The following is a 56,860-nucleotide window of genomic DNA, read 5'->3' on the forward strand; positions in this document are numbered from 1 at the left end:
GTGGCGGCCTCGCAGGTCATCGACGTGCCGGGGGACCATTTCAGCATCATGGACCGGCAGTTCGCGGCGTCCACGGCGGCCGCCGTACGCGACTGGCTCGCGGAGGTGACCACCCAGGCCGCCTGCGTACCCGCCCCCTTCGCACCTGCCGATGGCGTATCCACCGACGGCGTATCCACCGACGACGTACGCGCCGACCAGGTCTCCGCGGACTGACCTGCCGGCTCCGCCCCGATCGGCGGGGACCCGGGCGCACGCCGGGTCCCCGCCCCGCGCCCGTGCGCCCCCGCGTCCCCCTCCCCGCCCGGTCTTGCGCGGATCTTGACCCGTCTTTGAGCTGGGCTCGGCAGGCTCTCCATCAGCATCAGGAACTCACATGCGTCACAGGCGTCCGGACGCCGGGTGGCGCAAGAACCCTTGCGAGACGCCGCAACGACCAACAGAGGGGTTCCCAGTAACATGCTGGAGCGCGACCAATGCCTCGATCAGCTGACCGAGCTGCTGGACCGATGCGCCGAGGGGAACGGCGCGACGGGTGTCATCAGCGGAGCGGTGGGCTTCGGGAAGACCACACTGCTGGAGGCCGTGGCGGCCAGAGCCGCGGCCCGCGGGTACATGGTGCTCGGCGCAGTCGGGTCCGTCGTCGAGAGCGCGATTCCGTACGCGGTGGTGGAGCAGCTCTTCCAGAGCGCCGAACTCGCCGGTACCGGCGCCGACATGCAGGCCCAGCTCCAACGAGCCCGGGAGGAGCAGGAGGAGACCGCGCACCTGCGGCCGGCGGCAGGAGCCGCCCAGACCTTACAGGCCCTCCACGGGCTGCTCGCCGAACTCAGCGCGCGGCAGCCGGTGGTGCTGTGCGTCGATGACATCCAGCACGTCGACGCCGAGTCGCTGGCGTGCCTGCTGCACCTCATCCGGCGCTGCCGCCGCAACCCGGTGGCGATCCTGCTCACCCTCGGCCCATCCGGGGCGGCCCCCTGCGCGGGGATACTCGCCGAGCTGGCCTGCCGGCCGGGCGTGGCCCACGTACGGCTGGGCGCGTTCGACGAGGAGGGCATGGCCCACCTGATAGCGGACCGGTTCGGGCCGGCCGCCGCCGAGCAGTACGCGCCCGGCTTCTACGCGATGAGCGGTGGCAATCCGCTGCTCGCCCAGGCCCTGGTCAGCGACCACACCGCCCGCCCGGCGCACCCCGAGACCGGCTACCACCAGGTCGCCGCGGACCTGTTCCGCGAGGCGTCGGTGGCCTGCACCCGCCGCAGCGGCCTGCACGGCCTGCGGGTGGCCCGCGGGCTGGCGATCGCCAACGGCGCCGGTTCGACGGGGCTGCTCGCCCAGCTCGTCGGGCTGGAGAAGTGCGAGGTCGACGCGGCGATGAAGATCCTCACCGAGTCCCGGCTGATCGAGGGGCTGCGTTTCCGGCACCCGGCGATCCGCTCGGCGGTCCTGGACAACATGTCGGCCACCGACCGGGCCCGGCTGCACCACCGTGTCGCCGGGCTGCTGCGCAACGACGGCGCGCCCGTCATCGTGGTCGCCCAGCACCTGATAGCGGCGGGCGCGGTGGAGGACGAGTGGGCGCCGCGGTTCCTGATGGACGCGGCCGACCAGGCGCTGCGCGAGGACCGGGTCGCGCTGGCGGAGCAGTGCCTGCAACTGGCCGACAACTGCTGCCACGACCGGCGCAAGAGCCATGTCATCAAGGCGAACCTGGCGCGGATCAAGTGGCGCGACCAGCCCGAGGCCGCCGCGCGGATCATGCTGTCGCTGGTGGGGCCGGCCAGGAGCGGGGACCTGCCGGGCGCGCTGCGGCTGAAGGTCGCGAACCGGCTGCTGGTGCAGGGCCGGGTCGCCGACGCCGTCGAGATCATGGCGCCGCTGTACGCCGAGGCCGCCGCCCCCGGTCCGGCGGCGCAGGCACCCGCGGCGCAGGCACCCGGAGCGGCGCCGCACCGTGCCGCCGCCCAGCACCACGCCCCCGCGGCGCCCGCGACCGCGCCGGGCCGCGTACCGGCACAGCAGCCGGTCCCGGCGCGGCCGCTCGCGCTGGAACTGGACGTGACCCGGCTGTGGCTGGCGTTCACCTACCCCGGGGTGCACCAGCAACTGGTCGGCGACCTGCCGGCCGGGCGGCACCGGCCCCCGCCCTCGCACCAGATCGGCCGCCCCCGGCTGTCCGCGATCCACACGCTGTGGGCGGTGCTGACCCGCGGCGCCGACGACGTGCTGGTCGCCGAGGCGGAGCGGGTGCTCCAGCACCTCCAGGTCGAGGACGACACCATCAGCTCGCTCAACTCCGCGATGGCCGCCCTGGTCTACGCCGACCGGCTGGAGTCGGCGGCCGTCTGGTGCGGCCGGCTGCGGACGGCCGCGACCGAGCGCCACGCCCCGACCTGGCACGCCCAGTTCACCTCGACGCGGGCGCTGATCGCGCTGCGCCGGGGCGCGCTGCGCAGCGCCGCGGAGTCGGCCGAGGCCGCGCTGCGCAGCATGTCGGTGGAGGCGTGGGGCGTGGAGATCGGCATGCCGCTGGCCACCGCGATCGAGGCCAGGACCGCGATGGGCGACCACGCGGCCAGCGCCGAACTGGTCAACACCCCGGTCCCGCCGGGCCTGTTCGGGACCCGTTTCGGGCTGCACTACCTGTACGCGCGCGGCCGCCACTACCTGGCCACCGGCTACCACGACGCGGCGCTCGCGGACTTCGTCCAGTGCGGGGAGAAGGCCCAGGCGTGGGACCTGGACTCGCCGACGCTGGCGCCGTGGCGGACCGGCGCGGTCGAGGTGTGGCTCCAGCGCGGGCAGCGGGAGCGCGCGAGCCGGCTCGCCGACGAGCACCTGGCGCTGGTGCGGCGCGGCCAGCGCCGCACCCTCGGGGTCGCGCTGCGGGTCCAGGCCACCACCCGGCCGGTCGCGCAGCAGGCCCAACTCCTGGGCAGCGCCGTGGACATGCTCCAGTCCGCGGGCGACGACTACGAGTTGGCGCTGACCCTGGTCGAGCTGTGCCGCACCCACCAGCGGCAGGGCGCCGCCGCGCAGGCCCGGCTGCTGGTCCGGCAGGCGTGGCGGATGGCCGGGGAGTGCGGCGCCGAAGGGCTGTGCTCCTCGCTGATGCCGAAGTCCGTCGGCGCGGTACCGGCGGAGCAGCCGCGCAGCCTGCCCCCGGCCGACGACGTGGTCACCAACGTGCTGTCCGAGGCGGAGCTGCGGGTCTGCTCGCTGGCCGCCCGCGGCCACACCAACCGCGAGATATCCGACAAGCTCTTCGTCACCGTCAGCACCGTCGAGCAGCACCTCACCCGCGCCTACCGCAAACTCAACATACGCCACCGCCGCGAGCTGCCCGCCAGCCTCGCTTCCTGACCGCCCGCCGTCCGCCGCCGCTCACCGGCGCCGCCCCGCCCCTCCACGAGGAGCGGGGCGGCGCCGTACGGTGCCCGCGGATCAGGAGGGGAGGTGCCAGACCTGGGCGGAGGTGCCGTTGCAGGTCCAGATCTGGAGCTGGGTGCCCTCGGAGGTAGAGCTGCTGGGGTCGTCCAGGCACAGGCCGGAGTGCGGGTTGAGCAGGGACCCGTTGGACTGCGGCTGCCAGACCTGCGCGACGGTGCCGTTGCAGTCGTAGAGGTCGACGGTGGTGCCGGACGTGGTGCCGGCGTTGTTCACGTCCAGGCACTTGCCCAGCACCTGGAGGGTGTTGCCGGACGCGACGGTCCACTGCTGGGCGGCGCTGCCGTTGCAGTTCCAGATCTGGATCGGGTTGAAGTTCGCGGTGTTCGAGGAGCGGTCGTCCACGCACAGCGAGGAGGCGACGCCGGCGGTGATCGGGCCGGTCGCGGTGGCGCTGCCGCTGCCGTTGAACGCGCCGAGGCCGTTGGGCGTGCCGAGGCCGGTGGGGCCGTCGTAGCCGGTGGTCGCGTTGCACAGGTAGGAGGTGCTGCACGAGCCGTCGGAGCCGGACGTCACGTCGTTGAGCGCGCCAGCGTGGCTGTAGAGGACGGACGCCGCGGAGGTGCTGGGTGCCCCGGCCAGCGCGTAGGTGGCGGCGATGATCGGGGAGGAGGCGCTGGTGCCGCCGACCACGAACCAGCCGCCCTCGCCGTAGGTGTCGTAGACGGCGACGCCGGTGGCGGGGTCGGCGACCGCGGAGACGTCGGCGACGGTCCGGTTGCCGCCGCACCCGGTGTCGGTCTGCCAGGTCGGCTTGGACTCCCAGGACGAGCAGCCCGCGCCGGAGCCGGACCACGCCGTTTCCGACCAGCCGCGCGTGGTCCCGGAGTTCCGGTTCAAGGTGGTGCCGCCGGCGGCGACGACGTACTTGGAGGTGGCGGGGTAGCTCACGCCGTAGCCGCCGTCACCGGAGCTGGCGACGTCCACCACCCCGGCGTGGTTGAAGTCCGCGTCGGCGCCCGCGTCGCCCGAACCGTCGCCGGTGCCCCAGCTGTTGGAGATGAAACCGGCGCCGAGGGACACGGCGAGGTTCTGCGCCGCCTCCAGGTCGCCGGACTCGATCACCAGGATGTGGCACAGCGGGCACACCGCGGAGACCATGTCGACGTCGAGGGACGCCTCGACGCCCCACCCGGTGTCTCCGCTGGGGTAGTTGCTCTGCTGGCCGCTGCCGTTGACCTTGCGGAAGCAGCCGTTGGCCGTGGTGCACGCGGGCAGCCCGTACTGGGCGCGGTAGGTCGCCAGGTCCGACTCGAGGTTGGGGTTGTCGGCCAGTTCGGTGACGGCCACGGTGGCGCCGCCGCCCTTCGAGGCCGCGGCCGAGGCGAGGTTGTACGCCTGCTGGAGGTCGGAGGGGCCGTAGCCGGACGGCGTCGCGTGCGGCGACAGCGCGTTGTCGTGGAGCGCCTCGATGTCGGTGCGGACCAGCGCGTAGCAGACCGGGGCACCGGGGTGCAGCGGCTTGGAACACGCGTGGTCGGTCGTCACCTGGCTGCTCGTCGTCTGGCCGGACGTCGCCTGGCCGGTCGTCGCCTGGGCGGTTGTCGCCTGGCCGGACGCGCCGGCCGGCGCGGCCAGGGCGTGGGCCGAGGCCGGCGACGCGGCGGCCAGTCCGGCCGCCGCGGCCAGCGCCAGCACCCACTGGGCGTATCTCTTCATGTCTCACCTGCTCGTGTGAGGGTGGTGGGGGAAACCGGCGGGGGCGGCGGCCCTTGGGCAGGGGCCGCCGGCCCCCGCCGGAAAGCGCTCTCCCCGCGAGCGGTGTCCGGAACGGAGGGGTGGTGCGGTGGTGCGGAGGGCCGCTTGGCAACGTTGTCGGATCGCAGGCGGCCGAGGCGGTGCGGTGGAGGTGTGCCGTGGGGGGAGCGCTCATCGAAGTTAGCCACACGACATGCACGCGTCAATACGTCCGGCCGCCGGCACGGTCCTCAGGGCCGGGGCGCGGTGATCTCCAGGCAGGCGCCCTGCGTACGGGTGGCGCAGGGCCCGGTCTCCAGGGACACGGTGCCGGGCTCCACCCGCCAGGTGAGGCTGCGGTCGAGCGAGGCCAGGGTGTCCGCGCCGACCTCGAAGACCGCCTCGCCCTCGGCGCCGGGTGCGAGCAACACCCGTGTGAAGGCCCGCAGTTCGCGCACTCGCGGCCAGGACGAGCCCCCGGTCAGCCGGCGCAGGTAGAGCTGGACGGTCTCGTCGGCCGGGCGGCTGCCGACGTTGCGGACGGTGACCCGGCAGGTCAGCGTCGGCGCGTCGGCCCCGACGCTGCCGCACGACAGCCGCGGCGGACCGTAGTGGACCTCCGTGTAGGACAGGCCGTGCCCGAACGGGTAGCGGGGCAGATGGGTCTGGTCGACGTAGCCGCGATAGCGGTGGTCCTTGCCGTTGTAGAAGACCGGGAGTTGGGCCGCCGAGCGGGGGACGGACACCGGCAGCCGCCCGCGCGGCTCGTGGACGCCGAAGAGCACCTCGGCGACCGCCCGCCCGCCGCGCGGCCCGGGGTACCAGGCGCTCAGCACGGCGGCGGCCCGGCCGTCGAGGTCGGGCAGCGCGTGCGGACGGCCCTGGACCAGGACCACCACGACCGGCGTCCCCGTCGCCGACACCGCGTCCAGCAGCGCCAGTTGGCCGGCCGGCAGCGCCAGGTCCGCGAGGTCGATGCCCTCGCCGCACGTCATGCCGGGCGCGGCGCCGGAGGAGACCACGGCCGCGCCGTTGTCGTCGAAGGCGGTGCCGGCGGACCGGGCGCTGGAGCCGCCCAGCACCAGCACCGCCACGTCCGCGCCCGCGGCGAGCGCCGCCGCTGCGGGCACCTCGGAGACGTCGTCCCCGACCAGGGCGCAGCCGCGCGCGTAGCTCACCTCGGTGCCGGGCGCGGCCGCCGCACGGATGCCCTGGAGGACCGTGATGCCGCTGCCCGGCCGCTGCGGCGCGGTGTAGTCGCCGATCTGCTGCTCGACGCGGTCCGCGTTCGGGCCGAGCACCGCGATCCGGCCGGTGGCCGGGGACAGCGGGAGGACGGCGCCGTCGTGCGCCAGCAGCGTGAGCGACGCCCGGGCGATCCGCTCGCCGACCTCAGCGGCCGACTGAAGCGGCCCGGCGGCGTACGGGCCCGCACCGGTGGACGCGCCGCCGGCCGGCGCACCGGCCTGCTCGAACAGCCCGAGCCGGAACTTCAGCGTCAGCACCCGCGCCACCGCCGCGTCCAACGCGGCCTGCGCCACGAGCCCTTGCTCCACCGCCTCGCCGAGCCGCGCGAAGCAGGCGTCCCACAGGCTCAGGTCGCAGCCGGCGTCCAGCGCGAGCGACGCGGCCGCCACCGGGTCCCCGGTCAGCCGCACCAGCCGGTCGACGGCCCCGCCGTCGGCCATCACGATCCCCTCGAACGCCCAGCGCTCCCGCAGGACTTCGGTGAGCAGGTAGCGGCTGGCGACGCACGGCAGCCCGTCGAACTCGTTGTACGCCGCCATCACCCCGCTCGCACCGGCCGCCACCCCGGCCCGCGCCGCCACGAGATGGATCTCGTGCAGCTCGCGCGCCCCCAGCTCCGTCGCCGCGCTGTTGCGCCCGCCGAGCGTCGCGCCCTGCCCGGCGAAGTGCTTCAGCACCACGCCGACCCCGGCCCGCCCGGTCCCGTCCACCAGCGCCTCGGTCAGCCGGGCGGCCAGGTGCGGGTCCTCCCCGAAGCACTCCTCGGCGCGCCCCCAGCGCGGGTCGCGCACCAGGTCCAGCGCGGACACCAGCGCCAGGTGAGCGCCCCGGGACCGCAGTTCGGCACCCGCCGCTGCCGCCGCCTGCGCGTACAGCTCCGGGTCGAAGGTCGCGCCCACCGCGAGGTTGACCGGCAGCACGCTGCCGTCCAGGGCCTGGTGGCCGTGCGGCATCTCCTCCACCAGCAGCACCGGGATGCCCAGCCGGGTGTGCTCCCGCACGTGCCGCTGCACCTGCTCGGCCATCGCCGCGCCCGCGGCCGCGTCGAGCCCGTCGCCGAAGCCGACCCCGGACCAGGGGTCGGCCCGCTGCAACCCGTACAGCGCGCCCATCCCGCCGAAGGCGGCGACCTCGGCGCGGAACGCGGCCGTCAGCCGGTGCCCGCCGCCGGCCCGCTCGTAGGCGTCCCAGCCGTACATCCGCTGGTTGACCTGGCCGACCTTCTCCGCGAGCGTCATCCGGCCCAGCAGGTCGCGCACCCGCTCGGGGACCGGCGCGGCCGGGTCGAGGTAGCGCGGGCCGGGGCGCGTCACCGCAGCTCCAGCACGGCGACCCCGTACGCGTCCAGCGCCACGTCCGCCACGGCCGCGCCGTCGTGCAGGCCGTGCAGGGTGCCCTCGGCGGCCGGGCGCACCGTCAGCGGCTCGGCGCTCTGGCTGACCAGCCACACGAACCGGCGGCCGTCCTCGTGCACCAGCACGTCCGCGCTGACCCGCGGGTCGGCCACGGTCACCGGCCGCCGCACGCCCGCGACCCGCGCCAGCGCCGCGTACAGCCGGTGGGTGTCCTCGGGGTTGGCGTGCGCGGTGCGGGCCGCCATGTGCTCCAGCGGGTAGGTGGCCAGCACCGTACGGCCCGCGCCGGTCTCGCGGACGACCAGCGCCGGGCGGCCGTGCGCGTCCACCGCCACCACCCGGCCGGTACGCGGCTCCACCGGCAGGTAGGCGCGGCTGTCCTCGTTGCCGGCGACCGGGAAGCGCAGCACCTCGCCCGCCGGAAGGTCCCCGAACGGCTCGGTGAACGTCATCTCCAGCACGTCGTCCTCGATCGGCTCGGCCACCCCGTAGGACAGCTGGAGCTCCACCCCGAACAGCCCGTCCAGGTCGTCGAACCACGGGCCGCGGGTCGCCGGGTGCTCCCCGGAGCAGAAGGACAGGTAGACCGTCGCGCCCGCCTCGGCCCGGGCGGCCAGCTCCCGGCGGGTGCGGGTGGTCAGCTGCCGGGTGGCGGGCAGCAGGTACAGCGCGGCCTGCCCGGGCAGGTGGTCGGCCTCCCGCAGGAAGCCCACCGCCAGGTCGGCGGCGCGCGCGGTGACGTAGCCCTGGTGCAGCGAGGTGAAGATCAGCGGCCGGTCGGCGGGCCGGCTGTAGGGGTAGCCGCGCTCCAGGAACGCCGGCACCACGAAGGCGGCGTCGGCGTCGGCGCGGGAGCAGCGCGCGAAGTCCACCGCCTTGAGCACGCCGGCGAACGCGGCCAGCTCCCGCAGCGGCTCCTTCGGCGCGCCCGTCGCGTCCGTGATGCCGAAGTGCATCTCGAACGGGTGGTGGTCGTAGGGCGAACGGTCCCACAGGCCGTCGTAGTCGGTGTTGTTCCAGGCCATCCAGCCCGTCGCGCCGCCCAGCAGCGAGTTGTGCAGGGTCTGCCGGTAGTAGTGGCCCGCGTTGCGTGCCGAGACCGCGTCCGTGGACAGCCCGAACTCCTCCAGGACCACCGGCTGCCCGGTCACCGCCGCCAACTCGCACTCGAAGGCCGCGCGGTAGTGCTGCCGCGGCCGGTCGGTGTCGGAGCGGTACACGTGCGGGCCGACGAAGTCCACGTACTCGGCGGTCTCCCGCAGCGAGAAGCCGTTGTCCCGGCCGGTCACCTCGATGCCCCAGGCCCCGTCGCCCAGCGACACCGGCTGGGTGGCACCGGTGGCCCGCACCGCGTTGCACATCGCCTGCGCCCACGCGGTCACCACGTCCGAGGACGGCGGGTCGACCTGGTAGATCCGGCCGTAGCCGGGCATCTCGTTGGTGATCAGCCAGCCGGTGACCGCCGGGTGGTCCTTGAAGCGCCGCGCCATCCGCGACACGAACCACGCCTGCCGGCCGACCATCCACACGTCCTCGTACAGGTCGCGGCCGCCGCGCCAGACCGGGTCCCAGTTCTCCCCGGACATGTGGCCGACGATGAAGGTGGGCACGGTGCCCATGCCCGCCTCCCGGTGCGCGTCGAGGAAGTCCTCGAAGCGGGCGCAGCACTCCTCGTCGATCCGGTGCGGCTCGGGGTGGAAGTCCGGCCAGTAGAAGAAAGAGCGGGTCGTGTTCAGCCCGTGCTCGGCCAGGACCCGCAGCTCCTCGCGCACGGTCTTCGGGTCGTAGTCCCGCCACATCAGCGGACCGCCGGTGCGGGACCAGAAGTTGGCGCCGAGCCAGGGCAGGACGTCGGGCTGGTGGGTGAGCTGGGCGCTGTGGCGTCGCATGGTCCTTCTCGGGGTGTTCGGGATCGGGTGGAGCGGTGGAGCGGTGGTGCGGTGGTGCGGTGGAGCGGTGGTGCGGGCTCAGGCGGGGCGGCCGGGGGCCGGGCCGGTGGACGCGCGGACCACCAGGCGGGGCAGCCCGGTCAGGGCCGCCTCCTCGACGTCCTCGCCGCACAGCGACAGCAGCAGCCGGGCGGCCGCCGCGCCCACCTGCTGCACCTGCTGGTCGACGGTGGTCAGCCGCGGGTGCAGCCAACTGCCCAGCGGCAGGTTGTCGTAGCCGACGACCGACAGGTCCGCCGGCACGCGCAGTCCGGCCCGCTGCGCGGTGCCGATGCCGCACACGGCCATCGAGTCGTTGGCGTAGACGACGGCCGTCGGCCGGTCGCGGGCGCGAAGCAGCGCCTCGGTCGCGCCGACCGCCATCCGCTCGCTGAAGTCGGTGTGCAGCACCGCGAACGGCCGCAGCCCCGCGGCGGTCAGCGACTGCTCGAAGGCGGCCCGGCGCAGCCGGGTGTGCTGGAGCTCGGGCGGCCCCGCCACATAGGCGACCCGCCGGTGCCCCAGGCCGAGCAGGTGCTCGACCGCCGCCGCGACCCCCACCCCCTGGTCGCTCAACCCCACCCGCGGCACCACGGCCGTGTCGTCGGGGGAGCCGAGCAGCACCGCGGGCAGCCGCAGCCGCGCCAGCAGCGCCGGGCGGGCGTCCTCGTCGCGGGCGTCGGTCAGCACCGCGCCGTCCACCCGGCCCTCGGCGGCCAGCCGCTCGTACAGCGCGTTCTCCTCGCGCAGCCCGCTGACCAGGTGCAGCAGCAGGCCGTAGCCGCGCGGCGCGAGTTCGCCCTCGATACCGGTGATCAGCTCGCTGAAGTGCGGGTCGGCGCCCAGCACGTCGGTGGGGCGGCGCACGACCAGGGCGAGGCTGCGGGTGCGCGCGTTGCGCAGCGCCGCCGCCGGGGCGCTGGGCGACCAGCCGAGCTCCGCGGCCGCGGCGAGGATACGGCGCCGGGTCGGCTCGGACAGCCGGCCCTTGTGGTTGAACGCCTGGGAGACCGCGGCCGTGGACACCCCGGCCGCGGCGGCCACCGCCTTGATGGTCGGCCGCCGCGGCGCCCGTCCGGTGGGCGCGGTCACATCTTCACCGCGCCGCTGACCAGCGCCTGCTGCATCCGCCGCTGGAGGACGGTGTACACCACCCACACCGGTATGAGCGTCAGGACGGTGCCCGCGGTCAGCACGCCGTAGTCGGTGCCGGTGATCGACTGGAGCGTGGGCAGCGCCACCTGCACGGTGCGCTGGGAGGGGTCGGGGCCGATGATCACCAGCGAGTACAGGTACTCGTTCCAGAACGTCAGGAAGTTCAGCAGCAGCACCGTCGCGATGCCCGGCAGGCACATCGGCGTGTAGATGTGCCGCAGCACCGCGAACGTGGACGCCCCGTCCAGCCGGGCGGCCTCCTCCATCTCCGGCGGGATGGTCCGCATGAACTGCACCAGCACCACCACCGACAGCGGCAGCGCGGTCGCCGGCAGGAACAGCACCATGAACGTGCGGGTGTGGAACAGCCCGGTGGCCGCCGCCAGCAGGAACGTCGGGAACAGCGCGGCGAAGGTGGGGATCAGGAACCCGAGCGAGAACACCTTCTCGATCACCCCGGCCGCCCGGCCGGTGGAACGGGCCAGCGCGAACGCCGCGGGCACCGCCAGCAGCAGCGTCAGCGCCAGCGCGAAGAGCGTCACCAGGCCGGAGTTGGCCACCGCCAGCCCCAGGTGGCCCGTCCTGTACGCAGTGGTGAAGTTGTGCAGCCCCAGCGACTTCGGCAGCGCGAACGGATGGGCGAAGATGGCGTCGTTGCTCTTGAACGCCGACGCGAGGAAGTAGTACAGCGGGACGACGAGCAGCACCGCGTACGTCCACACCAGGATGTGCGCCGGGAGCCAGCGCTTGCCGAACTTCATGGCTCAGGTCCGATCAGTAGGTCTGGCGGAAGACGCGGCGGATGGCCAGCAGCCCGACCAGCCCGGTCAGGAACAGGAACACCCCGACGGTCTGGCTGTAGCCGAGGTCGGAGGCGATGAACGCCTTCTGGTAGACGAGGAAGGACAGTGTCGTGGACGACGTCCCCGGCCCGCCCTGCGTCAGCAGCAGCACGTGCTGCGCGGAGCCGAAGAGCGTCCACAGGAACTGGAGCATCGTCACGACGCCCACGTAGTCGCGGATCACCGGGAAGTGGATCGTCCACATCGTCCGCCAGTGCCCGGCCCCGTCCAACTGCGCGGCCTCGCCCAGTTCGTCCGGCACGCTGCTCAGCCGGGCCGCGAAGAGCACCGCGGTGAAGCCGATGCCGCCCCAGACGTCCAGCGCGATCAGGCAGGCCAGCGCCGTCGAGGGCGACGCCAGCCAGGCGTCCGTCAGCGACCCCAGCCCGACGTCCTTCAGCGCCCCGTTGAGCAGGCCGTCCGGCGACAGCGCCGCGTAGAAGACCATCGCCTTCGCCGGCGTCGATATCAGCCCCGGGATGAAGAGCAGGTAGCGGATGACGCGGTGCCCGGGCGGGCGCTGGGCCACGTAGTAGCCGAGCATGTACGCGCACACGATCATCACCGGGACCGCGACCGCCAGTTGGATCGCGGTGTTGGACACCGCGTCCCAGAACGTCGGGTCGTGCACGACGGTGCGGACGTTGCCGAACCCGGCGAAGGAGACCGGCTGGAGCATGCCCGGCCAGCGCAGGGCCGCGATGACGAAGATCGCGAGCATCGGCCCGACCATGAAGACCAGGTACCAGACCAGCGCCGGCACGGCGAGCACGGTGCCGCCCTGCCGGGGCGTGCGGCGCCCGGGGGAGGCGGGGGCCGGGACCCGTCGGCGGGGTCGGCGGGTGGAGGCACCGCCGTCCGGTGTCGTCGTCAGCGTCGTCATGCGGTGACTCCCGGGGTCGGGTCGGCGGAGCAGGGACGGGGGTGGGCGCAGGGGCCGGGGCGTGTGCCGGGGTGGGCGCGGGCGGGGGCCGGGCCTGCGGTGCGGCGGTTCATGCGGACCGGTACGCGGACTCGAGCGCGGCACGCACCTTCGCCGGGCTCGTCCCGCGCGTGAAGGAGGTGCTGGTCGCGGTGATCAGCGGCTGGGTCGCGGCCGGCGGCACGAACACGTCGGGCAGCAGCACCTCGCTCACCGTGGAGCCGAGCCGCTGCGCGGCGGCCACCAGCGGGAAGCCCTTGCTCACGGTGTCCGTACGCACCGCCATGTCCCGCCCCGCCTCGGTCACGAACCGTGAGACCGTGTCGGCGCTGTACATGAACCGCAGGAACTTCTCGACGTGCCCGATCTTGCGGACGCCGTTCGGGCTGATCCAGAAGCCGATCAGGGTGAACGCCCTGATGATCGTCGGCCGGTCGTGCGCCGCGCCCTCGGCCAGCGGCCAGCCGCCCACCTCCGTGTGCCGCGCGACGTCCGCCGGGACCTTCGCCAGCGCGGACGACATCGCCGACTGCGCGGCGGCCGCCTGCGTGTTGTACTGCGTCGACATGATGTCCGAGGTCAGCCCCTGCGCCTTGTCGGCGAAGACGCCCGCGTCCCGCAGCATCGTGAAGTACTCGATGCCCGCGCGGGCGCCCCGGCTGCCGAAGTCGCCGGTGGAGTACGCGTGCCGCGCTTCGTCTTCGGTCAGGAACGTCTGGATGATCTGCGCCAGCAGCTTCTGCCCGGTCCAGTCGTTGCCGCCGACCGTCACCGGGGCGATGCCCTTGGCCCGCAGCTTCCTGGCCGCGGCCATCAACTCGTCCCCGGTGGTGGGTACCGCGTCCACGCCCGCCTTGTCCAGCAGCGCCCGGTTGTAGGCGACCGGCCAGTTCGTGGCGAAGTACGGGAACGCCCGCAGCCGCCCCTTGCCGTCCGTCCACGCCGACAGCGCCGCGGGCAGCACCCGGTCGCGCAGCCCCCAGTCGTCGAGGTAGCCCTTGACGTCCACGGTGGCGTCGACGTCGGTCCAGGTCAGCGTCTTGTCGTACAGGTTGACCATGACGACGTCGGCTTCCTTGCGGGCCAGGCGCGAGGTCTCGTAGACCTGGCCCAGGTCGTCCCCGTTGATCAGGTTCTTCACCTTGATCCCCGGGTTCTGCCTGCGGAAGCGGTCCACGGCGGCCAGGTAGGTCGGCGAGCCCGTGGCGGTGGTGCCGAGCTGGGTGTGGACGACGAGGGTGTCCGGATCGGAGTCCGACGCGAACAGCGACGAACAACCGGACAGAGCGGGCAGCGCGGCAGCCGCAGCCAGACCGGAGCCGGCGGCGAGCAAACCGCGCCGGGTCAGCGATGAGCGCACAGCGTAGGTCTCCAACCAGGCGGTTAACGATTGGTTAATCGATGTACCTCGTGAGGTGCGAGGACTTTAAAGACCCGCGAAGCTCTGGTCAAGGGCTTGCGCCCGGCAACCGCCCCACCCGAGCAGTGCCTCCTGCCCCACACCCCGGTACGTGAAGGCGGGCCACGCCCGCGGCCAGGACGACCGCGCCCGGCGTCCCGGACCGCCCGTGCGGGGCCACCCTGCGCCAGCTCGGCCTCAGCCATGCCGAGGTCCGGCGTGTGCATGGTCCGGGTGCGGCCATGACATGGTGGCGCCTGTGACGTGTTGGCGAACGAACGGCTGGTTGCCGACGCGCGTGGTCAGCACTTCGGGAAGGACATGATGAAGCTTCTCCTCACCGACTCCGGCATCACGAACGAGAGCATCCAGGATGCGCTGGTCGGCCTGCTGGGTAAGCCGGTTGCCGAGTCCAGCGCCCTGTGCATCCCCACCGCGGGGTATGCGGGCCCCGGCGCCGATCCGGGCGGACCATGGCGATTCATCAGTGGACGATCTGCGAACCCGATGACCGCACTGGGGTGGAAGTCGGTGGGTGTGCTGGAACTCACCGCGCTGCCCAGCATCGAGGAAGCGCTCTGGGTCTCCTGGGTCCAGGCGGCCGACGTCCTGCTGGTCAACGGTGGTGACGCGCTGTACCTGTGCCACTGGATGCGGCAGTCCGGGCTGGCCGAACTCCTGCCGTCGCTGCCCGACACGGTCTACGTGGGACTCAGCGCCGGGAGCATGGTGATGACCCCCCGTGTCGGCGAGGACTTCGTGGGCTGGAAGCCGCCCGCCGGCGGCGACAGCGCGCTGGGGGTGGTGGATTTCTCGATCTTCCCGCACCTGGATCACCCGGCCTGTCCGGAGAACACGACGGCTGCGGCGGAACGGTGGGCGGCCGGTATCGGGGGTCCCGCGTATGCGATTGACGAGCAGACCGCTATCAAGGTGGTAGACGGCGCCGTGGAAGTGGTCTCCGAAGGGCGCTGGAAGTCGTTCGAGGGCGCCCGCCAGTAGGCCATCGCAACTCGCCGCCTACCGGCCGACGTTCGTGAGCGACCCAGAAGTACGAGGTCGGGCGTGTCGACGAGAGCAGTCGGGTGGCGCCCGTTTGCACATCGAGCTCGCTGTCCTAGGCATGCCCCGGGGTCGCGGGGATGCGCCACGGCCCGCCCCCGCGCCCGCCCGGGGCCCCGGGAGAGGCCGGGGCCGGGGGGCGGGTGGGCGGTCAGGCGGCCTGGGTGAGGGGGGTGAGTTCGGCGCGGCCGAAGAGGAGGGCGTAGCCGCCCGGGAGTTGGCGCAGGATGCGGGTGAGGAGGTCCGGGCCGGCGAGGTCGGCGACGGTGGACAGTACGGAACCGGTGTCCCAGCGGGTGGTGGCCGGGCTTGCGCCCGCGCGGGTGGCCAGGTCCTTGACGAAGCCCCACCCGGTCAGGGGGTGGAGGTCGGGTACCTGGTTGCTGAGGACGCGGGCGGCCTCGAAGGGCAGGCGGGCGGCCAGTTCGACGCGCTCGTCGCCGGTCACCTGGCGGCCGAGCCCGGACAGGACGAGGCGGACGGCCTGCTCGGCGCGCTCCCGCGTGGGGTAGGCGCCCTCGTAGCGGACCCGCTCCAGCATCTGGTCGTACGTCATCGTCGCGGACGAGTCGTGGGGGAGCGGTGCATGCCGGTCGGACATCACTGCTGTGCGTGCCTTTCTGCGGTGATGGGGTGGTGGGGGCGGGGTGGTCCCGTGGTCCCGTGGTGAAGGGGGATGGCGCGGCGGGGCGGAGGACGGGCCGACCGGGGCCGTGCGCCCGTCCTCCGCCGTCCTCCGCCGTTTGGCCGCCGCTGGCGGCGGCCCCGGCCTCAGCCGGCGATCTGCTTGCGGGAACCGTCGCCGACAGCGACCTTGCGGGGCTTGGCCCGCTCGGCGATCGGGATGCGCAGCGTCAGCACCCCGGCCTCGTAGTCCGCCTGGATGCGCTCCGTGTCCAGGGTGTCGGCCAGCACGATCTGGCGGGAGAAGACGCCCAGCGGACGCTCGGAGAGGTCCATCTTCACGTCGTCGCTCTTCGAGGTGGGCCGGCGCTCGGCCCTGACCGTCAGCATGTTCCGCTCGACGTCGATGTCGATCGCCTCGGCGCTCACGCCCGGCAGGTCGAAGGACACCACGTACTCATCGCCTTCGCGGTAGGCGTCCATCGCCATCGCGGAGGGGCGGGACCAGGTACCCGGAGCGGTCAGCTGCTGGGCGAGCCGGTCGAGTTCGCGGAACGGGTCGGTGCGCATCAACATCGCGAAACACCTCCAGAAGGTTCGGGCAGTACCTGCCAATGCGCTTCAACGATTCCGTTGTACCATGTCATCCAATGGATGACAAACGTGGTGTCGTCGAAAGGATGACGCGCCGATGACACAGGGACCACAGGGAGAAGCGCCCATGCCGGAGACCGACCAACCGCCCCCGCCCGCCGACGAGCAGGGCCCCGCCTCCTTCCTCGCCGCCGCCGCGGCCCTGGAGGCCATCCGTGACGCGCTGCGCACCGCCCAGGACGAGGCGCCCGCCGCCTCCTGGCAGGGCACGGGCCCGGAACAGGCCCTGGCCTCCCTCCTCCTGCTGCGCCAGGTCAGGGAAGAGCTCGCCGGGTGGGAGACCGGCCTGATCGAGACTGCCCGCGGCGCCGGCGCCAGCTGGGCCGACCTCGCCCACCCGCTCGGCGTCGCCAGCCGCCAGGCCGCCGAGCGCCGCTACCTGCGCAACCGCCCCGGGCCGGCCGGCGCCACCGGGGAGCAGCGCGTCCAGGCCACCCGTGACCGCCGCGCCGCCGACCGCGCCACCGGCGTCTGGGCCCGGCGCAATGCGGCGGAGCTGCGCCGCATCGCCGGGCGGATCAGCGCGCTGACCGACCTCCCGGCCGCGGCCCGGCTCCCCCTCGGCCGGCTCGACGAGGCCCTCGCCCAGGACGACCCCGCCGCCCTCCTCGCCCCCCTGACCGCCGCCCGCCCCCACCTGGCCGACGGCCACCCCCGCCTCGCCGCACAACTCGACGACACCCTCACCGGCGCCACCGCGCCGATACCGAAACGCGGTTGAGCGCCCCCGCCCGGACCGTGCATCATCCGCCACGTGGACACGTATCTGGAGACCGAGCGCCTCGCGCTGCGCCGTTTCACCGCGGACGACGCCGACCTGCTGATCGAGCTGGACAGCGACCCCGCGGTGATGCGCTACCTGACCGGGGGCGAGGCGACCGCGCCGGAGACCGTGCGCGCACGGCACCTGCCGTCGATCGTCGACGGCTACGCGAAGTGGGGCGGCCAGCTCGGCCTGTTCGCCGCGTACGAGCGCGACGGCGGGGCGTTCGTCGGCTGGTTCTGCTTGCGCCCCGAGCCGGACGGTCCGCGGGAGGAGGCCGAACTCGGCTACCGGCTGCGGCAGTCGGCCTGGGGCCGGGGATACGCCACCGAGGGCTCGCGGGGCTTGCTGCACAAGGGGTTCACCGCGCTGGGGCTGCGCATGGTGTGGGGCGAGACGATGACCGTCAACCGCGGGTCGCGCGCGGTCATGGAGAAGGTCGGCATGACCCTCGCGGGGACCCTCCCCACGCCTGCGAGCATGGCGGCGGTGGAGGGCGCCGAGCACGGCGGCGTACGGTACGAGATCACCCGGGCGCAGTGGCTGCGCCGCCGGCAGGACCGGAAACGGCCCTGACCAGGTGACGGGGAGGCCGTACCACCCCCCTCTTCCCCCGGACCGGGGCCGAACGGGTGCGGCGCGGGGCGGGGGTCAGGTGCGCGGCAGGATGCCCAGGAGCGCGGAGGTGAAGGAGGCCCGCAGGGCGTCGCGCAGTTCCAGGTGGAGCACGCCGAGCGCGGGTTCCTCCGCGTAAGCGGCGAGGAGGCTGGGGGGCGGCGGGACGTAGGCCGCCAGGGCGCCCGCCGAGACCAGGCCCATCAGGCAGAACAGCTGGGTGTCGTCGCCGAGTTCGGGCACGTGGCGGCGGACGAGTGCGGTCATGTCCGCGAGCCGCGCGAGGGAGGACCGCTTGTGCCGCTTGACGACCTCGACCGACACGTTGTGCTCCAGGACGCCGCCCTGGGCGCCGAAGAGGTCGCACAGCACTTTCCGGTCGGCCAGTGACCGGCTGAGGATCTCGGCCAGCCGGCCGGCCCGTGCGTCCGGTGCGGCGTCCGCCTCGATGCCCGCGGCCAGCTCGTCGGCCAGCTCGGCGAGCCAGCTGCCGAGGAAGTCGTCGAGCAGTTCGAGCAGCACCGCCTCGCGCGACTCGAAGTAGCGCAGGACGTTCGACTTGGCCAGGCCCACCCGCCGGCTGAGCTCATTGAGGCTCACCTCGGCAACGGGCATCTCGTCCAGCATTGCCGCCGCAGTGTCCAGGATCGCCCGGCGGCGGATCTCCCGCTGCTCCTCGCTCCTCGCCCGCTGAAAGGTCACGTCCTCAGCCTAGCTTGCAGACCGCCGGTCTCTTGACATGAGACCGGCGGTCTCTTACGTTGGCGGTGGTAACAGACCACTGGTTCTTTAGGAGTGCGCCATGGGTGACAACTGGACCGAGCGGGACATCCCCGACCAGCGCGGCCGGGTGGCGGTCGTGACCGGTGCCAACACCGGGCTGGGCTTCGAGACCGCCCGGATGCTCGCGGAGCGCGGGGCGGCGGTGGTCCTGGCCGTCCGCGACGTCGAGAAGGGCAGGCAGGCGGCGGCCCGCATCACCGCGGGCGCCACCGCCGGTGCCATGGGCCCCGTCACCGTCCAGGCCCTGGACCTGACCTCCCTGGAGTCGGTCCGCTCCGCGGCAGCCGATCTGCGCGCGGCCCACCCGCGCATCGACCTGCTCGTCAACAACGCGGGCGTGATGTACACCCCGCGGCGGACCACCGCCGACGGCTTCGAGCTGCAGTTCGGCACCAACCACCTCGGCCACTTCGCCCTCACCGGCCTGCTGCTGGACCGACTGCTGCCCGTCCCCGGCTCCCGCGTCGTGACGGTCAGCAGCACCGGCCACCGCATCCGGGCCGCCGTCCACTTCGACGACCTGCAGTGGGAGCGCTCGTACAGCCGCATCGGCGCATACGGCCAGTCCAAGCTGGCCAACCTGATGTTCACCTACGAACTTCAGCGCCGGCTCGCACCGCACGGCACCACCGTCGCGGTGGCCGCGCACCCCGGCGTGTCCAACACCGAACTCGTCCGCAACACGCCCGCGCCGCTGCGGATGCCCGTCACCTGGCTCGCGCCGCTGCTCACCCAGAAGCCCGAGATGGGCGCGCTCCCGACCCTGCGCGCCGCCACCGACCCCGAGGCCGCCGGCGGGCAGTACTACGGCCCGGGCGGACGCGGGGAGATCCGCGGCTACCCCAGGCCCGTCGCCTCCAGCGCGGACTCCCACGACGCGGCCGCCCAGCAGCGCCTGTGGGCCGTCTCCGAGGAACTCACCGGGGTGACCTTCCCCGCACTGCTCGGCGCGCCCAGCGCGTGAGCAGCGCGGTGGCGCCGCCCTCCGCGGTCCGGTGGCGGCCGGTTCACGCCCGCCAGTTGCCCCCGGGCTGCCGGCGCTGCCGGACGAACTCCTCGTACACCGCTGAGCCCGCCGCGGCCGGATACGCCTCGAAGCCCACCCAGTCCGTCCCGTGGTACTCGCGGAAGAACAGGTTGGCGATGGTGTCGTTGACCTCCACGGCGGTCACATGGACGGCCGGAACCCGGAACGGCTCCTCGCGCGGCGGTGCGCGGTCGGGGCACGTCGGCGCGGACACCACCGGGCGGGGCGGGGGCGCGGGGGAATCGGAGCGGGCAGGGGTGTGCCGCGCCGGTCCGGGCAGGCTCGGGGTAGGCCCTCGACCGAGGGCGTGACCAGACCGGGCGGGCGGGCCATGCTGGAGATCACGCAGAAGCACGGATGGAGCCGTGACCACGAGATCGTCCTCGACGGCGTCGCGGTGGGGCACTGGCGGCGGCGCGGCAGACGTTCCGGCGGGCCGCTCGAACTGGCGGGGGAGACCTCGGAGTTCCATGTCGCCCGATGGGGCCGGTCCTACGAACTGCGGGCAGCCGAGGGTGTCCGGGCCTCGGCCCACCGCGCCGGGCGGACGTGGGAGGTGGTCTGCGACGGTGCCGCATACCGTCTGGAGCGGGTCTCGCGGTTCCGCCGGCCGTGGCGGCTCGTGCGCCAGGGGCGGGACCTGGGCACGTTCACCCGTATCCGCCCCGGTCGGGGCGTGACCGCCGAACTCGGCTCCGTACCCTTGCCCGTGCAGGTCTTCGCCGGCCTCGTGGTGCTCTCCCTGTGGCAGCGCCAGGACGCCGCGACCGCCGGCGCCGTGGCCGCGTCCGGCAGTTGAGGTGCCGCGGCCCGCGCCGGCCGTCCGCCGGAGCGCTCCTGCCCGGACCGGGCGGCGCGGGAGGAGCCGTGGGGGAGCGGTGCCGCCCGTTGCGCTGGAGCACCGCGCTGACCTGTGCGGACTTCCCCGCAACACACGCACAACCGGTCAGTTGTCTGATCAACACGGATCATCAACGGTCGCGTTGGTCGCTGTATAAATCTCCTGCGGTCAAAAACGGGCAGTCCAGGTCCGGTTCGCGGAGCGGGGAGGTGCGGGCGTGCACGCCACGGAGCGCCGGCGCCGGCATCGGCACCGCACCCGCGGCGGTGCGCGACGCGCGCCACGGCGGCGGGTCCCGCCGCCGACCCGGCGGCCGCCGACCTCGGCGGCGTACCGCGTGGAACCGGCCTGACCAGAGCCGGTCCGGTCCCCGCCGGCGCCCGGAGACTTCACCGGCGGTCTCGCGCAGCCGGATGCGCACGGGCCACCATGGCACATCCGGCCCACCCGGTCGCCGAGCCCGATCCGTCCCCGGCCCTCCGCACCGCACCACACCGCATCGGACCGGACCGGACCGCCGATCCCCCCACCCGCCCGTTCCACGCACCGGCCGGCCGCCCCTCACCGTCCCCCACCGATTGCTGAGGACACCATGAGCACACAGCAGACGACCGACGCTTCCGGCCCCGAGCCGCCGGCCCCGGACGCCGCGCCCCCCGGTGCGGAGGGACCGTCCTCGGGCGGCCTGCGGGTGGGGCTCAAGAGCCGGCACCTGTCGATGATCGCGATCGGCGGTGTGATCGGCGCCGGCCTATTCGTCGGCTCCGGTTCGGGCATCGCCGCCGCCGGCCCCGCCATCCTCATCTCGTACGCCCTGGTCGGCGCGATGGTCGTCCTGGTGATGCGGATGCTGGGCGAGATGGCGGCCGCGTACCCGACGTCGGGCTCGTTCTCCGCGTACGCGGACCGGGGGCTCGGGCGCTGGGCGGGGTTCTCCATCGGCTGGCTGTACTGGTTCTTCTGGGTCGTCGTGCTCGCCGTCGAGGCGACCGCGGGCGCGACCATCCTCCAGGGCTGGATGCCGGCGGTGCCGCAGTGGGGCTGGGCGCTGATCGTGATGGCCGTGCTCACCGCCTCGAACCTCGCGTCGGTCGCCTCCTACGGCGAGTTCGAGTTCTGGTTCGCCGGGATCAAGGTGGTGGCGATCGCCGCGTTCATCGTGATCGGCGTGCTGGCGCTGTGCGGGGTGCTGCACGGCGACAGCACGGGCCCCGGCCACAGCTCGGCGGGGCTGTCCAACCTGACCTCCCACGGCGGGTTCCTGCCGAACGGCCCGGGCGCGATCCTCACCGGCATCCTGATGGTCGTCTTCTCCTTCATGGGCAGCGAGATCGTCACGCTCGCCGCCGGTGAGTCCGCCGACCCGCGCAAGGCCGTCAGCCGCGCCACCAACAGCGTCATCTGGCGCATCGCGGTCTTCTACATCGGCTCGATCTTCGTGGTCGTCACGCTGCTGCCGTGGAACGACAAGTCGATCACGAAGCACGGCAGTTACGTCGCGGCGCTGGACTCCGTCGGGATACCGCACGCCGGGCAGGTGATGAACGTCGTGGTGCTCACGGCGGTGCTGTCCTGCCTCAACTCCGGCCTCTACACCGCCTCCCGGATGGCCTTCTCCCTGGGCGTGCGCGGCGACGCCCCCAAGCCCTTCGCCCGTACGAGCCCGCGCGGCGTCCCGCAGGTCGCGATCCTCTCGTCGGTGGCGTTCGGCTTCCTCGCGGTGTTCTTCAACTACAAGTGGCCCGACAGCGTCTTCGCCTTCCTGCTGAACGCCTCGGGCGCGGTCGCGCTGTTCATCTGGCTGGTCATCTGCTGCACCCAGCTGAGGATGCGCGCGATGATCCTCCGCGACGACCCGGACAAGCTCGTCGTACGGATGTGGTTCTTCCCGTACCTGACGTGGGCGACGATCGCGATGATCGTCTTCGTGCTCGGATACATGCTCACCGACCACGATGCCCGCAAGCAGGTGCTGCTGTCGCTGCTCGCCGCCGCCGTGGTGATCTTCGTCGCGCTGGTCCGGGAGCCCGTCGCCCGGGCGGTCGTCCGGCGCCGCCCGAGCGCCTCCCAGCCCTCCTGACGCCCGCGGCCGCCGCCCCCGGCCCGGGGCGGCGGTCCCGGTGGCCCCCGCGGCCCGGGCGAGGGCGCCCCGGGGCGGCCGCGGCGTGTTCGGACGGCGCGCGACCGGGCAGGCGAACCCCATGACGGCTACCCATCTCGAACAGGAAGTGACACTCGAAGGCGTCGGCCCGCTCGACCCCACCGGCCTGTGCGCGCTGCCGAAGGTGAAGAAGGTCGTGGAGGCACCGCGCGAGGACCTCGACGCCGTCTACTACGACACCGCCGAACTGCGCCTGCTCTCCCGCGGCATCACCCTGCGCCGCCGCAGCGGCGGCCACGACGAGGGCTGGCACCTCAAGCTGCCCGCCGACGGCGGCAGGCGCGAGGTCCACGCGCCGCTGCGGGCGGGCAAGCCCGGAAAGGTGCCCCGCGAGCTGGAACGCAGGGTCCGGGCGTACACCCGGGGGCGCCCGCTCGGGCCCGTCGCCCACCTGCGCACGCACCGGCGGCGCCACCTGCTGCTGGACCGCAAGGGCCGCTCGCTCGCGGAGGTCGCCCAGGACGAGGTCGACGCGCACGTCCTCGACGTGGAGCGGCTGCGTACCGCGGCCCTGCCCGCCACCCCGGACCGCGCGGCCGGCGGGCGCGGCGGCACCCAGGGCGGCACGAGCACCCGGGTGGTGCACTGGTCCGAGGTCGAGGTCGAGAAGGACCGCGGCGACGACGCGCTGCTGCGTGCCGCCGAACGCCGGCTGCGCGCCCAGGGAGGCAGCCGCCCGGCCCGGTCCGGCAAGCTCGACCACGCGCTGGGCGCCGCGCTGGCCCTGCCGCCGCAACCCGCCCCGCCGCCTCGCCCCCGCCCGGGCTCGGCAGGCGAGTGCTTCACGCGCCGGCTGTCGGAGCAGATCGACGTCCTGCTCGAGACCGACGCGGCCGCACGGGCCGACGAACCCGACGCGGTGCACCGGATGCGCACCACGAGCCGCCGGCTGCGCAACCTGCTGCGCGACAACCGATCCATGCTCGACCGGCGGCGCACCGACCCCGTCGCCGACGACCTGCGCCGGCTCACCCGCGCGCTCGCAGGCGCCAGGGACCACGAGGTGCTCGCCGCGGACCTGCCCGCGCAGGCCGCCCGCCTGACCGGGCCGGAGCATCCCGCGCTCGCCCGCCGGGTCGCCGCGCAGGAAGCCGGACGGCACAAGGAGGCGCACCGCGCCGCGGTCGCCTGGCTCGACCGGCCCCGCTACTACGCCCTGCTCGACGCCCTCGACGGCCTGCGGGCCGAACCTCCGCTGCGTCCCGCCAGGAGCGCCAGGCCCGCGAAGAAGCACCTGCGCAAGGTCATGGGCCGCGACCACGACCGTCTGGCGAAGCGGATGAAGACCGCGGTCAACGCTCCCGACGGGCCCGGACGCGACAAGGCGATGCACCAGGCGCGCAAGGCCGTCCGCCGGGCTCGGCACGCCGCGGAGACCGCGCTGCCCTACGCCGGCAAGCGGGCGAAGCGGTACCGCAAGCGGGCCAAGGCCCTTCAGGGGGTGCTCGGCGCGCACCAGGACGCGGTCGTGGCGAAGGGCGAACTGCGCGAGCTCGCCGCGCAGGCGCACCGTGAAGGAGCGGACACCTACGGCTATGGCCGCCTCCACGCGGTGCAGGAGCGCCGCGCGGCCGCGGCGCTCGGGGACCTCCCGTCCGCGGGGAAGCGGCTGCGCCCGTACTGACCGAGGTGCCGGCCTCCTGCCTGCCGGCCCTGCCCCTGCCGTCCCCCTCCATGTGACCCACGTCTCACAACCCGCGTGCAGCAGGCGCGGCGGCTTGTGCGTCGAGGAGGGGTGACAGGAAGGGAGGGGACGTGAGGCTGGCAACCGAGCACGACACCTGTGTCGGCAGCAGCAGGCCGGTACCGGCGCAACCGAGGAGCGAGCGGGCCTTCGACGAGTTCGACGAGTTCGTCGTCGCCCGCTCGGCCGTACTGTTCCGGGGCGCTCTGATCCTGACGGGCAACCGCGAGGCCGCGGAGGACCTGGTCCAGGAGACGCTGGAGCGGGCCTGCCGCAAGTGGCGCACCATCGCGGCCAAGGACGCCCCCGAAGCCTACGTGCGACGGATCATGGTGAACCTGGCGAACGATCGCTGGCGGCGGTTCCGCCGTACGGTCCCGCACGACGACGGCGTGGAACGCGCCGCCGCCGGGGACCAGTACGGGCAGATCGACACCAGGGACCAGTTGCTCAGGGCGCTCCAGAGTCTGCCCATGCGCATGCGGACGGTGGTGGTGCTGCGGTACTTCCACGATCTCTCGGACGACGAGATCGCGGCCGACCTGAGGATCTCGCCGAGCACCGTGCGGTCCCAGCTCGCTCGCGGTATCGGCAAACTCCGTGGCCAGTTCCCCGCGTTGTCCCACCCTTCGCCGCAGCAGACCACGGAAGGACTGTGATGGCTCCCCACGACTCGCGGCCTTCCGGCTGCACACCTTTCGAACAGGAACTCGTGAACGCCATGAACGACTTCGTGAACGCCACCGAGACACCCCACTTCGCCACGGCCGCGATCGTGCGCCGGGCCCGCCGGAAGAAGGCGACGGCCATCGCGGGCATCGCCGCCGCCCTCGTCGTGGCCAGTGCGGGCACCGCCCTGGCGGCCGGCGTGGTCGGCAGCGGTGGGCACGCCTCCCACGCGGCCGCCGCGCGCTCGGCCGCTTCCGACGGCACCACGGTGCTGTTGCGCTCCCGCGACGGCGGGACCGTCACCGTCCCGCTGACCGGCATGGACTCGGCGCAGGCCAGGGAGACCCTCGTCCGGCGCGGGCTCACGCCCGACTTCACCCGGAGGCCGGTGACCGGCTGCGCGCAGAGCACGGTCATCGCGGTCTCACCGCACGCTCCGACGGTCGTCCGCGCGGGCGCCACGATCCACGTGACGGTCTGCGCCGGATGACCCCCGCGGTGCCGGCCTGACCAACCCGGCCGGCACGAAGGGGCGTTGGTGGTCCCGCCGCAACCGGGAACCCCCACCCCGTGAAACGACAAGCCCACCGCCGTGAACGATCCCGTCCCTTCACCCCGCCGGTGGCCGGGCGGGCCCCCGGGGTTACTCGGCTCCGCCGAACGCAGGTGCCGGGGCCGGGGCTGCCGGGGCCGGGCGGGACTCCGGGGCGGGGTGGCAGGTGAAGCCGAGGCGGCTCATCGCACGGGTGACCTCGTCCGCGGAGAAGTCGCGGCGGTCCTGCCTGGTGAGCACTTCACCGACCTGCTTGACCGGGTAGGTGCGGCGGCCGATGGTCACAGACGCACCGGTCACGGGTTCGGGCTTGATGCCCTTCATCGCTTCCAGCACTTCGCTCTTGATGAGGTTGAAGGAGAAACGCGCGATGACACAGTGCATGATGCCTCACAGGTTGACGTGGAGCCTCTGACCACGGGCGGGTGGGCTGGGCGGGCGGGTTCGGGGGCGGTGGCAGCCCGCCTCAGGCGGCGGTGCCGGCGGTACCGGCGGTCTTGCGGCCGGCGCCGCGGGGCGCCGTGCGCGGCGTCGCGGTGGCGCGTCGGGCCTGGGCGGTGCTGCGGCCCCGGCCACGTGACGCGGACGGGCGGCGCCCGGGCCGTTCGGTGACGGGTGCGCTGACGGTGACGGGGACGCCGGTCGGGGTACGGGCGCCCGTGATGCGGCTCAGTTCGGCCTCGCCGGAGCGCACCTGGGTGGTGAGCGGGGTGATGCGGGCCTGGGCCATCAACCGGGTCATGTCGCGGCGCTGGTCGGGCATCACGAGGGTGACAACGCTGCCGGACTCGCCGGCGCGGGCCGTGCGGCCGCCGCGGTGGAGGTAATCCTTGTGGTCGGTGGGCGGGTCGACGTTGACCACCAGGTCGAGGTGGTCGACGTGGATGCCGCGGGCGGCGACGTTCGTGGCGACGAGCACGGTGACGTGCCCGGTCTTGAACTGCTCCAGGGTGCGGGTGCGCTGCGGCTGGGACTTTCCGCCGTGCAGCGCCGCTGCGCGCCCCCGCTGCTCAGGAGATCCCGGGTCAGGCGGTCCACCGCGTGCTTGGTGTCCAGGAACATGATCACACTGCCCGCGCGTGCGCCGATCTCGAGGGTGACGGTGCGCTTGTCGGCGGCATGGATGTGCAGCACGTGGTGTTCCATCGTGGTGACCGCGCCGGCGGAGGGATCGACGGAGTGGACCACCGGGTCGTCGAGGTAACGGCGCACCAGCAGGTCGACGTTGCGGTCCAGGGTGGCGGAGAACAGCATGCGCTGGCCGCCGGGGCGCACCTGGTCGAGGAGCTCGGTGACCTGCGGCATGAAGCCCATGTCGGCCATCTGGTCGGCCTCGTCCAGCACGGTGGTCTCGACCTGGTCCAGGCGGCAGTCCCCGCGCTGGACCAGGTCCTTCAGGCGGCCCGGGGTCGCGACGACGACCTCCACGCCGCCGCGCAGGGCGCCGGCCTGCCGGCCGATCGACATGCCGCCGACCACGGTGGCCATCCGGAGCCTCAGCGGCCGGGCGTAGGGGGTGAGCGCGTCGGTCACCTGCTGGGCCAGTTCCCGGGTGGGCACCAGGACCAGGGCCAGCGGCTGCCGGGGCTGGGCGCGCCGGCCGGCGGTGCGGGCCAGCAGTGCCAGGCCGAAGGCCAGGGTCTTGCCCGAGCCGGTGCGGCCCCTGCCCAGGACGTCCCGGCCGGCCAGCGTGTTGGGGAGGGTCGCTGCCTGGATCGGGAACGGCACCGCCATGCCTTCGGCGCCGAGGGCGGCCAGCAGCGGGGCGGGCAGGTCGAGATCGCCGAACGCCTCGACCGGGGGAAGCGCCGGCGTGATGGTCGTCGGCAGCGCGAACTCCCCTTGCCGCGCGGGGCGGCGCCCGTGGCCACCGGAGCGGCCCGCGCCCGAGGGGCGTGCGGACCGGGCGCGGGAGCCGCCGCCCCGCGAGGAGCCGGTGGAGCCGGTGGAGCCGCCGGTCCGTGAGGAGCGGTCGTTCGTGCGAATGGTGCGGTTCATGCGGAACCTTCCTCGATACGGCACGTATCGAGGAACCTCCGCGGCGGTGAGCCGCCTGGGAGAATCGCACGTACGAACCGAAGAAAAGAAAAACGGGGAAGAGCGAGGCTTCCCTTTTCGCGGCGGCGGGGGGCGGAAGTCGTCGAAGAAGACGTGAATTCCGGAGCGAAAGATGGTGGCGGAATATGCCCTGCCGCCATCCACGGGGGTGTTGTGCCATCGGCTGCCCCCGCCGGCCCGTGTGGCCGTCGCCGGGCACGGGGAAAATCCTGTGACGCACAAAAGCCGGGGCCCGCACCCCTCAGGTGCGGGCCCCAGCTCGGTGTGACGCGTCGGTGTCAGGCGGGGACGATGTTCTCCGCCTGCAGGCCCTTCTGGCCCTGCGTGACGTCGAAGTTCACCTTCTGTCCCTCCTGCAGCTCGCGGAAGCCGGAGGCGGCGATGTTCGAGTAGTGGGCGAACACGTCAGCGCCGCCACCGTCCTGCTCGATGAAGCCGAAACCCTTTTCCGCGTTGAACCACTTCACGGTGCCACTAGCCATTTGTGCTCTCCTTCGGGGCGGTGTCCTGTGCCCGCACTGTGCGAGCCCAGTGTCGCCGTGATGATTGCCCCGTCCGAGAGTGTCGGCACGCAAAGTGACCTACCCGACGAAAATCCGGTGAGGTCGCTTGAAGTTTTGGGAACCACTACTGCAACTGCTCGCCAGAGTAGCACGGGGTGGGCCGCAGTGCCCGGGGCGGCGCTAATTCCGTGGGGTATCCGCGGATCACTTCGCTTCGCGCGGCATGAATTTCTCTTGTCGCGGCACCAGATATTCGCGTCGGCGCAGAGTCGAAGTGCGTCCGGGGCGGCCCCCTCCGTCGCCTTCGCACCGGTGCGGCGCCGGTGCGGCACCGACTGCGGCACGTGCCCGGTCCCGATGCCTCGCCCCACGGCTCCTCGACGTGCCGGAGCGCCCGATCCTCACTACCGGACACGCGAAAATCTATGCCGGCCGCAGTAGACATTGCGGGGCGGCGTGGCTATGGTTTCTCTCGTAGCCGAGATCGACAAGGCCCGGCAGAGATGAACTGCCGGGCAGCAGTACCGCACGACGCAGGACGGTCCGGTGGTGGAGTTCCGAAGCCAAGGAGCTTGTTTTGACGGCGACGGGACTGACGACCGGACCGGGTGGCCCGCAGCGCTCAGGGGCCGCCGCGCAGTACCCGTTCGGTAAACACCCAGAGGGAAGAACGGAGGAGTCGACACGCCATCAGGATCGCCCGGGCGGAGCTTTGGGCCCGGGTACCGCAGGACATCGATAGTGAGGTGGTCTCCGGTCAAGCAACCGCGATCCCCGTACCCGCTGCCACGCTCCCGTGCGGCGGTGCGGACACAGTAGGTCGGCGCAGTACCAGGCCGACAGATGGTGTTGTAGTTCCTTCGGGGCCCTGGTGCCGGTATGGCACCAGGGCCCCTCCAGCGTGTTCCACAGAGAGGCAAGATGACGGCAGACGACTCGTTCAACCGGCTTGATGACGACGACTACCCCGCCTACACCATGGGCCGGGCCGCCGAACTGCTCGGCACCACCCAGGGCTTCCTGCGCGCCATCGGCGACGCCCGCCTGATCACTCCGCTGCGCTCCGCCGGCGGCCACCGCCGCTACTCCCGCTACCAGTTGCGCATCGCCGCCCGTGCCCGGGAACTCGTCGACCAGGGCACCCCCATCGAGGCCGCCTGTCGCATCGTGATCCTGGAAGACCAGCTCGAAGAAGCCCGGCGCATCAACGCCGAATACCGCCGCGCCGAGTCCGAGCGCACGGAAGGCGACTGACGGGCGGTCCGCGGCAGCGCAGCGGCGCCGCGCCGTCCCCCCCGACCTCGTCACCTGAGCGCATGACCGCCGAAGACGCCCGGCCGCCGCCACGCGGACGGGTGTCCCGGCGCGGCGACGTACCCTCACGACGCGCCTTCCTGGGCGGCCGTGCCGGCGAGCCGGTGCGCTCCCGCCGAGACGGACGCGGCCGCGGTACCAACCGTCCGCGGGCCGGGCCCCGATGGCGCTGTCGCCGACAGCGACGTGGTCGGTCACGTCGTAGGTGAGCGCGGCGTACGGCGCCGCCCGCACGGTGGTCGCCGAGCACGCGCCGGACGCCGGCGCCGGCCGGCGCGCCCTGGCGGACCGGTATCGATCACGCCGTTGCGACCCTGACTTCCCATTTGCCGGACTTGCGTTGCTGCTTGCGCTGTACCTGCCAATCCCGCACACTGCACGCGTCCATACGGGACCTGCGGCAACTTCCCTCCTATGGGCCGCTGTCGGCGTGCGCTGTCACGTCCGCGGCGTAGTGCGCCCTGTCCGCGATGCCGTCGGTGGCAACCGCTGTGGAGGAGCTGGTCGTGTCGTTCTGGAACGCGGGAATCGACAAGCGCCAGCACCACGCGGCCCCGGCGCCCGGGCGGCCCGAGGAAGGCGGCGCCTGCTGAGGCGATTTCGGCGGCCCGGGCGTCCCCTGCCCTTCGCCGTCCTCCCCTGACGCGGCAGCGCCCGGCCCGCCCCGCCTCACCAGGCGGCTGCGAGCCGGGCAGGCTGCCGAGGCCGACACCCCGATCGGCCATGACCCCCTGAGGAGAGTCACATGCAACTGCGCTCACGCGCAAAGCTGTTGGGCATGGGCATAGCGGCCCTGGTGGGAATCCCGCTGGCGGTCCTCGGCCCCGCCGGGTCCTCACAGGCAGCGGCCTCACCGACCGCGAAGACCGCGCACTCCTGCGCCACGGCCAAGGCGGGATACGCGTCCTGCAAGGCGATCGTCCGCACGGATGTCGTGCAGGCCGAAAAGGTGTCGCCGAACGCCACGCCGTCCGGATTCGGCCCGTCCAGCCTCCAGTCGGCGTACGCGCTGCCGTCGGCGACGGCGGGTGCGGGCCGCACGGTGGCGATCGTCGACGCGTACGACGACCCGACCGCCGAGGCCGATCTCGGCGTGTACCGCAGCCAGTTCGGGCTGCCGGCCTGTACGACCGCGAACGGCTGCTTCAAGAAGGTCGACCAGAGCGGCGGGACCACGTATCCCCGCAAGGACGGCGGCTGGGGGCAGGAGATCTCGCTCGACCTCGACATGGTCTCGGCGATCTGCCCGAACTGCCACATCCTGCTGGTCGAGGCGAAGAGCTCCAGTTTCGCCAACCTGGGCGCGGCGGTGAACCAGGCGGCCGCCACCCCCGGAGTGGTGGCGATCAGCAACAGCTACGGCGGTTCGGACGCCTCCGACGCGAGCTACGGCTCCTACTACAACCACCCGGGCATCGCGGTGACCGCCAGCTCCGGCGACAACGGGTACGGCGCGAGCTACCCGGCCTCCTCGCACTACGTCACCGCCGTCGGAGGCACGAGCCTGACGACGGCGTCGAACTCCCGCGGCTGGTCCGAGACCGCGTGGAGCGGCGCGGGCAGCGGCTGCTCGGCGTACAACACCGCGCTCAGCGGCGCCGCTTCGTTCGGTACGGGCTGTGCGAACCGTGCCGAGGCGGACGTCTCGGCGGTCGCCAACCCCTCGACCGGTGTCGCGGTCTACGACAGCACCGCCTACCAGGGCTACGTCGGCTGGATGGTCTTCGGCGGCACGAGTGTGTCGTCCCCGATCATCGCGTCGGTGTACGGGCTGGCCGGCAACACGGCCTCCATCGACAACAACTACCCGTACACGCACTCCTCTTCGCTGAACGACGTCACGTCGGGCAGCAACGGCAGCTGCACGACCACCCAGTGGTGCAACGCCCGCGCCGGCTGGGACGGTCCGACGGGCCTGGGCACGCCGAACGGCATCGGCGCGTTCTGACGCCGGCCGCACGTCCGGTCGCCGGGCCGGAAGGGAGATCCCCCTTCCGGCCCGGTCTGCGTGGTCACGCGTGGCCGTGGGACGTTGTCGGGCTCGCCGCGGCGGCAGGCGTCGCGGGCCGGGCGGCGCGGGGCGTGGCGGTTTGCGGCGGGGACGCCGACGGCGCCGCCGCTGCGGGCGAAGCCGCTGTCGGCGAAGCTGCCGTCGGCGGTCTGCCGTGGCCGGGCGTGTGCTCGCCGGTGAGCTGTGCGCAGTAGGAGGCGACCTTGGCCGCGCCGCCCGCGGCGGCGTCGAGGCGGCGCTGCGCCGTCGCGTCCAGGTGCTCACCGCGCTGGGGGGCCCGCAGGTAGGAGGCGCACAGCCCCTTCAGGCCCGGCTGTGCCGCGGTGCTCTCGCCGGGCGCGGCAGGATGTGTGGACGCCGGTCGTGAGGCGGTCGGCGCCGTGGCGCTCGGGTCGGGGACGGGCCGCTGGGGCCCGGCGGCGCCGGAGGCGCCGGCAGAGGGCGATGCCGCGGAAGCCGAGCGGCTCTCGGCGGGCGTGCCCCCACCGGTGCGGAACGGACCCGGCAGCGTCCCGGTCGTCGCGGCGATGGCCACCCCGCTCAGTACCGATACCGCGGCGATGCCGCCGACCAGCACCTTCGTCGGGCGGGAGGCCCGCCGCCACCGGGCTCGCCGGCACCCTGGGCCGGCCGGTGTCCGGGCGCGGCGACGGGCGTCGCGGAACGCCTGGAGCGCGAGTTGCTCGCCGTTCGTGCCGGCGGGCAGCGAGTCCGCCTCCTCGACGGCGCTCGCCAGCAGCCGGGCGAGGTCCGCGGCGCGCGGGTCGTCGTGAGAGGCGTCGGGCCCCGCGTCCAGCAACTGCTCCGCCGTCCGGGCATCGAGCCAGCCGGTCGGCCCCGCCGACGCGCCCCGGAGCGGTCCCGGCAGGTCGGCGGGCTGGTCGGCGGGCTGGTCGGGGGCGGAGCCCTTCCGCTGTTCCGGGCGCTCGTTCGTGGTCACTGTCGTCACTTCTCCTCGGTGCCGCCGGCGTGGCGCATGCGCTCTGCGAGGCGTCTCAGGCCGCGGTGGGCGGCGGTGCGGACGGCGCCGGGCTGCTTGCCCAGGACCTGGGCGGCCATGGGGGCGTCGAGCCCGAGCACCACCCGCAGCAGGACGGCCTCGGCCTGGTCGCGCGGCAGCGCCGCGATCAGGGACAGGGCGTGCGCGGTGGCGAGGCTCTCCAGGGCCAGCCCCTCCGAGTCCTTCTCGGCCCGCAGTTCGGCGACCGCGTCCCCGAGTTCGGTGGTCCGCGGTCGGACGTAGCCCCTGCGCAGGTGATCCAGCCCGCGATTCCGGGCGATCGTCGCCGTCCAGGCACGGAAGGCGGGCCCGTCCCCGCGGAAGCCGTCCAGGCCGCGCACGACGTCGTGCCACGTCTCGGATGCGACGTCGTCGGCGTCGTTGCCGACGAGGCCGCGCAGATAGGCCACCAAGCGAGGGTTGAGCGTGCGGTAGAGGCGGGCGAACGCCGCCTCGTCACCCGCACGCGCCTTTGCGAGGGCAGCGGCGAACGCCGCCTCGTCCGTCGCGCCTCTCCGGGGCACCTGCGCTCTTTCCACCTGTCCTCGTCGTGCTCGTCGGCCGCCGGGACGGTGGTACCCGCCGCCGGCGCCGGCCCTCTTGTGCTCCCGGCCCCGCGGAACTACCCCTTGGTCCGGCCGGCCACGGCGAGGCAGAAGAGGCGCAGGCTGTCCCGCGACCCGTTCTCGTAGCGTTTCACCGCCTTGCCCAGCGGGTTCCACAAGCGGCCGTCGGGCGTCCGGACACCGAGCGGCTGTCCGAAGATAGCGCGCTGCCCGGTGTCGAATTCCACCCACACCGCGCCGGCGCTGCGCACCAGGACCTCACCGGTGTAGGCACCGAGGGTCAGCAGGGTGCGGGCCAGGTGCGCGGCCTGCGGTTCGCCCCGGCGCAGGCCGTCGATGATGCGGTCGACCAGAGCCAGGCTGCCCGGCGAGTAGTCCAGTGCGAGCCCCGACCGCTCGCGCACCGTGGCCACGAAGTCCGCCGCCAAGTACGGCCCGGACCGCGGGACCACGGGAAGGGCGTCCGCCCCCTGCTCCGCGACCAAGTCCACCACCCCATCCCTGCCGCTCCACGTGGGAATGCGTGTCGAACAGGGGACGCAGCGGTCGCCGAAAGTGTTACACCCCCTTCCGGCTGCGGCGGCATCGCAGTCCGGGGGCTGCGCAGGGCGCCCGCAGCCTGCCGGTGCCGGGCCTTCCGCCCTTCTTGTCGCGGTATGCGGGTGCATGGGCGGCTCCTTGACAAGGTCCAGACCAATCCACCACCCTGTGCCACCCCTTCACGGAGAACCACCTGATCGCCAGGAGGCGTTCATGCGTGTGCCGTTCGGAAATGTGAAGTCCTTCGCGGCGGCAGCCGCGCTGCTGGCCGCCGCGGTCGTCGTGCCCGCGGCCGCGCCGGCCGCCTCGGCGAGCGCGGCGGCGACACCGCCGCAGGTCTACGGCGCCTGGCAGTGCGGCAACGACGCGTGTACGTGGGCGACGGTGCGGGACATGACCGACTTCGACCAGGCGAACCACTGGCTGGTCGACCGCGGTGACGGACGCCCCTCGGTCAACCTGGTGGTGCTCAGCTTCGTCAACCCGTTGACGCTGCTGAACGGCACGACGAACAGCGGCAACACCGACGGCGTCCCGGTCGGGATGAACCAGGCCGTGGTGGACTACTTCACCAGCCACGGCATCCGCGTGATGCTCTCCATCGGCGGCATCACCTACACCGACGACTGGAACACCGCACTGGCGCAGAACGCGACCCTGCTGGGGCAGAAGGCAGCGGCCCTGGCGTCCCAACTCGGCGTCGGCATCGAGATCGACTACGAGCAGAGCTCCGGACCGAACACCGCCGGACTGCAGGCCTTCATCGACGCCTACCGGGCCGCGAACCCCTACGACGCGTCCGGCGCCGACCCGACCGCCCGCCTGACCATCGACGTCGCCGCCGGCGACCGCTGGCTCATCGACCTCGACCAGTACGCCACCGCCCACTGGCTCACGCCCGGCAACCCGGTGCTGGACTACGCCAACGCGATGGTGCCGAGCAAGCAGCCGTCGGCGAGCGGCGCGGAGTCCAACTGGCAGGAGCACCTGGACGGCAAGCCCAACTACAGCCCGGCCATCCCGCCACTGGCCCCGGCGAAGTTCACCGGCAGCCTCTACATCGCCGAGGGCTCCCAGGTCCGCCCCGAGTGCACCGACTTCCCGTCGTCGGTGACGAACGCCACGGGCTCCTGGACGCAGGGCGCGGCTCCCGCGGGAGCCGGTACCACCAACGGCCTGCTCGGCTACATGTTCTGGGCCGCCGAGCGCCCCTCCACCCGCGGCGTCACCACCACCCCGCCCGACTCCTGTGAGGGCGGCGTCGGGGCCGGCGCCACCGCCTTCGACATCCCCCTGCCGATGCCGGCACTCCGGCAGAACTGACCGTCCCGGAGGCCCCCGTCCGCCCGGCCCCGGCCCGTGTTCATCCTTCGGCGCGCGGGGGCCGGGCGGTGCTTTTCCCGTGGGGAGGCCGCCGGGCAGAGCGGGTGCGCGTCTCGCGATCTGGTCCCGCTCTTGACCGTTCCTGCCCGCGGATGTCAGTCTCTGGCTCATGCCGTGGACCCCGCTGACCAGCTGCCGGGTGGTTGATTACATGCTGATCGCCACCAGCGCGTGTCGCTTCTGCTGACGATTCTTCCCGCCGACCGTTCTCACCGGTCGATCGCCGGATTCCGTCAGACCGTCCACCCCCTTCGTTCCGCCGCCCCTGCCGCCCCGTTCTCGCGGCCCTGATGCGTGAGCGAACCCGCTTCCCCGTCATGAACTTCTCGTAACGCGCCGCCCGTTCCCGCTGCGCTGCTTCCCGCCGCGTTGGCTGCGGCCGCGCCGCGTGTCGCCGGTGTGCGTCTTCGTCGCGTCCACCGCGCGTACGTGTGAACTCCTCGTCACGCACTCCCCGTTCCTGCTGCGCCCCTGCCTGCCGCCATACCCCGCCGTTGTGCGCGCCGTCGCGCCCACCGGTGGCGGTTCCGTGCGGCCCAAGAAGGAAGACAGTCCAGGCCATGACCATGCTCCGTCCGCGCCGCCCCTCGCTCGTGCTCGGCGCCATTGCCACCGCCACCGCCTCCGCCCTGCTGCTCACGGCGTGCGGTTCATCAGCCGGCGGCTCGAACTCATCGGGCTCTCAAGGCGGTTCGCCGCAGACCGGTGGCACGCTGACGTTCTACGACCCCGTGCAGTACGAGGACTGGCAGACCACCAACTCGCTGTGGTCGGTGAGCCAGGTCACCGACAACATCGGCGAACGCCTCATCTGGCAGGACCCCAAGACCGGCAAGCTGCTGCCGTGGCTCGCGACGTCGTGGTCGGTCAGCGCCGACCACAAGACCTACACCTTCCACCTCAAGCCGGACGTCAAGTTCACCGACGGCACCGCGCTGACCTCCCAGGTGGTCAAGGACAACTTCGACCAGCACGGCTTCGGCGACAAGAAACTGGGCATCCCCGCCGACCAGTTCTGGAACGGCTACGCCGGCACCAAGGTCGTCGACCCCACGACGTTCCAGATCAGGCTGAACACGCCGGACGCCGGCTTCCTCCAGGTGCTGTCGAACTACCGGGCTTCCACGATCCTCGCCGAGTCGTACGTCAAGCTGAACCTCGCCGGGCAGAGCAAGGTCCAGAACTGGGTCGGCACCGGCCCGTTCAGGTACGCCGGAGGTGACGGCGTCAACGAGGTCGTCCTCAAGCCGAACCCGCACTACACCTCCTGGCCGACCGGCTCGGCCCACACCGGCCGGGCGTACCTGAACGAGATCGACTTCAAGTACGTCCCGGAAGAGAGCACCCGCATCGGCGCGTTGCAGTCCGGCCAGGCGCAGGTCGTCCGCAACCTGTCGCCCACCGACGAGCAGACCGTCGGCTCCTTCGGCGGCCAACTGGAGTCGTTCGGTGTGCAGGGCGAGACGAACGCGCTCGCCGTCCAGGTCAGGCCCGGCCTCATCACCGACGACAAGCAGGTGCGGCTCGCCCTCAACGCGGCCACCGACCGCAAGGAGATCAACCAGGCCGTCCTGTCGTCGAACTACGGCATCCCGATCGGCCCGCTCGTCAAGGGCACACCGGACGCCCCCGACCTGTCGAGCTACCTCGCCTACGACCCCGGCAAGGCCAAGCAGCTGCTGGAGAGCGCCGGTTGGGCGGCGAAGTCGGACGGCTACCGCTACAAGGGCGGCCAGCAGCTGCACTTCGACATCTGGGTCGCGCCGTTCTACCAGGTCTCCGAGCAGGTGCTGGAGGTGCTCCAGTCGGAGTGGAAGAAGGTCGGCGTCAAACTGTCGATCCACAGCGTCTCGCTCGACCAGTACGAGGCGATCAGCGCGGCCGGCGGCACGGGCAGCGAGAAGTTCTCGTTCAGCCAGTCCCAGACCTCGACGGCCGACCCGAACGTCCTGCGTGTCGACTACGACACCACCCGCGCCAACGGCCTGGGCCAGGACGCGAAGAGCCCGGACCCGAAGCTGAACCAGCTGGTGCGCGACCAGGCCGAGGCCTTCGACCCGGCCAAGCGCGCCGCGACCGTCAAGGAAGCCGGCGAGTACCTGTACCAGCAGGGCTACAGCATCCCGCTCTACGACGAGACGCAGGTCTTCGGCCTGTCGTCCAAGGTGCACGGCTTCGGGACCGAGTCGACCGCCCGCGCCTGGCTCTACGACACCTGGCTGGGCAAGTGACGCCCGGAAACCGGCGAAGGGGCCGGTGACGAGCACATGCGACGCTACCTCCTCACCCGACTGGCACAGGCGCTCGCCGTCCTGTGGGCGGCCTACACCCTGTCCTTCATCCTCCTGAGCGTGCTGCCCGGCGACGCCATCAGGAACCGGATCAACGCGCCGGACTCCCTGATGACACCGCAGCAGGCGCAGACGCTCCTGGACTACTACGGATCGAACCGGCCACTGGTCGAGCAGTACTTCCGCGACCTGTACGGCCTGTTCACCGGTGACCTCGGCTACTCGATCACCAACGGCGGCAAGGTGTGGAGCCTGCTGACGCTCAACCTGCCCTCGACGGCGAAACTCACCGGTCTGGGCCTGGTGTTCGGGCTGGTCTTCGCGGTGATCGTCGCGCTGCTCATCAACTACGCGAAGTTCGGCTGGCTGCGGGACACCCTCAGCTTCCTGCCGGCCCTGTTCACCTCGGTGCCGATCTTCGTCATCGGCATCGTCGTGCTCAACGTCTTCGCCTTCGACCTGCATGTGATCCCACCGGTGGACGACCACACCTTCACGGCGCTGATCGCACCGGCGGCGACGGTGGGGCTGGTGGTCTCGGGGCCGCTGTCCCAGGTGCTGAGCAACTCCGTCCGGCGGACCCGGGGCCAGCCGTTCGTCCACGTCATGCACGCCAAGGGCGCGGGGGAGGGGTACATCTTCCGCAAGGACGTCCTGCGCAACTCGCTGCTGCCGGTGCTGACACTTCTCGGCCTGACCATCGGCGAACTGCTCGCCGGCGCGGTCGTCACCGAGACCGTCTACGGCCGCGCCGGCCTGGGACAGCTGATCGTGACCTCGGTCAACACCCAGGACCTGCCGGTCGTCCAGGGCATCGTGCTGCTGACGACGGCCATCTACGTGACCGTCAACTTCGCCACCGACATCGTCTACACCGTCATCGACCCGCGGATCGCGCTCGACGCGAGGACGACCCGCGTCACCCGCGCCAGGCGGGCCGCGACGGCCCAGGAACCCGGCACAGACCCCGCCGAGGCGGCTGAACCGTCCGGCACGCGCGACCCGGTTGAGGTGGCAAGGCCATGACCACGACGACAGAAACCGCAGACCTCCTCGACGCCGGGCCCGGAAAGCCGGCTCCCGCCGAACGCGGCAGGTCCCGGGCCGTGACCGGCCTGGTGTGGCTCGCCCGGCACTGGAGCCTGGTGCTGGCCGTCGCGATCGTGGCGCTCATCCTGCTGTGGGCGATCGTGCCCGGCCTGTTCACCAGCCAGGACCCGCTGGCCATCGCGCCCACGCAGAAGTTCCTCCACCCCTCCGCCCAGCACTGGTTCGGCACCGACCAGCTCGGCCACGACGAGTACACCCGCATCATCTACGGCGCCCGCCCGTCGCTGGCCAGCTCCGCCCTGGCCGTCGCCATCGGTGTCGTCGTCGGCTCCCTCGTCGGCGCGGTCTCCGGGTGGTTCGGCCGGTGGGTGGACGCGGTGATCATGCGCGGCATCGACGTCGTGCTGTCGATCCCCGGCTTCCTGTTCGCGATCGTCATCGTCGTGGTGCTCGGCTTCGGCATCATGCAGGCCGCGGTCGCGGTCGGCCTCACCTCCTCGGCCACCTTCGCCCGCCTGATCCGCGGCGAGGTGCTCAAGGCCAAGGCCAGCACCTACGTCGAGGCGGCGGTGACCAGCGGCACCTCCTCGTCGGCGATCCTGCGGCGCCATGTGCTGCCCAACTCGATCGCCCCGACCATCTCGCTCATCACCTTGCAGTTCGGCGTGGCCATCATGTGGATCGCCTCGCTGAGCTTCCTCGGACTGGGCGCCCAGCCGCCGCAGCCCGAGTGGGGCCGCCTGGTCACCGACGGCCGCAACTACATCGCCACCGCCGACTGGCTCACGCTCTGGCCGGCCGTCGTGATCACCGTGGCGGTGCTGGCCACCCACCACATCTCGCACTTCATCAGCAAGCGGAGCAGCGCATGACCCCCACCAACGGCTCCGCCCCCGGGAGCGCCGGCGACACCAGCGGCGAACGCCTGCTGGTGGTGGAGAACCTCCACGTCTCCTACCAGGTCGACCGGCGGCTCAAGCCGACCCTGCACGACGTCAGCTTCAGCGTCGCCCCGGGCGAGGTGATCGCGCTCGTCGGCGAGTCCGGCTCGGGCAAGACCACCACCGGCCACGCCGTCCTCGGACTGCTGCCGGCGAACGGGCGCGTCACCGGCGGCCGGATCACCTTCCGCGACCAGGTGCTGACCGAACTGTCCCCGAAGGGCTGGCGCGCGCTGCGAGGCCGTGCCGTCAGCCTGATCCCGCAGGACCCGACCGTCTCGCTCGACCCGCTGCGCCGCGTGGGCGAGCAGGTCGAGGACACGCTGCTGCTGCACAGCGGCCTCAGCGCCGCGCAGCGCCGGCGACGGGTCCACGAGCTGTTCGAGACCGTCGGCTTCCGCGACGTCGAACTCCGGTACCGCCAGTACCCGCACGAGCTGTCGGGCGGCATGAAGCAGCGCGTCCTGATCGCCTCCGCGATCGCCGGCGAGCCCGACCTGATCATCGCCGACGAGCCGACCTCGGGCCTGGACGCCACCGTCCAGAAGCAGGTCCTCGACCTCATCGGCGACCTGTGCCGCCGCAACCGCACGGCCGTCGTCCTGGTCACCCACGACCTGGGGGTCGCCGCCGACCGCGCCGACCGGATCGGCGTCATGGAGCGCGGGCGGCTGGTGGAGGTCGGCACCCCCGACCAGATCTTCACCAGCCCGCGGCACCCGTACACCAAGCGGCTCGTCGGGGCGGTGCCGGGACGCGGCGCGGCGCCCGTCCGCGCCGCCGCCGCGACCGAGGAGCGCGAGCCCGTCATCACCGTCACGGATTTGCGCAAGTCCTACGGCGGCACCGACGCGGTCGCCGGCACGTCGTTCGAGGTACGCCGGGGCGAGACGTTCTCGATCGTCGGCGAGTCCGGCAGCGGCAAGTCGACGACGGCCCGCGTGCTCGTCGGGCTCACGGCGGCGACCTCGGGTTCGGTGTCCGTGCTCGGCACGGACATCACCCGGCTCGACCGGCGCGGCTACCGGCCGCTGCGCAAGGACGTCCAGATCGTCCACCAGAACCCGTACTCGTCCTTCGACCCGCGGTTCGACGTGTTCGACGTCGTCGAGGAGCCGCTGCGGGCCTTCCAACCCGCTCAACTGCCGTGGAAGCGCAGGAAGGCCAACCGCGACCGGGTCGTGGCCGCGCTGGAGGCGGCCGCCCTGCCGCCGTCGTTCGCCGACCTGCGACCGGCGGAGCTCTCCGGCGGCCAGCGCCAGCGCGTCGCCCTCGCCCGGGCGCTCGTGGTCGAGCCGAAGATCCTGGTGCTCGACGAGCCCATCTCGGCGCTCGACGTCTCGGTCGCCGCGCAGATCCTCGACCTGCTGGGCAACCTCCAGCGCGAGCGCGGGCTGACCTACGTCTTCATCTCGCACGACCTGGCGGTCGTGCGGGCGATCTCCGACCACGTGGCGGTCATGCGGAACGGTCGGATCGTCGAACAGGGGCCCGTCGACGACGTCTTCAGCCGGCCGTCGTCGCCGTACACGCAGAACCTGCTGGGGGCGATCGCCGGCCGGAAACTCGTCCACCTCTAACGAGCGAGGATCATGAACACCACTGCTGCCACACCCTCCCTCCAGCAGGCGCGGGCCGCGTTCAGCACGGTCCTCGCGGAGTTCGCCGACAAAGCGGGGGAGCGGGACCTCAACCGCGACAACCCCGTCGCCCTCGTCCGGGCCCTGGCGGACACCGGCTTCGGCCGGCTGCGCGTACCGGTCGAGCTCGGCGGCTTCGGCGTGGACCTGCCGACCCTGTTCGAGCTGCTCGCGCAGGCCGGCGAGGCCGACTCCAACGTGCCGCAGATCCTGCGCGGCCACTTCACCACCGTCGAGATCCTGCGGCACGCCGAGGACCGGGACACCGCGGCCCACTGGCTGCGCAAGGTCGCCGCCGGCGCCGTCTTCGGCAACGCGCAGTCCGAACACAGCGGACCGGCGTTCGAGACCACGACGAGAGTCGAGTCCGTCGACGGGCAGCACCTCGTGTCAGGGACGAAGTTCTACTCCACGGGGTCGCTGTACGCCGACTACATCCGCGTCGCGGTCGCGGACGACGAGGGGAACCGCTGGTTCGCCGTCGTACCCGCCCGGCACCCCGGCGTCGCCCACCTCGACGACTGGGACGGCATCGGGCAGCGCCTGACCGGCAGCGGCACCACGGTCTTCGACCGGGTACCCGTCGCCGAACACGGCGAACTCGGCCGCTACAAGGAGGACCTGCGGTCGCTCAACTCCTTCGTGCAGCTGGTGCACCTGGCCAACCTGACGGGCATCGCCCGCAGTCTGGTGGCCGAGACCGCCGCCCTGGTGCGGGCCCGCAGCCGCACCAGCCTGCACGCCCTGTCCGGCCAGGCCGCCACGGACCCCGACGTACTCGGCGTGGTCGGGCGCCTGTACGCCCACCGCTTCACCGCCGACGCCCTGCTGCGCCAGGTCTCCGAGGCACTCGAGGCCGCCGAGGCCGCCGACACCCCCGACGCCTTCGCCCAGGCCTACGTCGACACCTCGGCCGCGCAGGTCGCGCTCGTCGACACCGTCCTGGAAGCCGCCAACCTCGCCTTCCACGCCGGAGGTTCCTCCGCGGTGCGCGAGCGGGCCCACCTGGACCGCCACTGGCGCAACGCCCGCACGCTGGCCTCGCACAACCCCGTCGTCTACAAGCCCCGGGTGATCGGCGACTTCGTCGTCAACGGAGCCGGCCCCGTCAACGGCTACGACCGGGGCCGCGCGTCCGCGGCCGCCGACAACTGAGAGGTCCGCATGGCCAAGCAGCTCCACATCAACGTCAACATCCTCAACTCCGGTGTCTTCGGCGGCGCCTGGCGCCTGCCCGGCAGCGACCCGCTCGCCGCCTACTCGATCGACCACTACACCTCGATCGCCAAGAAGGCCGAGGAGGCCGCCCTCGACGCGGTGTTCCTGGCCGACGGCCCGGTCATCGAACCGATCATCCGCCACCGTCCCGGCAACAGCTTCGAGCCGTCGACCGTACTGGCCCGCATCGCCGCCCGGACCGAGCGCATCGGCCTCATCGGCACCCTCTCCTCCAGCTACAACGACCCCGCAGAACTGGCCCGCCGGATCGGGGACCTCGACCACGTCAGCGGCGGCCGGGTCGGGTGGAACGTCGTGACCACGGCCGGCGCCGCCGCCGCCCGCAACTTCGGCCGCGACGAGGAGCCCGAGCACGCGCTGCGCTACCGCCGCGCCGGCGACTTCACCGAGCGCGTCGTGCGCCAGTGGGCCGACCGCGAGGAGTTCACCTCACCCCAGGGCCGACCCGTGGTGGTGCAGGCCGGCGGGTCGCGCGACGGCCGGCGGCTCGCCTCCCGGGTCGGCGAGGTCGTCTTCTCCGCCGCCCAGGACATCGACGAGGCCAGGGCCTTCCGCGACGAGATCCGCGCCGGCACCGCCGAGTTCGGACGCCGCCCGGAGGACGTCGTGATCCTGCCTGGCCTTTCCACCGTGGTCGGCAGCACCGAGCAGGAGGCACGCGAGCGCCGCGAACTGCTCGACGACCTGCTGCCGCTGGCGTACGGCCGGACCCGGCTCGCGGGCCAGCTCGGCTTCCCGCTCGACGACCTCGACCTCGACCGGCCGATCCCGCGGGAACTGCTGACCGACCCGGACGAGGCCGGCGGCTCGCAGAGCTTCTACAAGATCGTGCGCGCGATCATCGAGAAGGAGAACCCGACGCTGCGCCGGCTGCTGCGCCGGCTCTCGGGCAGCAGCGGCCACCGCATCGTCGTCGGCACACCCGAGCAGATCGCCGACGACATCGAGCACTGGTTCCGCCACGGCGCCGCCGACGGCTTCAACGTCATGCCCGACGTCCTGCCGTCCGGCTTCGACCACTTCGTCGACGGTGTGCTCCCCGAACTCCGGCGCCGCGGCCTGTTCCGCACGGAGTACCAGGCGGACACGCTGCGCGGCCACCTCGGCTTCCCGATCCCGCCGGCCCCCATCGCCTTCGACGTGCCCGAGCAGGCGCTCGCCACCGCACGCTGAGCCAGGAGAGAACACCTGATGAGCATCGTCATCGTCGGTCTCGCGATCGGCAGCACCATCCCGCTCTCCGAGGCCGCCGACATCACGAAGGCCGCCGCGGACGCCGGGGTCACCGCGATCCGCGTACGGGACGGCGCGCCCGGCCGCACCCTGGACGCCTCCGTCGTCGCCTCCTACCTCGCCGGTACGCAGGCCGCGCCGCGGCCTGGCCCGGGCTGGATTCTGGAGGCCCCGACGGACGGCAACGCGCCGACGAACCTCGCGCGCCGCTCGAACTCGCTCGACCGTGCCACCGGCGGACGTACGGCGCTCGCGCTGCGGGCCGGCGACGGCGACGAGGTCAGCGACCCGGTCGCGCCGCGGCCGGGCGGCGACCGGTCGGCCCGCTGGGACGAGTACGCGCGGATACTCAAGGGCCTGTGGGCGTCCTTCCCGCCCGCCGCGCTCGTCGGCGACCAGGACGGCGAGGTCTTCGCCGAGCACACCCTCATCAAACCGATCGACTTCGAGGGCGACTATTACCGGGTGGCCGGGCCGCTGGACGGACCCGCCTCGCCCCAGGGCGGCCCGCTGCTCGTCGCCGACGATCCGGACACCCTCGGGTGGGACGCCGTCGCCCGCAACGCCGATGTCGTCGTGGTCGGCCCGGAGGCGGCGCCGACGGCCGGCGCCGACCTGTCCGCCGCGCTGGCACGGGCGGGCCGGGAGCGTGGGGACGTCGCGCTGGTGGTCCGCGTCGACGTGGCCGGGGCGCGGGGGGTGCCGGCCGACCTGCCGGGCTTCGTGGCCGAACACGGCCTGGACGGCGTCGAGTTCGCCCCCGCGGGCGGCAAGGACGACGTGCTCGCCCTGATCGCCGATGCCGTGCCGGCGCTCGGGCCCAGCACCGGCGAGACGCTGCGCGGCGCCTTCTCGCTGCCGTATCCGGCCTGACCGGTCCACGGATCGCCCACGACGTTCGCCGCCCGCTGGCCGCTGGCCGCTTGCCGCCGGACGCCGCCCGCCTGAGGCGTCGCGACCCGCACCCCTCGATCCCCACCCGTCCGACCAGGACCCGACGCACAGTTCAGGAGGTGCGGCTGATGCCGGCCCAACCAGCCGCCGACGCCACGACCGCCGACGCCACGACGACCGAGACCACGACGACCGGGACCACGACCGCCGCCGCGGCCGCGGTCGACGCCGCCGACGGGCAGCCACTGGTGGCGCGCACGAAGAAGTACGCCCTGGAGCATCTGGCCCCCGCGGCACTGCGGACCGACCGCGAAGGCGTCTCACGGGACACCGTCGAGGACCTCCGCGGCCTGGGGCTGCTCAACCACCTGGCACCGCCCCGGTTCGGCGGCGCCGGCCTCGACCGCCACGCCGACCGCCGGCTGCACGAGGTGCTCGCGTACGCCGACCTCAACGTCTGGCTGATCTGGGCCCAGCACGCCCCGGCCGTCGCACGGATCGCCGGCACACCGCCTACCGGGGCCGGCGGCACCCACCCCCTGGTCGAACCCGTGCTGCGGGGCGAGGTGCTGATCGGCGCGGCGCTCAGCGACGTGCGCCGCTATCCGACCGGCCACCTGACCGCGCGGCGCACCCGCGACGGTTGGGCGCTGAACGGCACGGTCTCGTGGTTCAGCGGCTGGGGCCTCAGCGAGGCCGCGATCCTCGCCGCGGTCGACCCGGAGTCCGAGGACGTCGTCCTGGCCCTCATCCCGATCGACGAGCACTTCCGTGCGACGCCGCTCGAACTCCAGGCGGTGACCGGCAGCCGCACCGAGCGCGTCCGCGTCCTCGACGCGGTCGTCCCGGACGCCTCTGTGCTCGCCGTGAAGCCCCTGGCCGACTGGCGGCACGACGACATCTCCACCGCCGGCAACGCCGGCCCGCAGTTCTTCGGGCTGGGCAGGCGCATCCTCGACGAGATCGCCGACGAACCGCACGGTGGCGGCGTCGCCGACGCCTGGCTGCCGTACCTGCGCAGCCTGCGCGCCCGGGCGTACGAGCTGGCCGACGCGGCGCTCGACGGCGGCGACCCGGATGCCTCGCTCCCGGCACGGCTCTCGCTCAAGGTCCGTGCCCGGGAGGCCCTGACCACGCTCAGCCGCGCACTCGTGGTGGCACGCGCCGGCCGCGGACTGCCCGCGGACGACACCGCGCAACTGCACGCCCGCGCCGCGCTGTTCCTCCAGGTACAGGGCCAGACCAGGACCGAGCGCGCCGCGCAGCTCGACTCGATCGCCGACAGCGTTCCACGGCTCCCCTGAGCCTGAGCAGCCACCTGAGCAGCCACCTGAGCAGCCACTCGAGCAGCCGCCCGAGCCCGTCCACCAGCACCCGGCGAAACAGGACACCGACATGAGCTACCTGTGGTACATACCCAACCAGATCGAACCCGGCCACCGCGGCGACGACACGAGCGAGCGCGAGGGCTGGGGCACGCTCGACCACTCCACCGACCTGGCCCGTACCGCCGAGGACCACGGTTGGGAGGGCGCGCTGCTGGGCACCGGCTGGGGCCGCCCCGACACCTTCACGCTGGGCGCCGCGCTCGCCGCCCGGACCACGACCTTCAAACCGCTGATCGCGGTGCGGCCCGGCTACTGGCAGCCCGCGCACTTCGCCAGCTCCGCCGCCACGCTCGACCACCTCAGCGGCGGCCGCGTGCTCGTCAACATCGTCAGCGGCCTCGACAACCTCGCGGCCTACGGCGACTACACCACCGACCCGGCCAACCGCTACGAGCGCACCCGGGAGTTCGTCCAGCTGGTCAGGCGCCTGTGGACGGAGGAGCACGTCACCTACAAGGGCGAGCACTTCGCCGTCGACGGCTCCACCGTGCTGCCGCACCCTGACGGCTACCCCGACCGGCACCCCACCCTCTACTTCGGCGGCGCGTCCGAGCCCGCCGAGCGGGTGTCGGCCGCCGAGGCGGACGTGCAGCTCTTCTGGGGCGAACCGCTGGAGGGGCTGGCCGGGCGCATCGAGCGGCTGAACAAGCTGGCGGCCCGCGTCGAACGCCGGCACAAGCCGCTGGAGTTCGGCCTGCGCATCACCACGCTCGTCCGCGACACCACCGAGGAGGCGTGGCGCGACGCCGAGGCCAAGGTCGCCGTCATGGCCCGGAAGCCCGAGGCGGGCCGCCCCGGTGACGCCGCTGTCGGCAACCGCGGGACCGCGGTGGGCCAGCGGCGCCTGCTCGAACTCGCCGAGCGCGGCGAGGTGCTCGACAGCTGCCTCTACACCACGCCGGGCACGGTGGGCGGCGGCGGAGCGGGCACCACCTGGCTGGTCGGCTCGGCCGACGATGTCGCGCAGGCGCTCCAGCGCTACCGCGAGCTGGGCATCTCGCACTTCATCCTGTCGGACACGCCCTACAAGCAGGAGATCATCCGCGTCGGCGACGAGCTGCTGCCCAAGCTCCGCGCACAGGAGGGCACCCGGTGAGCGCCCAACCCGCGCCGATCCCCGTTCCGACTGCTGTCCCGATCCCCCCGGCGGAAGAGGCCCCGAGCACCATGACCCCCACCGACGCCGCGACGACCAGCCGGGCAGGCGCCCGCTACGGCGACCCCGGCTTCGTCCTCCACGCGACCTCGCCCGTCATCGAGCACCAGCTGCGGCACCGCTCGGTGCGCGCGTTCCTGCCCGCCCCCGTCACCGAGGAGGAGCTGCGGGCCGTCGTGGCGGCGGCGTCGTCCGCGTCGACGTCCTCCAACCTCCAGGCCTGGAGCGTCGTCGCGGTGACCGACCCCGAGCGCAAGCGGCGGCTGTCGGACCTGGCGGCGCGGCAGCAGTTCATCGTCCAGGCGCCGCTGTTCCTGGTATGGGTGGCCGACCTCGACCGCAACCACCGCCTGGCGGAGCGCCACGGCAAGCCGCTGGACGCCACGGTCTACCTGGAGTCCACGCTGCTCGCCGTCATCGACACCGCGCTGGCCGCCCAGAACGCGGTCGTGGCGCTGGAGTCACTCGGCCTGGGGTCGGTCTTCGTGGGCGCGGTCCGCAACCACCCCGAGGAGTTCGCCGCCGAACTGGGCCTGCCGCCGCACACCGCGGCCGTCTTCGGCCTCGCCGTCGGGCACCCCGACCCCGCCGAGGACGCCGACACCAAACCCCGCCTGCCGCAGAGCGCCGTACTGCACCGCGAGACCTACGACGCCGGCCGGGCCGACACCGACCTGCCGGCGTACGACGAGCGCCTGGCCGCCTACAACGGTGCCCACGGGCTCACCGGCGCGTGGTCGGAACGCGTCCTCGGCCGGCTCGCCGGCGCCGCCGGCCTGGCCGGCCGCGACACGCTGCGCGACAGCCTCGAACGCCGCGGGCTGCCCTCCCGCTGAACCACCGTCCCGGGCCGTACGTCGGCCCGTCCGCCCGTCCGCCCGCCACTCCGCCAGTCCGCGCCCGTTCCCGGGGCAACCATCCGGAGCCTTCCATGAGCAGCGACCAGTTCCACCTCAACTTCTCCCTGATGTCGCCCGGCCACTACCGCGCCGCCTGGCGGCTGGCCGACGCCGACCCGTACGCCTACCTGGACGTCGACCACTACGTGCGCCTGGCGAGGATCGCCGAAGAGGCCGGCATCGACGCCGTGTTCCAGGGCGACAGCCCCGCGCTCGGACCCGACATCGCGACCGGAACCTCCGGCGGCCTCGACGGGTTCACCCTGCTGGCGGTGATCGCCGGCGCCACCGAGCGGATCGGCCTGCTGCCGACCGTCTCGACGACCTACAGCACTCCCTACAGCCTGGCCCGGCGCTTCCAGACCCTCGACCACCTCACCAGGGGCCGCGCCGCGCTCAACGTGGTGACCACGGGCAACCCGGCGGCAGCCGCGAACTTCGGGGCGTCCGCCCACCCCGACCGCGACGTCCGCTACCGCCGCGCGCACGAGTTCCTCGACGTCATCACGCGGCTGTGGGAGTCGTGGGAACCCGACGCGATCGTCGCGGACAAGGCCACCGGCCGGTTCGGCGACCGCGGCCGCATCCACGCCGTCGACCACCACGGCGAGTTCTTCGACGTCGCCGGCCCGCTGCCGGTGCCCGCCTCGCCGCAGGTCCGCCCGGTCGTCTCCCAGGCGGGCGAGACGCCCGCCGGCCTGGAACTCGCCGCCGAGTACGCCGACGTGGTCTTCGCCGCCGGCCACACCGTGGCCAAGGCCAGGGCCTCGCGGGACGACGTCCGCGCCCGCGCGCGGGCCCACGGCCGGGACGCCGACAGCATCAAGTACTCGCTCGGCGTCATCGTGCTGGTCGGCACCGATCAGGAGGACGCCGAGCGCCGGCACGCCGAACTCGACGCGACGCTGCCCCCGATCGAGCACCTCGTCTCGGCGCTGCTGTCCTCGCTCGGCCTGCCGGCCGGCGCCTTCGGCCCCGACGACGTGATCCGGTCGGCGGACCTGCCGGCCGAGCCGAACCTCGGGGCCTTCTCGGTCGGTACGTACAACAACACGTGCGCGGTGCTGGCCGAGGGCCCCCGCACGCTGCGCGAACTGGTGGCCCACACCGCGGGCATCGGCACCCACCGGCTGGTCGCCGGCTCGCCGGAGCACATCGCCGACGACCTGGAGTCGTGGTGGCGCCAGGGAGCCGCCGACGGCTTCACGGTGATGTTCGCCGACACGCGCGTCGACCTCGAACGCTTCGCCACCCTCGTGGTGCCGATCCTCAAGGAGCGCGGCCTGTTCCACCGGGAGTACCCGCAGGGCACCCTGCGCGACCGCCTGGGACTGCCGCTGCCCGCGGCCCGTTCGGCCCGCCGCCCTGTCGCGAGTACGGCCGGAAAGTGACCGCGACCCACGACGGGCATCCGCCCCGCATACCGCTCGACGAAGTCCGTCGCACACCCCTCGGAAGGCTCTCATGACTCTGGATGTGGCAGACGCCGTGCCGGAAAGTCCGTCGACTCCCGCCGAGCCGCTGACCGTGGCCCGGCTGCGTCCCGCGATCGCGCCGGTCCTCGCGCGGCTGGCCGCCTCCGCCGCGCGGCGCGAGCAGACCCGCGAACACCCCCTCGACGACGTGCGCGCCCTGGCCCGCGCGGGCGCCGCCCTGGCCGTGGTGCCGCGCGAGGAGGGCGGCGCGGGCGGCTCGCTGCGCGACGCCGTGGAGGTCGTCATCGACATCGCGCGCGCCGACTCCAACGTCGCTCAGGCGCTGCGCGGCACCTTCATGTCCGCCTGGGCCGTGGTGTCCCGCCCGGACGCCCCGCACCGCGACCAGACGCTGGGCCGGCTGCGGCGCGGGCACATCCTCGCCGGCACCGGGAACGAGCGGAGCGGCGGTGCCAGCGGTTCGGTGCACACCACCGCCGTGCGCAGCGGCGACCACTGGGTGCTGAACGGCGAGAAGTACTACTCCACCGGCGGGCTGTACGCCGACTGGTTCGGCGGCACCGCGAAGACCCCCGAGGGCGCCGTCCTGCGGTTCACGGTGCCGGTCGACCGCGCGGGCGTCGAACGCCTCGACGACTTCGACGCGGTCGGCCAGCGGCTCACCGCCAGCGGCACCACCCGCCTGACCGACGTCCGCGTCGGCGACGACGAGGCGGTCCTGATCGACCAGGACACGCCCGTCCCCGACAACCCGTGGCAGGGCAGCTACCCCCAACTGCACCTCGCGGCGATCGAGGCGGGCATCGCCGCCCGGGTCCTGGACGACGCGCTGTGGTGGGTGCGGGAGAAGGCCCGGCCGATCAAGCACAGTTCGGCCGACCGGAGCGTCGACGACCCGTACATCCGGCGCCGCGTCGGCGAGATCGCGGCGCATGCCCGCGCGGCGCGCTCGGCCGTCGTGCTCGCCGCGGAGGAACTCGACGAGGTGCGCGGCCTGCGCGGCGAGGAAGCCCACCGTGCCGGCGCCCGCGCCGCGGTCGCCGTCGCGGAGGCCGCGGTCGTCGCCATCGACGCGGCGCTGTCGGCCGCGCCGCTCCTCTTCGACGTGGGAGGCGGCAGCCTCACCGACCGCGAGTGGGGATACGACCGGCACTGGCGCAACGCCCGCGTCGTCGCCAACCACAACCCGCGCGACTGGAAGCTCGCCGTCGCCGGCGCCTACCGGCTCGGCGCCGCCGAACCCCCCACCAGCGGCCTCTTCTGACCGCCCGCGAACGACCGCCCCACGAACGACCGCCCTCCGAACGACCGCCCCCGGAAGGAACCGCGATACCCATGTCCATCGGGCTGACCCGCCACCTCGGCCGCACCGGCGTCCGCGTCACACCGCTCACCCTCGGCACCATGAACTTCGGCCGCTACGCCGAGGAGAAGGAGAGCCTGGAGGTCATCGGCGCCGCGCTCGACGCGGGGATCACCGTCATCGACACCGCCGACGTCTACGGCCACGGCAGCAGCGAGGAGATCGTCGGCAAGGCCATCAGGCACCGCCGCGACGACCTCTTCCTGGCCACCAAGTTCCACGGCCAGGTCGGTGACAACCCCCAGCACGCCGGCAACAGCCGCCGCTGGATCGTCCAGGCCGTCGAGAACAGCCTGCGCCGCCTCGGCACCGACCACCTCGACCTCTACCAGGCGCACCGGCCCGACGAGCACACCGACCTGCTGGAGACCCTCCGCACGCTCGACGACCTGATCCGGCAGGGCAAGATCCGCTACTACGGCACCTCGGTCTTCCCGGCCCACCAGAAGGTCGAGGCGCACTGGCTGGCCGAGAAGCACGGCCTGATCGCCCCGCACACCGAACAGGTGCCGTACTCGCTCCTCGTCCGCGGCGCCGAGCGCGAGGTCTTCCCCACCGTCCGGAAGTACGGCGAGGGCGTCCTGTCCTACGGCCCGCTGGCCGCCGGCTGGCTGTCGGGCACCTACCGCCTCGGCGGCGAGCAGCCCCGGTCGGCCCGCGCCGAGCTGATCCCGGGCCGCTTCGACATCTCCCTCGCGCGCAACCGGCGCAAGCTCGCCGCCGCCGACGCGCTCGCCGGGCTGGCCGAGGACAACGGGCTGACGCTGCCGGAGCTGGCGGTCGCCTTCGCCCTCAACCACCCGGCGGTCAGCAGCGTGATCATCGGGCCGCGCACCCACGCCCACCTGGAGACCTACCTCAAGGCCGCCACGGTCGAGTTGGGCCCGGAGATCCTGGACGCCATCGACGAGATCGTCGAACCCGGCACCCAGTTCCTGGAGCGCGACACCGGTCGCGACACCCCCTCGCTGCTGCCGGCCGCGCTGCGCCGCTGAGCGTTCCCGCCCCTCCCGGCACGCGAGTTCCGACCACCAGGCACTACAGGCCCGGCCCAACCGACAAGCCCGACAGGCGACTTACGGAGCACCCGATGAGTGAGCAGTACCCGAACTACGAGGACGTCTTCAAGGCGGCCGACGACCGCTACGCGTCCCTGCCCTACCGCCGCACCGGCCGGTCCGGACTCGACCTGCCGGCCCTCTCCCTGGGCCTGTGGCAGAAGTTCGGCGCCGACTACGCCTACGACACCCAGCGCGACATCATCCTGCACGCCTTCGACCTGGGCATCTCCCACATCGACAACGCCAACCGCTACGGCCCGCCGCACCGCGCCGCCGAGCGGACCCTCGGCCGCCTGCTGCGCCGGGAACTGGCGCCCTACCGCCACGAGTTGGTCCTGTCCACCAAGGCGGGCGGCGTGTTCGGGCCCAACCCGAACCTGCGCGGCGGCGGCCGCAAGGCGCTGCTGTCCTCGCTGGAGCTGAGCCTGCGCGACCTCGGCACCGACTACGTCGACATCTTCTACCACCACACCCCGGACGAGACGACGCCGCTGGAGGAGACCGCGAGTGCCCTCGCCACGGCCGTCAGGACGGGCAAGGCGCTGTACGTCGGCATCTCCAACTACCAGCCCGACCGCGCCGAGGCCATCGCCCGGCTGCTTCGGGCCGAGGGCGTGCCGCTGCTCATCCACCAGCCGCGCTACTCCCTCTACGACCGCAGTATCGAGCGGAACGGCCTCGCCGACCTGGCCGTCGAGGAGGGCTTCGGCCTCATCGTCTACTCGCCGCTGGCGCAGGGCCTGCTCACCGACAAGTACCTGGAGGGCATCCCGGACGGTGCCCGCGCCCGCAACAGCGACTTCCTCACGCCCGACCAGATCGACGAGACCTACCGCAGGCGCACGGCGCAGCTCAACAAGCTCGCCGAGGGCCGCGGCCAGTCGCTCGCCCAACTCGCCCTCCAGTGGGTGCTGCGCAACCCCGCCGTGACGTCGGCGCTGACAGGAGCCAGCTCCAAGGAGCAACTCGACCACAACCTGGGGGCGTTGAACGGCCCGGAGTTCACCGACGAGGAACTCGCCGTCATCGACGAGTACGGCGTGCACGGAACGGGCCGGCGGAGCTGACCCCGCCGGGACCCCGCCGCACCCCGGCGCTCCGGGCCGCCCCCACGGGCGGCCCGGGGCACCCCGGCCCGGGGCACCCGCAGGCCCGCCCCCGCCCGCCCGGCTCGCGCAAGCCCGCCCACGGGGTGCGCGGACGAGACGGCCGACGGCCTCCCTCCCGAACTCCCGAGCCGGCTTCCTTCACCCACGAACGCCCACGAACGGAACGGACAGCGATCCATGACATCTCCGACTGAGGCATTCCCCGGCCCAGCGAGCACAGGACCGGCGCCCGCGGCCGAGACAGCGGGCGCGGTGGGAGCCGGAGCGGCGGACGGCCGGCCCTTCCGGCTCGGCTTCCTGCTCCACCTCGACTCCGATCTCGCCCCCGCCGCGGCGTACCGCCAGGCCATCGACCTGTTCGTCGCCGCCGAACGGCTCGGGTACGACTCGGGCTGGGTCATCCACCGCCACTTCCGCCAGGGGAACGAGCATGTCTCCGCCCCGCTCGTCCTGCTGGCCGCGATCGCCGAGCACACCACCCGGATCAGGCTCGGCACCGGCGTGCTGGTCCTGCCGCTCGCGGACCCCTTGACCGTCGCCGAGGACGCCGCCGTGGTCGACGAGCTCAGCGGCGGACGGCTCGAACTCGGGGTCGGCTCGGGTCCGTTCCCGACCGCCTGGGAGGCGTTCGGCCGCGACCTGGAGGACCGGTACCGGCTGTTCGAGGAGAGCGTGGCGAGGCTGCACGGGGTCCTCGAAGGGCATCCGGTCAACAGTGCCGGAGAGGTGCTGCACCCACCGGGGGCCGGTGTGCGGCGGCGGCTGTGGCAGGCGACCACGAGCGAGCCGACGCGGGCCGTCGGCGCGGCCGTCGCCGCCGCGCGGGCCGGCGACGGCTTGCAGCTGTCCCGGGCCGGCGACGGGCCCGGACGGCAGAGCGTCCAGCGGCAGGCGGAGATCGTCGCCGCGTACCGCGGCGCCGCCGCCGAGGCGGGGTACGAGCCGCGCGTGCAGATCTCGCGCGCGGTCTACCCGCATCCCGACCGCGCCGCGGCGATCCGCGCCGTCGCACCCGGCGTGCGCCGCTGGCAGTCCTGGGCATCCCCGGGCGGTGGCGTCGCCGAACTCGGTATCGAGGAGTACCTGGAGCGCGACCGGTCACTGCTCGGGCCGTCCGAGGCCGTCGCCGAGTCCCTCGCCGCCGACCCGTCCCTCGCCGGGACCACCGAACTGCTCGTCAGTTTCGTCCCCGGCGTGCCCGAGTACGGCGAGCACCTCCGCCTGCTCGCCGCCACCGCCCGGGAGGTCGCGCCGCTGCTCGGCTGGCGCCCCCGGAGGTGAACGGCGGTGGCCGGCACTGTCGCGACGGACCCGGTCCCGGGAGCGCAGGTTGCCGCCGCCCGTCGCCGAATCAGGCGGCGACGACGGTGTGCTGACGTGCGGTCAGCGCTACGGAGAAGGCGTCGGCGACCCGGTAGACCTCGCCGGCGGTGTCCTCCTGCACGGTGACGGTGCCGTCCGCCGCGACGGTGATGTGCTTGTCGACCACGAACCAGCCGGGCAGCACATGGTCGGCGCCCATGGAGGTGAGCACCGGCCGCAGGGCGTAGTCCAGGGACAGGACGTGGGCGGGGCTGCCGCCGGTGGCCAGCGGAAGCACCGCCTTGCCGGCGAGCGCGTACTGGGGCAGCAGGTCCAGGAGGGTCTTGAGCAGACCGGAGTACGCGGACTTGTAGATGGGCGTGCCGATCAGCACGCCGTCGGCCTCTTCGAACAGCCGGGCCGCGTCCTGGATCGCGGGGTGCCCGGGGTCGGCGCCCAACAGCGCCTCGGCGGGCAGCGTGCGCACGTCGAGCGGGACCACGTGGTGGCCCTGCCGGGTCAGGCGCGCGTCGAGGTGGCGCAGCAGGCGGCCGGTGCGCGAGGTCGGGGACGGGCTTCCCGAGACGGAGAGCACGGTGGGCATGGGAGCTCCTTCACAGCGGGCAGAGCAGGGCAGGGCAGGGCGGCGGCCCGCGCCGGAACGCCGGACACGGGCGATGGCGATTGAGCGGAGGAGGAAGGCCGGACCGGCGGGACGTCAGGAGGAGAGCCGGGCAGCCGGCACCTGAGAGTCACTCACGACGGGTCGCGACGAAGGAGAACGCGCGGAGGAAGGCCCGCTCAGCGGGCGGCGCGGGACGAACAGAGACCGCTGGACACACGCACGAGATCGACGTGGCGTCGACGCGTGAGGCCCTTGCGCTGGTTCATGTACAGGATTCAATCAGCTAGCGGTCCATCGGTCGAGTGCGCCCCCGCCGTGATCTCGACCACGTCGCCGCCGACCGCGGGGACGTGTACGGGTTTGCGGGGCGCTGGAGCGATCATGCCTCCAGGTTATCGTTGGGTGCCGAACCGGTCTTGGACGCCGGCGTCGTACGGCGCGAGCATGGACCCATGAACCTTGATCCACAGGTCGGTTGTCACGACCTCATCGAATCATCCGCATCGGCCGGCCACGCCGACCAGTACCCTGTGGGCATCGAACGGACGGGGGCGTCGTGGTGAGCGGCATGTCCGGGAAGGTCGGGCTGGTCACCGGCGCGGGCAGCGGGATCGGCCGCGCGACGGCGATCGAGCTGGCCCGGTGCGGCGCGTCGGTCGCCGTACTCGACATCGACGAGAACACCGCGGCCGAGACCGCCGAGATGATCGCCGCCGAGGGCGGGACCGCGTTCGCCGCCAGCGTCGACATCGCCGACGAGGACTCCGTACGGGCCGCCGTCGAGCGCACGACCGCCGCGTTCGGCGGTCTCGACTTCGCCGTGAACAACGCCGGCATGTCCTCGCACCAGAAGCTCGACCGGACGAGCCTGGCCGAGTTCGAGCGGGTGGTCCGCGTCAACCTGGCGGGCACCTTCCTGTGCATGAAGTACGAGCTGCCCGCACTCGGCGGCGGAGGGTCGGTCGTCAACATCGCCTCCAACGGCGGCCTGTACGCGATCCCGCAGGCCACCGCCTACGTGGCTGCCAAGCACGGCATCGTCGGCCTCACCAAGGTCGCCGCGGTCGACTACGCGAACGAGGGCATCCGGGTCAACGCCGTCTGCCCCGGGCCGACCCGCACGCCGGGCTTCGAGCAGTTCGCGGGCGACACCGACATGATCGCGCGTCAGGAGGCGATCACGCCGCTCGGCCGGCTGGCGACGCCGGACGAGGTCGCCGCGGCGGCGGTCTGGCTGTGCTCGGACGCCGCGTCCTACGTCACCGGGATCGCCTTGTCGGTCGACGGAGGGCGGCGCGCGTGAGGGTCATCGCGATGGAGGAGGCGTTCGCCATCCCCCGGCTCCAGGCCAGGTTCCCGGTGCCCAGGACCGGGACCGCCGCGGGCTGGATCAGGGACTGGGGACAGCGGCTGGCCGACTTCACCGCCTACCGGCTGCCCGACATGGACGAGCACGGCATCGACATCCAGGTGCTGTCCCTGACCGCCCCCGGCATCCAGGGCCTGACGGACGCCCGGCAGGCGGTCGCCGATGCCCGGGCGGCCAACGACCAGTTGGCCGAGGTGATCGCCGGACACCCCGACCGCTTCCGCGGCCTGGCCGCCCTGCCCTTGCAGGAACCCGAGGCGGCGGTGGCCGAACTCCACCGCGCCGTGGCCGGACTCGGGCTCAGCGGGGCCCTCGTCAACGACCACACCGCGGGCACGTACCTCGACGATCCGCGCCACGAACCGGTGTGGGCGGCACTCGAGGAGCTGGACGTGCCGCTCTACCTGCACCCGGGCGCACCCCCGGCCGAGCCCTGGCGCGTGCTCCAGGGCCGCCCCGAGCTCCAGGGGCCCTTGTGGAGCTGGGGCGCGGAGACCGGCGGACACGCCCTGCGGATCGTCCTCGGCGGCGTCTTCGACCGGCATCCGCGCGCCCGGCTCATCCTCGGCCACATGGGGGAGTTCCTGCCCTTCCAGCTCGCACGCCTCGACTCCCGCTACGCCCGGCAGGAACACCGGCCGCTCGCCCGGAAGCCGTCGGCGTACTTCGGCGGCAACATCCTGATCACCACCAGCGGGGTCTGCTCCCCGGCCGCGCTCGCCGGCGCGGTTCTCGCCATCGGCGCCGACGCCGTGATGTTCGCCGTCGACTACCCCTTCGAAGACACCGCCGAGGCCGTCCGGTTCCTCGAGCAGGCGCCGGTCAGCGACGCCGACCGGGCCAAGATCAGCCACGGCAACGCGGAGCGGCTGCTGCGTCTGGAGCCGTGACCCGGCCGGCTCGGCCGGAGGCGGGGGCCTCGTGGGCTTCGGTGGGATGTAAGCGGCATGCAAGGCACGGCTTTCTAGCCTCCCGGGTGAACCGAACGACCCGAGGAGGAGACGGTGGAAAAACTCAGCGCCTGGGTGGTCAGGCACCGGTTGCCGGTGCTGATCGCCTGGCTGGCAGTCACGGTGGTCG

At 73.1% G+C, this 56,860-nt stretch carries 50 protein-coding genes and 1 pseudogene (2 of these 51 only partly in view); 32 read left to right on the forward strand and 19 right to left on the reverse strand.

Translation table 11 applies throughout. The features are described 5' to 3' along the window. Both AC3EVP_RS17780 and AC3EVP_RS17785 read left to right on the forward strand, forming a co-directional pair. Positions 1 to 216, forward strand: the 3' end of a protein-coding gene (locus AC3EVP_RS17780) for a type I polyketide synthase (RefSeq protein WP_435130982.1). The gene continues 20,703 nt to the left of window position 1, outside the view; 216 of the gene's 20,919 nt are visible here — the last part of the coding sequence; its start codon lies off the left edge, out of view; it ends in the stop codon at positions 214 to 216. A gap of 243 nt (positions 217 to 459) precedes the next feature. Then, positions 460 to 3,363 (forward strand): helix-turn-helix transcriptional regulator, encoded by a 2,904-nt coding sequence (locus AC3EVP_RS17785; RefSeq protein WP_435130984.1) that lies wholly within the window; start codon positions 460 to 462, stop codon positions 3,361 to 3,363. Positions 3,364 to 3,444: 81 nt separating this feature from the next. Here AC3EVP_RS17785 and AC3EVP_RS17790 read toward each other — a convergent pair whose 3' ends face one another. From AC3EVP_RS17790 to AC3EVP_RS17820, 7 genes are all read right to left on the reverse strand, one after another. Next, positions 3,445 to 5,106: a ricin-type beta-trefoil lectin domain protein gene (locus tag AC3EVP_RS17790; protein WP_435130986.1), complete on the reverse strand. Its 1,662-nt coding sequence runs from the start codon at positions 5,104 to 5,106 to the stop codon at positions 3,445 to 3,447. Between the two features lie 269 nt (positions 5,107 to 5,375). Next, positions 5,376 to 7,610, reverse strand: coding sequence for a glycoside hydrolase family 3 N-terminal domain-containing protein (locus AC3EVP_RS17795; protein WP_435131155.1), 2,235 nt, complete (start codon positions 7,608 to 7,610; stop codon positions 5,376 to 5,378). Between the two features lie 71 nt (positions 7,611 to 7,681). After that, positions 7,682 to 9,616: a glycoside hydrolase 5 family protein gene (locus tag AC3EVP_RS17800; protein ID WP_435130988.1), complete on the reverse strand. Its 1,935-nt coding sequence runs from the start codon at positions 9,614 to 9,616 to the stop codon at positions 7,682 to 7,684. A 78-nt stretch (positions 9,617 to 9,694) separates the two neighbouring features. After that, positions 9,695 to 10,747 (reverse strand): LacI family DNA-binding transcriptional regulator, encoded by a 1,053-nt coding sequence (locus AC3EVP_RS17805; RefSeq protein WP_435130989.1) that lies wholly within the window; start codon positions 10,745 to 10,747, stop codon positions 9,695 to 9,697. After that, positions 10,744 to 11,571, reverse strand: a complete 828-nt coding sequence (locus tag AC3EVP_RS17810; protein WP_335976900.1) for a carbohydrate ABC transporter permease — start codon at positions 11,569 to 11,571, stop codon at positions 10,744 to 10,746. Before AC3EVP_RS17810 ends, AC3EVP_RS17805 begins: the two co-directional genes overlap by 4 nt. A 13-nt stretch (positions 11,572 to 11,584) precedes the next feature. Continuing rightward, entirely contained in the window at positions 11,585 to 12,535 is a 951-nt protein-coding gene (locus AC3EVP_RS17815; RefSeq protein ID WP_435130992.1) for a carbohydrate ABC transporter permease, read from the reverse strand. Between the two features lie 109 nt (positions 12,536 to 12,644). Then, the gene (locus AC3EVP_RS17820) at positions 12,645 to 13,934 is read right to left on the reverse strand and encodes an ABC transporter substrate-binding protein (RefSeq protein ID WP_435130994.1); all 1,290 of its coding nucleotides are present in this window, start codon (positions 13,932 to 13,934) and stop codon (positions 12,645 to 12,647) included. Between the two features lie 363 nt (positions 13,935 to 14,297). Here AC3EVP_RS17820 and AC3EVP_RS17825 point away from each other — a divergent pair, with 363 nt between their 5' ends. Beyond that, on the forward strand, positions 14,298 to 14,975 hold the full coding sequence (locus AC3EVP_RS17825) for a Type 1 glutamine amidotransferase-like domain-containing protein (RefSeq protein ID WP_435131157.1): 678 nt from the start codon (positions 14,298 to 14,300) through the stop codon (positions 14,973 to 14,975). A 211-nt stretch (positions 14,976 to 15,186) separates the two neighbouring features. Here the strand turns inward: AC3EVP_RS17825 and AC3EVP_RS17830 are convergent, their stop codons facing one another. Both AC3EVP_RS17830 and AC3EVP_RS17835 read right to left on the reverse strand, forming a co-directional pair. Continuing rightward, positions 15,187 to 15,636, reverse strand: coding sequence for a DUF2267 domain-containing protein (locus tag AC3EVP_RS17830; RefSeq protein WP_435130996.1), 450 nt, complete (start codon positions 15,634 to 15,636; stop codon positions 15,187 to 15,189). 170 nt (positions 15,637 to 15,806) lie between these two features. Next, positions 15,807 to 16,235, reverse strand: coding sequence for an Hsp20/alpha crystallin family protein (locus AC3EVP_RS17835; protein WP_335976890.1), 429 nt, complete (start codon positions 16,233 to 16,235; stop codon positions 15,807 to 15,809). Between the two features lie 145 nt (positions 16,236 to 16,380). Here AC3EVP_RS17835 and AC3EVP_RS17840 point away from each other — a divergent pair, with 145 nt between their 5' ends. Together AC3EVP_RS17840 and AC3EVP_RS17845 are read left to right on the forward strand one after the other, a co-directional pair. Beyond that, positions 16,381 to 17,034 (forward strand): type III effector protein, encoded by a 654-nt coding sequence (locus AC3EVP_RS17840; RefSeq protein ID WP_435130999.1) that lies wholly within the window; start codon positions 16,381 to 16,383, stop codon positions 17,032 to 17,034. Positions 17,035 to 17,067: 33 nt separating this feature from the next. Beyond that, a complete protein-coding gene (locus AC3EVP_RS17845) occupies positions 17,068 to 17,652 on the forward strand; it encodes a GNAT family N-acetyltransferase (RefSeq protein ID WP_435131002.1) in 585 nt (194 codons plus the stop codon). 75 nt (positions 17,653 to 17,727) lie between these two features. On the opposite strand, the gene AC3EVP_RS17850 is transcribed toward AC3EVP_RS17845, so the two are convergent. Continuing rightward, entirely contained in the window at positions 17,728 to 18,393 is a 666-nt protein-coding gene (locus AC3EVP_RS17850) for a TetR/AcrR family transcriptional regulator (protein ID WP_435131004.1), read from the reverse strand. 100 nt (positions 18,394 to 18,493) lie between these two features. Between AC3EVP_RS17850 and AC3EVP_RS17855 the strand changes: the two genes are divergently transcribed. Continuing rightward, positions 18,494 to 19,438 carry an SDR family NAD(P)-dependent oxidoreductase gene (locus AC3EVP_RS17855; RefSeq protein ID WP_435131006.1) on the forward strand — a complete coding sequence of 315 codons (945 nt, stop codon included), beginning with the start codon at positions 18,494 to 18,496 and terminating at the stop codon, positions 19,436 to 19,438. Between the two features lie 43 nt (positions 19,439 to 19,481). On the opposite strand, the gene AC3EVP_RS17860 is transcribed toward AC3EVP_RS17855, so the two are convergent. Beyond that, positions 19,482 to 19,715, reverse strand: coding sequence for a hypothetical protein (locus AC3EVP_RS17860; protein ID WP_435131008.1), 234 nt, complete (start codon positions 19,713 to 19,715; stop codon positions 19,482 to 19,484). A 93-nt stretch (positions 19,716 to 19,808) separates the two neighbouring features. Between AC3EVP_RS17860 and AC3EVP_RS17865 the strand changes: the two genes are divergently transcribed. The 5 genes from AC3EVP_RS17865 (at position 19,809) to AC3EVP_RS17885 (ending at position 25,346) form a co-directional block, all read left to right on the forward strand. Continuing rightward, positions 19,809 to 20,300, forward strand: coding sequence for a hypothetical protein (locus AC3EVP_RS17865; RefSeq protein ID WP_435131009.1), 492 nt, complete (start codon positions 19,809 to 19,811; stop codon positions 20,298 to 20,300). 634 nt (positions 20,301 to 20,934) lie between these two features. Then, entirely contained in the window at positions 20,935 to 22,422 is a 1,488-nt protein-coding gene (locus AC3EVP_RS17870) for an amino acid permease (RefSeq protein WP_335976878.1), read from the forward strand. 121 nt (positions 22,423 to 22,543) lie between these two features. Next, on the forward strand, positions 22,544 to 24,127 hold the full coding sequence (locus AC3EVP_RS17875; protein ID WP_435131011.1) for a CYTH and CHAD domain-containing protein: 1,584 nt from the start codon (positions 22,544 to 22,546) through the stop codon (positions 24,125 to 24,127). A gap of 131 nt (positions 24,128 to 24,258) precedes the next feature. Continuing rightward, positions 24,259 to 24,846: a SigE family RNA polymerase sigma factor gene (locus tag AC3EVP_RS17880; protein ID WP_335976874.1), complete on the forward strand. Its 588-nt coding sequence runs from the start codon at positions 24,259 to 24,261 to the stop codon at positions 24,844 to 24,846. A gap of 62 nt (positions 24,847 to 24,908) precedes the next feature. Then, positions 24,909 to 25,346, forward strand: coding sequence for a PASTA domain-containing protein (locus tag AC3EVP_RS17885; RefSeq protein WP_435131013.1), 438 nt, complete (start codon positions 24,909 to 24,911; stop codon positions 25,344 to 25,346). 153 nt (positions 25,347 to 25,499) lie between these two features. On the opposite strand, the gene AC3EVP_RS17890 is transcribed toward AC3EVP_RS17885, so the two are convergent. The 3 genes and pseudogenes from AC3EVP_RS17890 to AC3EVP_RS17900 form a co-directional block, all read right to left on the reverse strand. Then, positions 25,500 to 25,793: an SCO5918 family protein gene (locus AC3EVP_RS17890; protein ID WP_435131015.1), complete on the reverse strand. Its 294-nt coding sequence runs from the start codon at positions 25,791 to 25,793 to the stop codon at positions 25,500 to 25,502. Between the two features lie 82 nt (positions 25,794 to 25,875). Further along, a pseudogene (locus AC3EVP_RS17895) lies at positions 25,876 to 27,407 on the reverse strand (DEAD/DEAH box helicase). Positions 27,408 to 27,745: 338 nt separating this feature from the next. After that, complete coding sequence (locus AC3EVP_RS17900; RefSeq protein ID WP_435131017.1) at positions 27,746 to 27,949, reverse strand: cold-shock protein; 204 nt, start codon at positions 27,947 to 27,949, stop codon at positions 27,746 to 27,748. A gap of 942 nt (positions 27,950 to 28,891) precedes the next feature. Between AC3EVP_RS17900 and AC3EVP_RS17905 the strand changes: the two genes are divergently transcribed. After that, positions 28,892 to 29,224, forward strand: a complete 333-nt coding sequence (locus tag AC3EVP_RS17905) for a helix-turn-helix domain-containing protein (protein WP_335976865.1) — start codon at positions 28,892 to 28,894, stop codon at positions 29,222 to 29,224. Positions 29,225 to 30,029: 805 nt separating this feature from the next. Then, positions 30,030 to 31,232 (forward strand): S53 family peptidase, encoded by a 1,203-nt coding sequence (locus AC3EVP_RS17910; RefSeq protein WP_435131019.1) that lies wholly within the window; start codon positions 30,030 to 30,032, stop codon positions 31,230 to 31,232. Between the two features lie 64 nt (positions 31,233 to 31,296). On the opposite strand, the gene AC3EVP_RS17915 is transcribed toward AC3EVP_RS17910, so the two are convergent. The 3 genes from AC3EVP_RS17915 to AC3EVP_RS17925 form a co-directional block, all read right to left on the reverse strand. Next, positions 31,297 to 32,235, reverse strand: a complete 939-nt coding sequence (locus AC3EVP_RS17915) for a hypothetical protein (protein WP_435131021.1) — start codon at positions 32,233 to 32,235, stop codon at positions 31,297 to 31,299. 5 nt (positions 32,236 to 32,240) lie between these two features. Continuing rightward, a complete protein-coding gene (locus AC3EVP_RS17920) occupies positions 32,241 to 32,819 on the reverse strand; it encodes an RNA polymerase sigma factor (RefSeq protein WP_435131023.1) in 579 nt (192 codons plus the stop codon). A 98-nt stretch (positions 32,820 to 32,917) separates the two neighbouring features. Continuing rightward, the gene (locus AC3EVP_RS17925; RefSeq protein ID WP_335976859.1) at positions 32,918 to 33,352 is read right to left on the reverse strand and encodes a hypothetical protein; all 435 of its coding nucleotides are present in this window, start codon (positions 33,350 to 33,352) and stop codon (positions 32,918 to 32,920) included. Positions 33,353 to 33,614: 262 nt separating this feature from the next. Here AC3EVP_RS17925 and AC3EVP_RS17930 point away from each other — a divergent pair, with 262 nt between their 5' ends. The 16 genes from AC3EVP_RS17930 to AC3EVP_RS18005 all read left to right on the forward strand — a co-directional run bounded on the left by AC3EVP_RS17930 (position 33,615) and on the right by AC3EVP_RS18005 (position 53,765). Beyond that, the gene (locus tag AC3EVP_RS17930) at positions 33,615 to 34,724 is read left to right on the forward strand and encodes a glycoside hydrolase family 18 protein (RefSeq protein WP_435131025.1); all 1,110 of its coding nucleotides are present in this window, start codon (positions 33,615 to 33,617) and stop codon (positions 34,722 to 34,724) included. 620 nt (positions 34,725 to 35,344) lie between these two features. Next, positions 35,345 to 37,015: an ABC transporter substrate-binding protein gene (locus AC3EVP_RS17935; RefSeq protein ID WP_435131027.1), complete on the forward strand. Its 1,671-nt coding sequence runs from the start codon at positions 35,345 to 35,347 to the stop codon at positions 37,013 to 37,015. A 36-nt stretch (positions 37,016 to 37,051) separates the two neighbouring features. Further along, entirely contained in the window at positions 37,052 to 38,101 is a 1,050-nt protein-coding gene (locus tag AC3EVP_RS17940) for an ABC transporter permease (RefSeq protein WP_435131029.1), read from the forward strand. After that, on the forward strand, positions 38,098 to 38,997 hold the full coding sequence (locus AC3EVP_RS17945) for an ABC transporter permease (RefSeq protein WP_335976853.1): 900 nt from the start codon (positions 38,098 to 38,100) through the stop codon (positions 38,995 to 38,997). Before AC3EVP_RS17940 ends, AC3EVP_RS17945 begins: the two co-directional genes overlap by 4 nt. Further along, positions 38,994 to 40,646: a dipeptide ABC transporter ATP-binding protein gene (locus AC3EVP_RS17950; protein ID WP_435131031.1), complete on the forward strand. Its 1,653-nt coding sequence runs from the start codon at positions 38,994 to 38,996 to the stop codon at positions 40,644 to 40,646. Before AC3EVP_RS17945 ends, AC3EVP_RS17950 begins: the two co-directional genes overlap by 4 nt. A gap of 12 nt (positions 40,647 to 40,658) precedes the next feature. Beyond that, on the forward strand, positions 40,659 to 41,861 hold the full coding sequence (locus AC3EVP_RS17955) for an acyl-CoA dehydrogenase family protein (protein ID WP_435131032.1): 1,203 nt from the start codon (positions 40,659 to 40,661) through the stop codon (positions 41,859 to 41,861). A gap of 9 nt (positions 41,862 to 41,870) precedes the next feature. Further along, positions 41,871 to 43,118 (forward strand): LLM class flavin-dependent oxidoreductase, encoded by a 1,248-nt coding sequence (locus AC3EVP_RS17960; protein WP_435131034.1) that lies wholly within the window; start codon positions 41,871 to 41,873, stop codon positions 43,116 to 43,118. A gap of 18 nt (positions 43,119 to 43,136) precedes the next feature. Next, the gene (locus AC3EVP_RS17965) at positions 43,137 to 44,051 is read left to right on the forward strand and encodes an LLM class flavin-dependent oxidoreductase (RefSeq protein WP_435131036.1); all 915 of its coding nucleotides are present in this window, start codon (positions 43,137 to 43,139) and stop codon (positions 44,049 to 44,051) included. Positions 44,052 to 44,200: 149 nt separating this feature from the next. After that, positions 44,201 to 45,376: an acyl-CoA dehydrogenase family protein gene (locus AC3EVP_RS17970; RefSeq protein ID WP_435131038.1), complete on the forward strand. Its 1,176-nt coding sequence runs from the start codon at positions 44,201 to 44,203 to the stop codon at positions 45,374 to 45,376. Between the two features lie 91 nt (positions 45,377 to 45,467). Continuing rightward, positions 45,468 to 46,556, forward strand: a complete 1,089-nt coding sequence (locus tag AC3EVP_RS17975; protein WP_335976837.1) for an LLM class flavin-dependent oxidoreductase — start codon at positions 45,468 to 45,470, stop codon at positions 46,554 to 46,556. Positions 46,557 to 46,627: 71 nt separating this feature from the next. Continuing rightward, positions 46,628 to 47,452 carry an NADPH-dependent oxidoreductase gene (locus tag AC3EVP_RS17980; protein WP_435131040.1) on the forward strand — a complete coding sequence of 275 codons (825 nt, stop codon included), beginning with the start codon at positions 46,628 to 46,630 and terminating at the stop codon, positions 47,450 to 47,452. Positions 47,453 to 47,547: 95 nt separating this feature from the next. Continuing rightward, entirely contained in the window at positions 47,548 to 48,906 is a 1,359-nt protein-coding gene (locus AC3EVP_RS17985; protein WP_435131042.1) for an NtaA/DmoA family FMN-dependent monooxygenase, read from the forward strand. 73 nt (positions 48,907 to 48,979) lie between these two features. Beyond that, on the forward strand, positions 48,980 to 50,215 hold the full coding sequence (locus AC3EVP_RS17990) for an acyl-CoA dehydrogenase family protein (protein WP_435131044.1): 1,236 nt from the start codon (positions 48,980 to 48,982) through the stop codon (positions 50,213 to 50,215). 71 nt (positions 50,216 to 50,286) lie between these two features. Continuing rightward, the gene (locus AC3EVP_RS17995; RefSeq protein ID WP_435131046.1) at positions 50,287 to 51,309 is read left to right on the forward strand and encodes an aldo/keto reductase; all 1,023 of its coding nucleotides are present in this window, start codon (positions 50,287 to 50,289) and stop codon (positions 51,307 to 51,309) included. Positions 51,310 to 51,404: 95 nt separating this feature from the next. Further along, positions 51,405 to 52,442: an aldo/keto reductase gene (locus AC3EVP_RS18000; protein ID WP_335976826.1), complete on the forward strand. Its 1,038-nt coding sequence runs from the start codon at positions 51,405 to 51,407 to the stop codon at positions 52,440 to 52,442. Between the two features lie 219 nt (positions 52,443 to 52,661). Further along, a complete protein-coding gene (locus AC3EVP_RS18005; protein ID WP_435131048.1) occupies positions 52,662 to 53,765 on the forward strand; it encodes an LLM class flavin-dependent oxidoreductase in 1,104 nt (367 codons plus the stop codon). A 70-nt stretch (positions 53,766 to 53,835) separates the two neighbouring features. On the opposite strand, the gene ssuE is transcribed toward AC3EVP_RS18005, so the two are convergent. Both ssuE and AC3EVP_RS18015 read right to left on the reverse strand, forming a co-directional pair. Continuing rightward, on the reverse strand, positions 53,836 to 54,390 hold the full coding sequence (gene ssuE / locus AC3EVP_RS18010; protein WP_435131050.1) for an NADPH-dependent FMN reductase: 555 nt from the start codon (positions 54,388 to 54,390) through the stop codon (positions 53,836 to 53,838). 197 nt (positions 54,391 to 54,587) lie between these two features. After that, positions 54,588 to 54,677: a putative leader peptide gene (locus AC3EVP_RS18015; protein WP_435131052.1), complete on the reverse strand. Its 90-nt coding sequence runs from the start codon at positions 54,675 to 54,677 to the stop codon at positions 54,588 to 54,590. Positions 54,678 to 54,970: 293 nt separating this feature from the next. On the opposite strand from AC3EVP_RS18015, the gene AC3EVP_RS18020 reads away from it, so the two are divergent. The 3 genes from AC3EVP_RS18020 to AC3EVP_RS18030 all read left to right on the forward strand — a co-directional run. Next, a complete protein-coding gene (locus AC3EVP_RS18020) occupies positions 54,971 to 55,714 on the forward strand; it encodes an SDR family NAD(P)-dependent oxidoreductase (RefSeq protein WP_435131053.1) in 744 nt (247 codons plus the stop codon). Continuing rightward, positions 55,711 to 56,670: an amidohydrolase family protein gene (locus tag AC3EVP_RS18025; RefSeq protein ID WP_335976817.1), complete on the forward strand. Its 960-nt coding sequence runs from the start codon at positions 55,711 to 55,713 to the stop codon at positions 56,668 to 56,670. Before AC3EVP_RS18020 ends, AC3EVP_RS18025 begins: the two co-directional genes overlap by 4 nt. Positions 56,671 to 56,784: 114 nt before the next feature. Then, positions 56,785 to 56,860: the beginning of an MMPL family transporter gene (locus tag AC3EVP_RS18030; protein ID WP_435131055.1), read on the forward strand. The gene runs 2,084 nt beyond the window's last position; 76 of the gene's 2,160 nt are visible here — the first part of the coding sequence; it begins with the start codon at positions 56,785 to 56,787; the stop codon falls past the right edge of the window.

Source organism: Actinacidiphila sp. bgisy144 (assembly GCF_057708105.1).

Bases quoted from the DNA above. Each gene is read 5' to 3' on its own strand.
- AC3EVP_RS17790 (WP_435130986.1), bottom strand. From the start codon at position 5,106: ATGAAGAGATACGCCCAGTGGGTGCTGGCGCTGGCCGCGGCGGCCGGA.
- AC3EVP_RS17935 (WP_435131027.1), top strand. From the start codon at position 35,345: ATGACCATGCTCCGTCCGCGCCGCCCCTCGCTCGTGCTCGGCGCCATT.
- AC3EVP_RS18015 (WP_435131052.1), bottom strand. From the start codon at position 54,677: ATGAACCAGCGCAAGGGCCTCACGCGTCGACGCCACGTCGATCTCGTG.
- AC3EVP_RS17810 (WP_335976900.1), bottom strand. From the start codon at position 11,571: ATGAAGTTCGGCAAGCGCTGGCTCCCGGCGCACATCCTGGTGTGGACG.
- AC3EVP_RS17950 (WP_435131031.1), top strand. From the start codon at position 38,994: ATGACCCCCACCAACGGCTCCGCCCCCGGGAGCGCCGGCGACACCAGC.
- AC3EVP_RS17835 (WP_335976890.1), bottom strand. From the start codon at position 16,235: ATGTTGATGCGCACCGACCCGTTCCGCGAACTCGACCGGCTCGCCCAG.
- AC3EVP_RS17900 (WP_435131017.1), bottom strand. From the start codon at position 27,949: ATGGCTAGTGGCACCGTGAAGTGGTTCAACGCGGAAAAGGGTTTCGGC.
- AC3EVP_RS17995 (WP_435131046.1), top strand. From the start codon at position 50,287: ATGTCCATCGGGCTGACCCGCCACCTCGGCCGCACCGGCGTCCGCGTC.
- AC3EVP_RS17905 (WP_335976865.1), top strand. From the start codon at position 28,892: ATGACGGCAGACGACTCGTTCAACCGGCTTGATGACGACGACTACCCC.
- AC3EVP_RS17930 (WP_435131025.1), top strand. From the start codon at position 33,615: ATGCGTGTGCCGTTCGGAAATGTGAAGTCCTTCGCGGCGGCAGCCGCG.
- AC3EVP_RS17785 (WP_435130984.1), top strand. From the start codon at position 460: ATGCTGGAGCGCGACCAATGCCTCGATCAGCTGACCGAGCTGCTGGAC.
- AC3EVP_RS17990 (WP_435131044.1), top strand. From the start codon at position 48,980: ATGACTCTGGATGTGGCAGACGCCGTGCCGGAAAGTCCGTCGACTCCC.
- AC3EVP_RS17875 (WP_435131011.1), top strand. From the start codon at position 22,544: ATGACGGCTACCCATCTCGAACAGGAAGTGACACTCGAAGGCGTCGGC.
- AC3EVP_RS18005 (WP_435131048.1), top strand. From the start codon at position 52,662: ATGACATCTCCGACTGAGGCATTCCCCGGCCCAGCGAGCACAGGACCG.
- AC3EVP_RS17800 (WP_435130988.1), bottom strand. From the start codon at position 9,616: ATGCGACGCCACAGCGCCCAGCTCACCCACCAGCCCGACGTCCTGCCC.
- AC3EVP_RS17940 (WP_435131029.1), top strand. From the start codon at position 37,052: ATGCGACGCTACCTCCTCACCCGACTGGCACAGGCGCTCGCCGTCCTG.
- AC3EVP_RS17885 (WP_435131013.1), top strand. From the start codon at position 24,909: ATGAACGACTTCGTGAACGCCACCGAGACACCCCACTTCGCCACGGCC.
- AC3EVP_RS17795 (WP_435131155.1), bottom strand. From the start codon at position 7,610: ATGACGCTCGCGGAGAAGGTCGGCCAGGTCAACCAGCGGATGTACGGC.
- AC3EVP_RS17975 (WP_335976837.1), top strand. From the start codon at position 45,468: ATGAGCTACCTGTGGTACATACCCAACCAGATCGAACCCGGCCACCGC.
- AC3EVP_RS17890 (WP_435131015.1), bottom strand. From the start codon at position 25,793: ATGCACTGTGTCATCGCGCGTTTCTCCTTCAACCTCATCAAGAGCGAA.
- AC3EVP_RS17960 (WP_435131034.1), top strand. From the start codon at position 41,871: ATGGCCAAGCAGCTCCACATCAACGTCAACATCCTCAACTCCGGTGTC.
- AC3EVP_RS17815 (WP_435130992.1), bottom strand. From the start codon at position 12,535: ATGACGACGCTGACGACGACACCGGACGGCGGTGCCTCCACCCGCCGA.
- AC3EVP_RS17980 (WP_435131040.1), top strand. From the start codon at position 46,628: ATGACCCCCACCGACGCCGCGACGACCAGCCGGGCAGGCGCCCGCTAC.
- AC3EVP_RS17840 (WP_435130999.1), top strand. From the start codon at position 16,381: ATGCCGGAGACCGACCAACCGCCCCCGCCCGCCGACGAGCAGGGCCCC.
- ssuE (WP_435131050.1), bottom strand. From the start codon at position 54,390: ATGCCCACCGTGCTCTCCGTCTCGGGAAGCCCGTCCCCGACCTCGCGC.
- AC3EVP_RS17910 (WP_435131019.1), top strand. From the start codon at position 30,030: ATGCAACTGCGCTCACGCGCAAAGCTGTTGGGCATGGGCATAGCGGCC.
- AC3EVP_RS17955 (WP_435131032.1), top strand. From the start codon at position 40,659: ATGAACACCACTGCTGCCACACCCTCCCTCCAGCAGGCGCGGGCCGCG.
- AC3EVP_RS17855 (WP_435131006.1), top strand. From the start codon at position 18,494: ATGGGTGACAACTGGACCGAGCGGGACATCCCCGACCAGCGCGGCCGG.
- AC3EVP_RS17870 (WP_335976878.1), top strand. From the start codon at position 20,935: ATGAGCACACAGCAGACGACCGACGCTTCCGGCCCCGAGCCGCCGGCC.
- AC3EVP_RS18000 (WP_335976826.1), top strand. From the start codon at position 51,405: ATGAGTGAGCAGTACCCGAACTACGAGGACGTCTTCAAGGCGGCCGAC.
- AC3EVP_RS17985 (WP_435131042.1), top strand. From the start codon at position 47,548: ATGAGCAGCGACCAGTTCCACCTCAACTTCTCCCTGATGTCGCCCGGC.
- AC3EVP_RS17945 (WP_335976853.1), top strand. From the start codon at position 38,098: ATGACCACGACGACAGAAACCGCAGACCTCCTCGACGCCGGGCCCGGA.
- AC3EVP_RS17965 (WP_435131036.1), top strand. From the start codon at position 43,137: ATGAGCATCGTCATCGTCGGTCTCGCGATCGGCAGCACCATCCCGCTC.
- AC3EVP_RS17830 (WP_435130996.1), bottom strand. From the start codon at position 15,636: ATGTCCGACCGGCATGCACCGCTCCCCCACGACTCGTCCGCGACGATG.
- AC3EVP_RS17970 (WP_435131038.1), top strand. From the start codon at position 44,201: ATGCCGGCCCAACCAGCCGCCGACGCCACGACCGCCGACGCCACGACG.
- AC3EVP_RS17825 (WP_435131157.1), top strand. From the start codon at position 14,298: ATGAAGCTTCTCCTCACCGACTCCGGCATCACGAACGAGAGCATCCAG.